This window comes from Kitasatospora sp. MBT66 (assembly GCF_000710405.2).
GTDB lineage: Bacteria > Actinomycetota > Actinomycetes > Streptomycetales > Streptomycetaceae > Kitasatospora > Kitasatospora purpeofusca.
Genome location: NZ_JAIY01000010.1, coordinates 1,162,958 through 1,205,178, shown reverse-complemented (window position 1 = coordinate 1,205,178; position 42,221 = coordinate 1,162,958). Strand labels below are relative to the sequence as shown.

Genomic DNA, 42,221 nt, shown 5'->3' with positions numbered 1-42,221 from the left:
GCCTTACCCGTTGCCGGATCCTCAGCCGAAGTCGAGCGAGCCCGTCCGGGTGCGCTTGAGCTCGAAGAACGCCTTGTGCCCGGCCAGCAGCCGGACGCCGTCGAAGACCTGGACGGCCTCCTCGCCGCGCGGGATCGCGTTCAGCACCGGCCCGAAGAACGCGGTGCCGTCGACGTGGATGGTCGGGGTGCCGACCTCCTCGCCGACCGGGTCCATGCCCGCGTGGTGGCTGCGGCGCAGCGCCTCGTCCCACTCGGTGCCGTGCGCGGCCTCGGCGAGCTCCTCCGGCAGGCCGGCCTCGGCCAGCGCCTCGCGGAGCAGCTTGTCGTCGACCTCCCGGTCCTCGACGTGCAGCCGGGTGCCGAGCGCGGTGTAGAGGTCGCGCAGCACCCCGACGCCGTGCTGCTCGGCGGCGGCGATGCAGACCCGGACGGGGCCCCAGCCGGTGGTGAGCAGCCGCTCGTAGCGCTCGGGCAGGCCCTCGCGGCCCTCGTTGAGCACGGACAGGCTCATCACCCGGAACGTCAGGTCGAGGTCCCGGTGCTTCTCCACCTCCAGGATCCAGCGGGAGGTGATCCAGGCGAACGGGCAGATCGGGTCGAAGTAGAAGTCCACGGTGTTGGTCGCGGCACCGGCACCGGCGGCGGTACCGGAGTCGGCGGCGGTACCGGAGTCGGCGTTGGCATCGGCATTGGCGTCGGCATTGGCAGCTGTAGTGGTCACCCGGCCGAGCCTAGGGGCGTGCCGGACCGCTCGGAAGGGCCGGTCCGGTGCGGTTTTCCTGGGCCACTCGCGGATCCGGCCGCCGCGACCCGCCCGGGCCGCTCCTTCGCTCCAACAGGTGAAGGGACGTCACCGTCCGTATCCGGAGGCTTGATCCGGATCGGTGAACCGCTACCGCCGGTCGGGTGAAGGAGGGCCTCCGGGTGTTTCCGATCTTGGACGGATATGCTGCCGCCCCGTCAGGCCCTCGCGAAGCCCTCGCGACGGGCGGTACGGAACGAGGGCGGGAGCCGACAAGATGATGGGACCGGCGCATTCACTGTCCGGCGCGGCGGCATGGCTGGGCGCGGGAGCGATCGCGGCGGGCATGGGCGAACCGATGCCCTGGCCGGTGCTGCTCGCGGGGACGCTGATCTGTGCGGGCGCCGCCCTGGCGCCGGACCTCGACCACAAGGCGGCGACCATATCCCGGGCGTTCGGCCCGGTCTCGCGGATCCTCTGCGAGGTGATCGACAAGCTCTCCTACGCCGTCTACAAGTCGACCCGCGGCAAGCGGGACCCGCGCCGCACCGGCGGCCACCGCACGCTGACCCACACCTGGGTCTGGGCGGCGCTCTGCGGTGCGGGCGCGTCGGCCGTCGCCGTCTACGGCGGACGGTGGGGTGTGCTCGGGGTGCTCTTCGTGCACATGGTGCTGGCGATCGAGGGACTGCTGTGGCGCCAGGCCCGGGTCTCCAGTGACGTCCTGGTCTGGCTGCTCGGCGCGGCCGGCGCCTGGATGCTGACGGACGTCCTGGACAAGCCCGGCAACGGCGCGCTCTGGCTGTTCGACCAGCCGGGGCAGGAGTACCTGTGGATCGGCCTGCCGATCACCCTCGGCGCGCTGGTGCACTGCCTGGGCGACGCGCTCACCGTCTCCGGCTGCCCGGTGCTGTGGCCGATCCCGATCGGCCGCAAGCGCTGGTACCCGATCGGCCCGCCGAAGGGGATGCGCTTCCGGGCCGGCAGCTGGGTGGAGCTCAAGGTGCTGATGCCGGTCTTCATGGGCGCCGGCGGTCTGTGCGCGGTGGGTGCGCTGGGCTACTTCGGCTGAGCGCGTGAGCGCGTGAGCGCTTGATCGGACGCGCGACCGCGCGCGACCGCTCGACCGCGCGCGACAGGGCCCCGCACCGGGGGAGCGGCTCCCGGTGCGGGGCCCTGTCGCGTCTGCGCCTGCGGGGGCAGTGCTTGCGTTGGATACCCCCTGGGGGTATAAATGGGCTCATGGCGCAGGGATACCCACTGGGGGTATCCGGAACTGCCGCCGACACCAATGGAGGAATCCCATGTCCTGCTGCTCCACCGAAGGCACCTGCTCGACCGGCGCCGAGGCCGTCGATGTCGCCGTGGACGCCGTCGCCCAGGGCGATGCCCCTGCCGCCGAGGCCGACGCCGACCGCGTTCCCGCCCAGCGGGCCTGAAATCCCGGCGGGTCCGGGGTTAGAACCCCCAGGGGGTATCGGCCCCGGACCCTGATCCGATCGACAACGAGCACGAGGAGCTCAGATGACCACCCAGGCACCCGCCTCCACCGAGGTGGAACTCCGGATCGGCGGCATGACCTGCGCCTCGTGCGCCGCCCGGATCGAGAAGAAGCTCAACCGCATGGACGGGGTCACCGCCACCGTCAACTACGCCACCGAGAAGGCCAAGGTCGCGTTCGGGCCGGACGTGAGCGTCGCCGACCTCGTTGCCACCGTCGAGGCCACCGGCTACACGGCCGCCCCGCCCCGACCGGCCACCACCGCCCCCGCCGGCCCCGTGAGCGACCACGCCGACGACCATGCCGGCGACCACGCCGACGGTTCCGCCGCGGACGAGCTCGCCCCGCTGCGGCAGCGGCTGATCACCGCGGTCGTCCTGGCCGTACCCGTGGTCGCGATGGCGATGGTCCCCGCCCTCCAGTTCGACAACTGGCAGTGGCTCTCGCTCACCCTCGCCGCGCCCGTCGTCACCTACGCCGCCTGGCCGTTCCACCGCGCCGCCTGGACCAACCTCAAGCACGGCGCCGCGACCATGGACACCCTGGTCTCGCTCGGCACCGGCGCCGCGTTCCTGTGGTCCCTGTGGGCGCTGTTCCTCGGCCACGCGGGCATGCCCGGGATGCGGCACGGCTTCGAGTTCACCGTCGCCCGGGGCGACGGCTCGTCCAGCATCTACCTGGAGGCCGCCGCCGGGGTCACCGCCTTCATCCTGGCCGGGCGCTGGTTCGAGGCCCGCTCCAAGCGCCGAGCCGGGGCCGCGCTGCACGCCCTGCTCGAACTCGGTGCCAAGGACGTCGCCGTCCTGCGCGACGGCACCGAGGTGCGCGTCCCGATCGGCGCGCTGAGTGTCGGCGACCGGTTCGTGGTCCGCCCCGGGGAGAAGATCGCCACCGACGGTGTGGTGGTGGAGGGCGCCTCCGCCGTCGACGCCTCGATGCTGACCGGCGAGTCCGTGCCGGTCGAGGTCGCCGTCGGCGACACCGTCACCGGCGCCACCGTGAACGTCGGCGGCCGGCTCGTGGTGGAGGCCACCCGGGTCGGCGCCGACACCAGGCTCGCCCGGATGGCCCAGCTGGTCGAGGACGCCCAGAACGGCAAGGCCGCCGCCCAGCGGCTCGCCGACCGGATCTCCGCCGTCTTCGTACCGATCGTGATCGCGCTGGCCCTGGCCACCCTCGGCTACTGGCTCGCCACCGGGGAGGGCTGGACGGCTGCCTTCACCGCGGCCGTGGCGGTGCTGATCATCGCCTGCCCGTGCGCCCTGGGCCTGGCCACCCCGACCGCGCTGATGGTCGGCACCGGCCGCGGCGCCCAGCTCGGCATCCTGATCAAGGGCCCCGAGGTGCTGGAGAACACCCGCCGGGTCGACACCGTCGTGCTCGACAAGACCGGCACCGTCACCACCGGCCGGATGACCCTGCTCGCCGTCCGCACCGCGGAGGGCACCGCCGAGGACGAGGCCCTGCGCCTGGCCGGCGCCCTGGAACACGCCTCCGAGCACCCCATCGCCACCGCGATCGCCACCGCAGCCGCCGAACGCCTCGGCACCCTGCCCGCCGTCGAGGGCTTCGAGAACGTCCCGGGCCTCGGCGTCCAGGGCGTCGTGGACGGCCACGCCGTCGTCGCCGGACGCGAGGCCCTGCTCGCCGAATGGGCGCAGCACCTGCCGACGGAGCTGGCGGAGGCCAAGCGGGCCGCCGAGGCCGCCGGACGGACCGCCGTCGCGGTCGGCTGGGACGGCGCCGCCCGTGCCGTCCTGGAGGTCGCCGACGCCGTCCGGCCCACCAGCGCCCGGGCCGTCGCCGAACTGCGCGCCCTCGGCCTGCGCCCGGTCCTGCTCACCGGCGACAACCGCGCCGTCGCCGAGGCCGTCGCCGCCGAGGTCGGTATCCCGGCGGAGGACGTGATCGCCGAGGTGCTGCCCGAGGACAAGGTGGCGGTGGTCGAGCGGCTGCAGGGCGAGGGCCGGGTCGTCGCCATGGTCGGGGACGGCGTCAACGACGCCGCAGCGCTGGCCCGGGCCGACCTCGGGCTCGCGATGGGCACCGGCACCGACGCCGCCATCGAGGCCAGTGACCTCACCCTGGTCCGCGGCGACCTGCGCTCCGCCGCCGACGCCATCCGCCTCTCCCGAAAGACCCTCGGCACCATCAAGGGCAACCTCTTCTGGGCCTTCGGCTACAACGTCGCCGCGATCCCCCTGGCCGCCGCCGGGCTGCTCAACCCGATGATCGCCGGTGCGGCGATGGCCTTCTCCTCGGTGTTCGTGGTCGGCAACAGCCTCCGGCTCCGCACCTTCCGCTGAGTGCCTTTCCGCTGGACAGCCTTTCCGCCGAGCGCCCTCTTCTCGGTGCCCGTCCGTGAGCTCCGGAACCACATCGGATCCGGGGCTCACGGACGTGCGTCGGGCCCCCGGACGTTCGGTCCGGCGAACGGGCGCTGATCCGATGAGGGGACACGGCCGAGGCGTTCCCGGAGGTCAGCGGCCCGGTCGCATAGCGTGTCGTCGCCGTGTCGTCGCCGTGCCGTCGGCGGGCCGGTGGTCCGCGGCTCGTCGGCGGCCCGTTCGGCGGACGGCTCTCCGGGGACGGCTTCGGGCATGTGGGACAAAGGGGTGCAGGGTGGCTTCCTCGGGAACGAGCGGCTCCTTCGGACGCGGGCAGCGCTTCCGCGCCTGGCTGCTGGAGGGCCTGTCCGACCGGGTCAAGCAGCACCCCGGCCCGCACGCCCAGGCCCCCGCCGAACAGGCCCGCCCCTGGTGGCGGGTGATGTGCCTGACCGGCCTCGACTACTTCTCCACCCTCGGCTACCAGCCCGGCATCGCCGCCCTCGCGGCCGGTCTGCTCTCCCCGGTGGCGACCGTCGTCCTCGTCGTCGTCACCCTCTGCGGCGCCCTGCCGGTCTACCGCCGGGTGGCCCGGGAGAGCCCGCACGGCGAGGGCTCGATCGCGATGCTGGAACGCCTGCTGTCGTTCTGGCAGGGCAAGCTGTTCGTCCTCGCGCTGCTCGGCTTCGCGGCCACCGACTTCATGATCACCATCACCCTGTCGGCCGCCGACGCCACCGCCCACCTGGTCGAGAACCCGCACCTGAACAGCGCCCTGACCGGCAAGCAGGTGATCATCACCCTGGTGCTGATCGCCCTGCTCGGCGGCGTCTTCCTCAAGGGCTTCAGCGAGGCGATCGGGCTGGCCGTCGTCCTGGTCGCCATCTACCTCGCGCTCAACGTGGTCGTCGTCGTCACCGGCTTCTACCACGTCTTCAGCTCCCCGGGAGTCGTGACCGACTGGGCGGACGCGCTCACCGCCGAGCACGGCAACGTCGTCGCCATGATCGGCGTCGCCCTGGTGACCTTCCCCAAACTCGCCCTCGGCCTCTCCGGCTTCGAGACCGGCGTCGCCGTCATGCCGCACATCGAGGGCGACCCGGACGACACCGAGGAGAAGCCGACCGGCCGGATCCGCGGCGCCCGCAAGTTGCTCACCACCGCCGCGCTGATCATGAGCGTGTTCCTGATCACCACCAGCTTCATCACCACCCTGCTGATCCCGAAGGAAGCCTTCGAGAAGGGCGGCGAGGCCAACGGACGCGCGCTCGCCTACCTGGCCCACGAGTACCTCGGCAACACCTTCGGCAGCATCTACGACCTGTCCACCATCGCGATCCTCTGGTTCGCCGGTGCCTCCGCCATGGCGGGCATGCTCAACCTGCTGCCCCGCTACCTCCCCCGCTACGGCATGGCGCCGCACTGGGCGAAGGCGGTCCGGCCGATGGTCATCGTGCTCACCCTGATCGCCTTCCTGGTCACCTGGCTCTTCGACGCCAGCGTGGACGCCCAGGGCGGCGCCTACGCCACCGGCGTACTCGTGCTGATCAGCTCCGCCGCGATCGCCGTCACCATCGCCGCCCGGGCCGCCCGCCAGACCGGCTGGACCATCGGCTTCGCGATCATCGCGGCCGTCTTCCTCTACACCACGGCCCTCAACATCGCCGAACGCCCCGACGGCGTGAAGATCGGCGCCTGCTTCATCGCCGCCATCGTGCTCGTCTCCCTGCTCTCCCGGCTCAAGCGCGCCTTCGAACTCCGGGTCACCGACATCGTCTTCGACGAGCCCGCCGAGCGCTTCGTGCGCGACTACACCCATCGGCCGCTGCGCCTGATCGCCAACGAGCCCAACAGCCGCGACCTCGCCGAGTACCAGGAGAAGAAGCGCCAGATCCGGGCGGACAACGACATCCCGGCCGAGGACGACCTGGTCTTCGTCGAGGTGACGGTCAAGGACCCCTCGGAGTTCGAGGCCGTGCTCACCGTGCACGGCGAGGTGCTGCACGACCGCTACCGGGTGCTGACGCTGGAGAGCTCCAGCGTCCCCAACGCGCTGGCCGCGCTGCTGCTCACCGTCCGGGACCGCACCGGGCAGCAGCCGCACATCTACTTCGAGTGGACGGAGGGCAATCCGTTCGCGCAGTTCCTGCGGTTCTTCCTGTTCGGGCAGGGCGAGGTCGCGCCGGTCACCCGCGAGGTGCTGCGGGAGGCGGAGCCGGACCGCACGCGGCGGCCGCGGGTGCACGTGGGCTGAGGGGGCGGGGAGGGCGGGGCGGGAGGGGAGTCCGGTGGGGGAGTCGGGGCTGTGCGGGGCCTGTGCCGATGGGTTGTCAGGTGCATAGCATGGCAGTCCGCTTGCCCCACTCCGTCAGTCCGCAGAGGAGCAACTTCCGTGCGTTATCGCAGGTTCGGCTCGATCGTCCTGACCGGTGCCCTCGCCCTCGCCGCCCTCGGCACCGCCCCGGCGGCCTTCGCCGGGCCGGTTGCTGCCGGGGGTCCGTCGGCGGCCGCGGTCGCCGCTGCCGCCGGCGGCTCCCGGCACCGGGTCGAGGTCTTCGCCGAGGACGGCTCGATCGGACGGGTCACCGTGCCCGCCGCCTCCCCGTACCTGACCGGCGACCGCCCCGGCCTCGCCCCCGCCGCCGGGGACGGCGAGGTCACCCCGATCCTGCGCAGCGGCGACAGCGCCGGCAAGGTCGACGTCGTGGTCATCGGCGACGGCTACACCGCCGCCGAACAGGAGAAGTTCCGCGCCGACGCAGCCGCCAAGTGGCAGGAGCTCAGCGCCGTCGAGCCCTACGCCGGCTACCGGAACCTGTTCAACGTCTGGGCCGTCGCCACCGTCTCCGCCGAGTCCGGCATCACCGGCGACCCGGACCGCGCCACCGTCCGCAACACCGCGCTCGGCTCCTACTTCTGGTGCGAGGACATCGAACGCCTGCTGTGCGTCGACACCAAGGCCGTCGAGAACTACGCCGTCAAGGCTCCGCAGGCCGACCTCGTCCTCGTCGTCGCCAACACCGCCAAGTACGGCGGGGCCGGCTACAACGTCGCCTCCCCGCTCGGCTACGACGGCATCGCCACCGTCGCGGGCGGCAACCCGAAGGCCGGGCAGATCGCCGTGCACGAGACCGGCCACTCGCTCGGCAAGCTCGCCGACGAGTACTTCTACGACGGCTCCGACACCTACCCGGCCGGGGAGGGCGAACCGGCCGAGCCCAACATCAGCATGTACACCGCCGACCGGCTCACCCACGACCGCGCCAAGTGGTACCGCTGGATCGGCCGGACCTCGCCCGACGGTGGCGTGGTCGGCAGCTACGAGGGTGGCGGCTACTACCCCAAGGGGCTGTACCGGCCCACCGAGAACTCGATCATGCGCTCGCTCGGACGGGAGTTCAACCTGCCCGGACGGGAGGCGATGATCGCCGGGTTCTACCGCCACGCCGTGCCGCTCACCAGCCCCACCCCGGCCGGCACCCCGCTCACCCGCACCGACCGCCTCACCGTCGACCTCCCGGTCCCCGGCACCACGATCAGCTGGTCCCTGGACGGCCGCGTCCTGCCGCAGCTGCGCGGACGGACGACGGTCGACCTGCGCACCGTCCCGCTCCCCGGCCCGCGCGGCCGCGCCCACACCCTGACCGCCACCGCCACCGACCCCACCCCCGCCGTCCTCGACCCGGCCCTCCGCGCGGGCCTGACGGCCACCCTCTCCTGGCCCGTCACCCGCTGACCGGGGCTGCCTGCCCCTGGTACGCTCCCGCCGGCTTGCACGGCTGCACGGGAAGTCGGTCCGTCCGACTTCCCGTGCGCGGACGGCGGCCGTGCCCGGAGCGGGCTGCGCCCGGGAGCCCGGCCCCGGGATCCACCCGGCCGGACGGAGCCGTCGGCCACCTGCGACAGTGGGCGGACGACCGGCCGACGACGCAGGCAGGAGGCCCGGTGACACTGCCGAGGAAGGGCACCCGGCTCATCACGGTCGACCAGGTGGCGTACCGGTGGGCCGTCAGGCGCAGGCCCACCTACAGCCAGGGAATCGGACAGTCTCCGCTGACGGTTGCCGTCGAGCGGGCGGAGGAGCCCGGCTCGGTGCTCGTCGTCCGGCTCCCGGGAGCGCATCCGGGCAACTGGCTCGGTCTGCCGACCGTCGGCGCCACTCCCGCGACTGTGGCGCTCGCGGTCCGCGACGCCCGGGAGCGTGGCTGGCAGCCGGGGACTCCGGGCGGCCCGTTCCACCTCGAGCTGGCCCAGGGGTCGACACCCGTTCCTGGCCCGCCTGGCCCACCTGGCCCTCTTGGCGCTCCGGCCTCCGATGCGCCGGGCGGCCCGTGAGCCGCCGGCGGGCCGATCCACCGGTGGGCCGATCCACCGGTGGGCGGATTCACCGGTGGGCCACGACCGGCGGACCGTCAGCAGGCCGTGAGCACGGCCTCCTCGTAACCGGTGACGGTGGTGAAGCCCAGACGCCGGTAGAGGGCGAGCGCGGTGGGGTGGTCGGCTCGGACGTTCAGGCCGATGTGGTCGACGCTGTCCGCCAGGACCTCGCAGAGCCGTGCGGTGCAGGCCGCCGCGAGCCCCCGCCCCCGGGCCTGCGGGTGGGTGGTGACGTTCCCGATCACCGCCACCCGTCGGGCGGCGGAGTGGACGTGCACGCCGGCCGTCGCGAGCAGTCGGCCCCCGGCGTCCCGGACCCCGACGTAGGGGCCGGTGGTCAGCATCCGCTCGTCGAACCAGTTGCCCGGGTAGCCCGCGGCGAACAGGGCGCGCAGATCCGCGAGGTCCACCGCGCCGAGCCGCTCCACCGGCCGGAAGGGGCGCGCGTCCGACGCTCCGCCCAGGTGCGGCGCGAGGGCGGCGGGGTCGGTCAGGGCCATCCGCAGCATCGCTGTCCGGTGCTCGGCGCGGTAGTCCGGCGCGAGGGCGTCCACACCGCCGCCGGTGAGGTGGGCGAGCAGTCGACGCGGCAGTACGGGCCGCATCGCGCGCAGCAGTCCGGCCAGGCGGTCCGTGTCCGCGGGCCGGGCGAGGCCGAGCAGGGTGGGCACCTCCCCGACCGCGTACAGCAGCGCCACCGGACCGTCCGCCGATGTGGTGTACCAGGAGGTGTGGGACCAGAACGGCTCGTCCAGGTCGCCGAGTTCGAAGAGGTGGAGCTCAGGGTCCCGGCCGAACCGCTCGGCAAGTGCCGCCCGGTCGTGCAGGCTGGTCAGCGGTGCGGGGGCGGCACGGGCAGAGGAGTGGGCGGAGGCCGGGGTCGAGGACACCCGCCGAGCCTACGCGTGCTCCGGGGCGGTCACCGCGCCGGACCCGGCGGGCCGCGGACCCAGCAGGGCCCGGAGCCGGCCGGGCGGCAGTCCGGCCGCGCGATGCACCACCCGGGTCAGATGCGCCTGGTCGGTGAACCCCAACTCCTGTGCCAGCAGGGCGAGTCGCGTCTCCCCCTCGGTCAGCCGCTCCAGGGCGAGGGTGACCCGCAGCCGGTTGCGGTAGCGCGCGATCCCCTCGCCGGTGCAGGCCCGGAAGATCCGGCTCAGGTGGTGCGGCGAACAGCCGACCGCCCGGGCCAGCTCGTCCAGCCCGAGCCCGAGATCGGCCGCCAGCGCGGTCCGGGCGGCGTCCACCAGGCGGCGCCGCGCCGCGTCCCGGACCGGCCGGCCGCTCTCCACCCTCGCCGGCGCAAGTGCCGTCAGCACCTCGCCAGCCAAGGTGACCGCACGCTCGGCGAGTTCGAACGGGTCCGCGCCGCCGCGCGCCCGGACGACGAGCATCCGGTGCGCCAGTGCCATCCGCGGCGTGGTGAACACCAGCCCCTGCGGCACCTCCGGGTCGCCGCCCAGGAGTTCGGCGGTCCGCGGCTCGGAGAGCACCAGCTCGGTGTAGAGATCACCGCCGCACGGATGCGCGAACTGCTGCTCGGAGCCGACCCGTTCGACATACACACAGGCCGGGTCCAGTACCTGGTCGACCCCGTCGATCCGCCCCCGGAACATCCCCCGCCGCACCATCACCAGCCCGAACACCGGCGCCGGCCGCAACTCCGTCCACCCCTCCGGCGGGTCCTGGCAGGACACGTCGGCGACACACAGGTCGTCCCCGTTCAACAGGGTCGCACGTTCGACCGCCATGCCCGCACCCTACTCGCGGGGCGACCCGCTGTCGTCGTCCGTCACCGGCCGTCCAGCACCTCGGAGTTCGGCGCCAGCCGGAGGCTGGCCAGGACGAGGAAGTCCACCAGGTCGATCGCCCCGCCGCGGCTCCCGTCGTGCCACCGGGCGAGCAGGCCGGAGCCCTCCTCGTCCCAGGTGTCCGGATCCGGGCCGCCGGGGAAGTGCTCGACGCTGCCCTCGCCGTGCCGGTAGCGGAAGTACAGGTACCGGCCGCCGGTCGTCCAGGCGTTCCACTGCGAGGGGCTGCTGCTGCAGGTCCACACCACTCGCGCGAGCGCGGTGTCCTCGTGGAGCCGGGCCTCGACGCCGCCCAGGTGCTCCTCTGGACCGACGACCAGCAGCGCGCCGTCCAGACCCAGCAACCGGACACGTCCGCCCTCGAAGCCGAGGGCCAGCCCGGCGGTGAAGGCGGTTCCGGTGGGCAAGGCGGTCCCGGAGGGCAAGGCGGTCCCGGTGGTCGTGGCGGTCCCGCCCTCCCGGTACTCGATCGTGCTCACCGACCGGATCGGCCGCCCGAGGAAGCGCGTCAGCGGCAGATCCGCCGGATCGGTGGTCGTGCCCGCCCCGGCGGGCACTCCGGTCACGTCGGCGGCCCGGAACGACAGGCCGGTGCCGGGCGAACGGACGAGCACGGGCCCGAGGTCCTCCAGATGGAGCCACAGGTGCGACAGCTGCGGCGCGGTGGCGGACTGCCGGTCCTGGAGGGCGGCGGTCACCCGGGTCAGGCGGGCGCCGACCAGGTCGGCGGCCGCCACAGGCTCCTGGTCGATCATCCGGCGATGCTCGCACGGTGCCTACCTGCGCGCCAACGGATTCCACAGGTGCGAACGGATTGCACAAGAAACGACAAGCCGCCGGGGCGGGCGCGGCGGGACAGTGGAACCGGTCGGCGCCCCGTACGGGGGTCGGGGCGCCGACCCCGAGTCATTGAGTCGCTCTTCGGCCCCCGCTCAGTCCGCGTCCCCTCCGAGGAGTCCCGTTGAACGATCCGACCGTTCCCACCGTCCCCTTCGCCGAAGACCCCGGCTCTGGCTCCGGCCCCGGAGCCGGACCCGAGGCCGTGTCCGACCGTCCCGGGCGCCGCCGGGTGCTGCGCGGCGCGCTCGCCGTCGCGGGCGCGGTGGCGCTGCGCCCGCTCGTCGCGGCGACGCCCGCCGCCGCCGAGCCCGCCGAGCCCGCCGGTTCCGCCGCGTCGGCCGGTGCCGTCGTGGTGCGGCGGTTCGGCCGGTACGAGGTGCTGGCGCTGCTCGACGCGCACGGCCCGTTCCCCGGCACCGCACAGGCCGCCTTCCCCGACGCGACGGCCACCGACTGGGAGCGCGCCCGCCGCCTCGACCCGGCCGCCTTCGGCCCGAACGACACCTGGCAACTCGACTTCCGCTGCTACGCCGTCCGCCGCCCCGGCGGCCGGGTCACCCTGGTGGACACCGGTATCGGCCCGGTCGGCAGCCCGGCCTCCGGCTGGGCGCCCGTCCCCGGCCGGCTGCCCGCCGTGTTGGCCCGGACCGGGATCGCCCCGGCGGACGTCGAAGCGGTGGTCCTGACCCACCTCCACGAGGACCACTACGGCTGGTCGGTCACCCCCGAGGGCGTACCGGTGTTCCCGAACGCCCGCTACGTGGTGCAGCACGCCGAGGTCGCGGCGCTCGGCCCGACCCGGACGGCACGCACCTACGTCGTCGAACCGCTGCTGCGCGCCGGACAGTTGAACGAGGTCGACGGCCGCACGGTGCTCGCCGGCCGGGCCCGTCCCGGAGGCGGCGCGATCACCCTGCTCCCGACCCCCGGCCACACACCGGGCCACCAGTCGGTCCTGGTCGACGGCGGCGGGGACCGCCTGCTGCTCACCGGCGACGTCCTGGTCCACGCCGTCCAACTCGCCACCCCCGCCGTGCGCTACCTCTTCGAGGCCGACCCGGACACAGCCCGCCGCACCCGTGAAGAACTCCTCGCCGAGGCCCGCCGCACCGGCGCGCTCCTCGGCACCGCCCACCTCAACCACCCCTTCGTCCGCCCATGGCCCCCGACCGGCCCCACACCCCCGCACTGACACCGCGGCACTGACACCGCCCGCGCAGCCGAAGCGGTCGATGAGGACGGCGAGTTCCTCCGGGTAGCCTGCCTGATCATCGATTTGGGGGCGGGCTCGTGATCCAACTTCCCGAGGGGTCATGGTGGGACTGGGACGTTGTCGAATGGAATGCCGGGCGGTTGAGGCTGGGCGCTGGCTCCGACCTGTCGTACCACCACGGTCTGGAGCTTGTCTTCAGCGACCCGCTCTTCGTCACCTGTCCCGCCGCATTCCAGGATCCGACCTTCCGTGAGCCGACACCGGAAGAGGTGCGGGTGGTCTCGCGGCAGACCGGCGAGATCCCTGCGCTGGTGGTCGCGTTCGAGGCCGACGCGGGGGGCCCGGAGCCCGCTGCCGGGCTGATCGCAGCCGGCGGCCTCGAAATCGTCCAGGGAACCGTCTTCCGGTACGGGCGGCCGAGTCCCGCGCCCGGCGAGCGCCTGGCCCCATGGGTGCGACCTCCCGAGGCCTAGGTACCGGTCGCCCGGCCCGGACGGCCACCGCACCGGGATCTCGCCGGCGTGCCGGGCGGGCAGGTGTTCGCGTCGAACCGGCATCACCGTCGCCGGCACCGTCCACCACGGAGGCCCGGAGACCGACCGGGCCCACCAGGCGCTCTTCGAGAGCCGACCCGAGGATGCCCGGTCGCGCTCCGGAGCTCGCCGACCTGCGGTTCCGCGGGCCCGGAGCCGCCCGGGCGGGCGCGGAGAGGTCGCCACCTGCTAGGAGCCCGGTATCGCGGATTGCTGGGAATCCTTCGCGACCCGGCGCAGCCCCCGACAACCGCCAGGACGATGCGAGCGTGATCCGAGCCCCCCGGGCCGGACCCGGCCCGAACGGGGCTGCGGCGGAGGGTGCGCTCTGGCGGGACGGTTCGTGGTGTGGTCCCATCGCGAGTGGGCGCGTGGGGGTGCCCGTGTCGAGAGGGGTCCGGTTCGTATGGACGAGCAGCCGTTACGTACCGCCGAGGTCGAGAACGCCCCGGTCGTGGTCGCCCCGGACGGCGCCACCGTCCGGCCGTTGCTGACCCTGGACGGCCTCGGCAGTCAGGCCGTCTTCGAACTCGCTCCCGGTGTCGTCACCCGCGCCGTCTCCCATGCCACCGTGCAGGAACTCTGGTACGTCACGGCCGGCCGGGGCCGGATCTGGCGGCGGCAGTCCGGCCGGGAGTCCGTGGACGTCCTGCGGGCGGGTACATCGGTTTCGGTGCCTCTGGGAACCGCCTTCCAGTTCCGTGCTGATCCGGACAGCCCCGGCCCGCTGCGCATCGTCGCCATCACCATGCCGCCCTGGCCGGACGGCTCCACCACCGAAGCCCGTCCCGAGGACGGCCCCTGGCCTCCCACCGTCGGCTGACGCGGACGGATACGGACGGATGCGGCCGGCGTCCCCGTGGGAGCGGGGGCACCGGCCGGTCGGAGGCTTCGCGGTGTCCGGTGTGCGGTGTGCGCTGGTTCGCGCTGGGTCTCGGTGTGGGGTCAGACGGGGAGGGTCAGCTCCTGGCCGGGCTGGATGAGGTCGGGGTCCTCGCCGAGGACCGCGCGGTTCTGTTCGTACAACGCCTGCCAGCCGCCGGGGACCTGCAACTGCTCGGCAATGCTGTCGAGGGTGTCGTCGTCGCGCACCGTCCAGGTGGCGGGGCCCCCGGGCGGGGGAGGGGCGGCGGGGGTGCCGGGGGTGGGCGTCTCCGCCCGTTCGGCGGCCGAATCGACCGGGGGGCGTTCGCGGTCGCGGTCGGCGCGGGCGCCGCAGAACGGCCACGGGGTGAGCCCGCGCTGTTCGGCGAGGGCGTTGGCGACGGCGATCTGCTCGTCCCGGCTGGCCAGGTCGGCGCGCGGGGCGTAGCGGAGGCCGCCGGTCTCCTCCCAGGTCGGCTCGTCGAACTGGAGGCCGCCGAAGTAGCCGTTGCCGGTGTTGATGTGCCAGTCCCCGCTGCTCTCGCAGGCGGCGACCCGCTCCCAGTCGATCACGGTCCCCCGATCGATGCCCGCTCTGCCTCCTGAGCCCGGTGGCGCGGCGTGCGCCGCGGCGGGGGCGGCGAGGACGGCGGCCAGGGTGCACACGGCGGTGGGGAGCAGGCGGCGCAGGTGCGCGATGGGGGGCATCGGCGGCTCTCAGGTCCGGGGGCAGGGGCGCGCGCCGCTCGGGAGCGGCGCGTTCCCACCGACGCACGCCGGGCCTGCCGAATCCCCGCCGACACGTCGAGCAGGTCACCCGCCCGGCTCCGCGTCGCCACCCGGGCGGCTCCCGTCCCACCGGTCGGGCCGGCCCTTCGGGACGTCCGACCGGATCGTCGGGCCCGGTGACGGTGCTCACGGGGTCGAACGCGTACGAACCCTTTCGAGTCGATGTGCGGCATTGGAGTGGATTTTCGACCGATTCCGAGGGCCCTCGCTCGTGCGTCTGTGCGAGTCACCCGTGCCCGTCCTGCTCGGCCGGAGGCCGCGCCGGACGCCTTGTCGAAGGCTTGCCCGACGCCCTCCCGGACTGTCCCCGTGTGCCTGTCCCCGGACGAACGACGGCCCCCCGGCGCGAGCGCCGGGGGGCCGGGGAGGAGCAGCGTGGAGCAGGTGGAACTCCGCAGGTCAGCCGCGCTTCTCGCGCTCGGCCGCCGCAGCGGCCTGCTGGCGCTGCTTCTCCTCCTTCTCGTGCTTCTCCTTGACGCGCACGGACTCCTTGCGGACCTCCTCCTGGATCGTCCGCTCGCGCCGGAGCCACTCCGGGTTCTCCTCGCGGAGCTCCTCGATCTGCTCGGTGGTGAGCGCCTCGGTGATGCCGCCGCGCGCCAGGCCGGACGCGGAGACGCCGAGCCGGGTGGCCACCACGGAACGCGGGTGCGGGCCGTTGCGGCGCAGGTCCTGGAGCCACTGCGGCGGCTCGGTCTGCAGGGCGGTGAGCTCCTCGCGGGAGATCACGCCCGACTGGAAGTCGGCAGGGGTGGCGCCGAGGTAGACCCCGAGCTTCTTCGCCGCCGTCGCCGGCTTCATGGTCTGCGTGGTCTTCTGCTTGAGCGATGTCATGGTCACCAGGGTAAGCGAGCGGCCGACGCCCGCTGTCACGGTCGGTAGCCTTGGGCGGGTGACAGAGATGCAGGTGACACCCTCGTTCCGGTTGGCGTACGTCCCGGGCGTGACCCCCGGCAAGTGGGCGCGCGTCTGGTCGGAGCGTCTCCCGGACGTTCTGCTCGCCCTGGTCGCGGTCGAAGCCGCCGACGGGGAGCCGACGCTGCGCGCGGGCGACGCGGACGCGGGGCTGCTGCGGCTGCCGGTCGACCGGACCGGTCTGAGCGCGATCCCGCTGTACACCGAGACGACGGTGGTGGTGTTCCCCAAGGACCACTGGCTGGCGGCGGCCGAGGAGGTCACTGTCGCGGACCTCGCCGACGATGTGGTCTTCCACCCGCTCGACGACACCCTCGAATGGGAGCAGCTGCCCGGGCGGCCCGCCATCGAGCGGCCGGCGACCACGGCCGACGCGATCGAGCTGGTCGCGGCCGGGGTCGGGGTGCTGCTCGTCCCGCAGTCGCTGGCACGCCTGCACCACCGGCGCGACCTCACCTACCGGACGATGGCGGACGCCCCGCAGTCCCGGATCGCGCTGTCCTGGCCGGAGGAGCAGACCACCGACCTGGTGGAGGAGTTCATCGGCATCGTCCGGGGCCGCACGGTCAACAGCTCGCGCGGCCGGGGCCAGACGGCCGCGACCTCGGCCGAGGCCCCGGCGGCGAAGTCCGCCCCGGGCCGTGCCGGCGGCTCGAAGGGCGGCACCGGTGGGGCGAAGGGCGGCACCGGCAAGGGCGGTGCGGCCAAGGGCGGGGCCCCCAAGGGCTCGGGCAAGCCGGCCGCCGGAGGCCGCGCCACCGCCGGTGGGCGCGCCCGGGGTGGCTCCGGATCGTCGTCCGGTGGCGCGGCGGCCGCCCGGCGCGGCCGTCCGAAGCGTCGCGGCTGACGGTTCCCGCGCCGCCGGCCGTGCCGGGTGGGTGCGCCGGCCGGCCCCGGCGGCTGTACGGCCCCTCGGCCGGTCAGGCGCTCCGGGGTGCGGTCAGGGTGTTCAGCAGGGCGGCGCCGCGCTCGGCGTCGTCCACGCTCACCGCGAACTCCGCGCCTTGTCGGGGCCGGATCACCAGGCACTCGCCGCGGCGCAGCATGACCGTGGTGCCCAGGCCGCTCAGCCGGTAGCCCCAGCCGCCCACCTGGGCCGGGGTGCGGGTCTCGGCCCGGGCCGAGACGATCTCCTCCGGATCCCAGTGCCGGGACGGCCGGCCGAGCGGGCCGAACGCCACATCCAGGCCGCGCTCGGTCACCCGTGCCTGCACCGAGGAGCAGCCGAGCCCCGCCAGCGCGACGACCGCCAGCGGTGCGGCCGTCGCCCAGGCCGCCCCGCCCAGCCCGGCGAACCCGGCCAGTGCCGCTCCCGCCGCGCCCAGCCCGGCCACTGCGGCCAGTAGTCCCAGCCAGGGATTGACCGCCCGGGAGAGCCAGACGGCGTGCTGCCCCTCCGGCAGGTCCAGGCGGGGGCCGTCGGCGACGGTCGCGGTGAGCGGCCCCGGGCCCTGCGGCCGGGCGAGCCACCAGGCCAGCGCGCCGGCCGCGACCGCCGCCACCAGGACCAGCAGCACCTCGGTGCCCAGCGGCCGGGCCTCCTGCCAGGTCGGCCGGTCCAGGTTGGCCGAGACGATCGAAGCCTGCGCGCCTGTCAGCAGCGCACCCCCGAAGCCGAGCCCGACCGCCGACCAGGCCTTCCCCTGCTCCCCGCCGCGCCACCGGGCGACGGCGGCCGCCGTGACCGAGGCCGCCCACAGTGCGGCGGGGAAGCCCACCGCGGCCGCGAACGACATCGAACCGTCCGCTCGTGTCCCGTTCCAGTGCGTGGCCAAGGGCTCCGGCAACCGGTCGCGCGCCACCCACGGCAGCCCGAGCAGCAGCGCCAGCACCCCGAGGGCGAGTGCGCCGAACGCGAGCAGTCCGATCGCCCGGGCCGCCGCGTCCTTGCGGGCGTTGCGCCCCTCCTCCTGCGAAACCTTCTTCACTCCAGCCCCCTGATCATTTCGACGAGCTCCTCCCGGCTGAAGCCTGCGTGCGCCGCGTCCACGACCAGCCGACGCGCCGCGTCCAGCAGTTCGGCGCGGCGGTCGGCACCCAGGGCGACGCTGATGCCGCGTCCCCGGCGGAACTCCAGTACTCCTTCGTCCCGCAGTGCCCGCAGCGCCCGCAGCACCGTGTTCGCGTTCACCCCGAGCGCCCGCGCCAAGTCCCGCGCGGGCGGCAGCCGCTCCCCGGGCACGCATTCGCCCTCAGCGACGGCCCGCCGGATCGCTCCGGCAACCTGCTCGTGCAATGGCCGGGAGTCCCCGGCCTCCAGCTTCAGCAACATGGTGCTAGTGAGAGTAGCACCATCGCGGAATGATGCCAGTGCCGTCGGCGGCCGGTTGCGCAACCGGTGGTGGCCCCGCTCAGGTGGGTTGTTGGCCGTTGGGTTGATTGGCTGGTGGGTCGGGGATTCCGGGCAGGGCCGCATCGGGAGCGGATCCTCGCTCCGGGCGTCCAGCAAGTGCGGCGGCCGATCGGAAGGCGCCGGGAGCGAGACGTCCGATCACGGCGACTGTCCGGGTGGCCTCACCGTCGCCGCGGTCGAGCAGCACCCGGGAGTGGGCGACGGCGCCCGACAAGAACCGGAGCTGCCGTCGCTTCGCTGGCGAACGCGGCGAAGTCCGGCATCACGGAAGGTCCTTGCCCATCAGCGTGCACGCCGCCTCGTACCGCCGGAGTGAGCCGTCCTCGGCCTCCACGTCCCAGGATTCGAGCTCGCGGCCGAAGGCCCGGTAGCCCAGGCGTCCGTAGTGGGCGAGGGCACGCGGGTTGCTCTCCTCGACGGCGAGTTCGGCGCGGGTCGGGCCCCTGGTGACGATCCGCTGCTCGGCGGAGCGGACCAGCAGTGTGCCGATCCCGCAGGACTGGAGGGCCGGGTGGACGCCGAGCTGCCAGAGCGTTCCGGTGCCGGGCCTGACCGTGTAGTCGATGCCGCCGACCGCCACCGGGAGCCCGACCCGCGTGCAGACCGCCAGGTAGTCGACCTCGCCCGCTTCGGCGCGGCGGATCTGGTGGACCAGCTCGCGCACGTGCTTGGGGGAGCCGGCCCAGCCGCAGGACGGCAGGTCCGCCTCGGTGAGGTCGCGCACCGACAGGTGCAGCCTGATCCCGCTCATCGCCGCCTCCCTGTTACTCCCGCGACTTCGGCAAGTGACCGTCGCCCATTCCAGCAAGCCGGTCCCGGCGCCGTCCATGGGGTTTCGGACCGGTCCATGGCCCCATGTCCTGCCCGGTCCAGGCCGCCCTCCGGGCCGCCGGGTCGGCCTCCTGACGAAGCGCGCGAGGCCGCTGCCCGACCGCTTCGGCGGTGCCCGGGTGGCCACCGGCGGGGAGTGGCTCGGGCAGCGGATGCCTCCCTGCGCGGTGGAAGGCCGCCGTTCTGTCCGGAACTCAGTCGCGCAGCGCACGGCGGGCCGTCGTGGTGAGCAGGGCGACGGTGAGAAGGGACAGGGTGACGGCGGTGACCAGGACGGGGGAGGGGCCGGCGGGGTGGCCGGCGCGGCGGACGGCGCCCATGAAGTCGGCGGCGGCGATCTGGTTCACCACCAGGTACCAGAGCGGCAGGTAGAGGGCTTGGAAGAGGCGGTGGGTGCGGGAGAGGGTGCCGAGGGCGAGGGCGAGCGAGGGGATGAACAGGGCGCCGGCCGACCAGGCCGCCACCCCGGCGGCGTCGCCGGCCGCGGCGAGCCGGACCAGGACACCCGCGCCGATCAGGGCGGTGAGCAGCACCCCGGCGGCCCATTCGGCGAGCAGCCGGGCGCGGGCGGCCGGGTAGGCGCGGAGCAGAACCTCCAGGTCGTTCTCGGCCGAGCGGCTCCCGAGGCGGGACCAGAGCAGTACCGGCCAGACCCAGGCGGCGGGCAGCACCGCGCCGACGCCGGTGTCCGGTGGCACGGAGAGCCCGGCCAGCACCAGGCCGGCCGCCCCGAGCCACCACCAGCGCGAGCCGTCGGCGAACAGGATCCGCGCCTCACCGAGCAGCAGCCGACCGTAGTGGGAGCCGAACCGGGAGCGGGACCGGCGGTAGGCGGGCGAGGCGAGTCCGGGTGCGGCCGGCGGCGCGACGCGCGGAGCCGCCGTGCGGACAGGACCAGGGACGGGCGCGGGAAGGGGGGCAGGCGCCGTGCGGTCGGGGTGCCGCTCGGCAACCCTGGCGCGCGCGGGGTCGAAGCGGGTGAACCAGGCAGCCGGCAGCGCGGCCAGCGCCACCGCGAGCAGGACGAGCAGCAGCCGCTGGGCGACGAACCCGGTCCCGAAGTCCGCGCCGTCCCAGTGGAACGCCTCCAGCGGGGAGTCCATTCTGGTCAGACCGAGGCTGAAGTCGTCGCCGCCCAGGTCGACGCCGCGCGCGGCCAGCGTGTCGCGCAGCGAGTCGGCCACCGGGCCGAGGCCGAGTCCGCCGAAGGGCGCGCCAGGTGCCTCCCCGGCGATCAGGAGGGCCGGTGCGAAGGCGAACCAGGTGACATTGCCCAGCCCCCCGCGCAGCAGCGGCACCGTCTCGAACACGACGGCCAGTGCCGCGGTCGCCGCGAGCAGCGGCAGTGTCAGTACCAGGAACGGCGTCAGCAGCGCGATCGGGTCGAGCGCGCGGTCCTCGCCCCGGACCAGTTGCAGGGCGGGCGCGGTGAGTGCGAGCACGCCGAGCATCGAACCGAGCACCAGCAGGTTTCCGAGGAACTTCGCCAGCATCAGATCGACGTTCCGCAGCGGGGCCGCGGCCAGGAGCTGGCCGACCCCGGTCTCCTCGTCCCGGCCCAGACCCTTGCGAACCACGTAGAACCCGCCGAGGGTGAGCCACAACGCGCCCGCCAGCGCGGTCGCCGCGCCGACGTACGCGCTGTTGTACTCCCCCCGGTAGGAGCCGAGCGCGAGGATCGCCCAGTGCCCGTCGGTGGGCGGGACGGCGAGCAGGCCCAGGCCCACCGCGGCCAGGAGCGTCACCGCGTAGGCGGGGCGGCGGATCCGGTCCCGGAAGTCGCCGAGCGCCAGCCGGCCGATCCGGCTCACCGGGCCGGGCCGCTCGGACCCACCGGCGGTGGGGCCCGGAGCACGGTCGGTCGGCGCTCGGGACCCGTCCGGGCGGGACGGGTGAAGAACGCTCCCGGTCATCGCCGCACCCCCGCACGGGCCGCGGCGGCCGACGGGGCGAAGGCGGGCCCGTCGGGCACCGACCGGACCAGCCCCAGGTAGGCGTCCTCCAGGTCCGGCGCGACCTGCACCGCCTCGGCGGTCGGCGGCACGTCGGCGAGGAGCCGCAGCCGCACCCGCCCGTCCCCCGCGCGCACCATCCGGCTCACCACGAAGTGCTGCTGCACGGCCGCCACCGAGCCCGCGTCCACCAGGACCTCCCACACCCGGCCGGCCTGGCCGCGCAGCAGTTCCTCCGGACCGCCCCGGCGCAGCAGCCGCCCGCCGGCGAGGACCGCGATGTCCCCGGCCACCGACTCGATGTCGGAGACGATGTGGGTGGACAGCACCACCACCCGGTCCTCGGCGAGGGTGCTCAGCAGGTTCCGGAAGCGCACCCGCTCCTCCGGATCGAGGCCGGCGGTGGGCTCGTCGACGACGATGACGCTCGGGTCACCGAGCAGCGCCTGGGCGATGCCGACCCGCCGCAGCATGCCGCCCGAGTAGGCACCGAGCGGCCTACGCACCGCCTCGGTCAGGTTGACCAGCACGAGCAGTTCCTCGATCCGGGCCCGGGCGGCGCGGGCGGGAAGCCCCTTGGCGGCTGCCAGGTAGGACAGGAACTCGCGCGAGGTGAGGTGCGGGTGGACACCGAAGTCCTGCGGGAGGAAGCCGAGCTCACGCCGGAGCAGATCGGGGTGGGCGAGCACGTCGGCCCCCCGGTAGGTGATCCGTCCGGAGGTGGGCCGGGTCACCGTGGCGACGATCCGCATCAGCGAGGACTTGCCCGCGCCGTTCGGTCCGAGGAGACCGAGCAGCCCGGGCCCGAGCCGCAGTGAGAGGCCGTCGACGGCGTGCTTGCCGCCCCGGTAGACCTTGCTGACGTCGGTCAGTTCGAGGTGCGGTGTGACATCGGATCGGCTCATGTGCCCCTGCTCCGTTCTCCCGGTCGTGGGTGGGGATGGTGACTGACGGCGACCAGCCTTCCCGGTCGGCAGCGCCCTGCCATCTGCCGATCGGCATAGATCCGGCGCCTTTTTTCGGAGCGAGAACCTGCCGATCGGCACAGGTTGGCGCCCGGGGGCGGGGGCAAGGTTCTGAGCGAGGGCGACGGGCGCCGACCTGCGAGGTCACCGGTGTGCCGAGCCTTGACAGGTGGTTCGGGCACTGGATTACTTGGCTCCGGCCAGGGCCGACCGAATGGTCGGTAGCGAGTTCTGAAGGAGGCACGATGAGCGGCGGAGCGACGGATCCGGGTACGCCCGTGGGTCCGGGCGGAGAGGTGCGGGCGCCGGTGCGTCTCGGCGAGGCACCGCCGGTGGAACTCCTGGACGCCGGCGAGCGGATGACCGCCGAGGAGCTGCGGGCGCACCAGCTCGAACACCTGCGGGCCACACTGCGCCACGCCTACGAGAACGTCGAGCTGTACCGCCGGAAGTTCGACGCGGCCGGTGTGACACCCGAGGACTGCCGCACCCTCGCCGACCTCGCCCGCTTCCCCTTCACGACCAAGGCGGACCTGCGCGACACCTACCCGTTCGGCATGTTCGCCGTCCCGAAGGAGAAGGTCCGCCGGATCCACGCCTCCAGCGGGACCACCGGCCTGCCGACCGTGGTCGGCTACACCGAGCACGACCTGGACGTCTGGGCGGACGTGGTGGCCCGCTCGATCCGGGCGGCCGGCGGGCGGCCCGGCCAGACGGTGCACATCGCCTACGGCTACGGCCTGTTCACCGGCGGGCTGGGCGCGCACGCGGGCGCCGAGCGCGCCGGGTGCACCGTGATCCCGGCGTCCGGCGGCATGACGGCCCGCCAGGTCCGCCTCATCCAGGACCTCCGGCCCGAGGTCATCATGGTCACCCCGTCCTACCTGCTCACCTTGCTGGACGAGTTCGAGCGGCAGGGCGTTGACCCGCGCGGCACCTCGCTGCGGATCGGAGTCTTCGGCGCCGAACCGTGGACGGAGGAGATGCGGGCCGAGATCGAGCGGCGGATGGACATCCACGCCGTGGACATCTACGGACTCTCCGAGGTGATGGGGCCGGGTGTCGCGCAGGAGTGCGTGGAGACGAAGGACGGCCTGCACATCTGGGAGGACCACTTCTACCCGGAGATCGTCGACCCGCTGACCGACGAGGTGCTGCCGGACGGCGAGGGCGGCGAACTCGTCTTCACCTCACTCACCAAGGAGGCGCTTCCGGTCATCCGCTACCGCACCCGCGACCTCACCCGGCTGCTGCCCGGCACCGCGCGCCCCGCGTTCCGCCGGATGGCCAAGGTGACGGGGCGCAGCGATGACATGATCATCCTGCGTGGGGTCAACGTCTTCCCGACCCAGATCGAGGAGATCCTGCTGCGGGTGCCCGCCGTCGCACCGCACTTCCTGCTGCGGCTGACCCGACGGGGCCGACTGGACCACATGACGGTGCGGGTCGAAGCGCGGCCGGACGCCGGACCCGGCCAGCGCGAGGAAGCCGTCGGGGCGATTGTGCGAGGGGTGAAGGACGGCGTCGGGGTGAGTGTGGACGTCGAGGTGGTGGACCCGTACACGCTGGAGCGTTCGGTCGGCAAGATCCGCCGGATCGAGGACCTCCGGGAGGGTCGAGGGGAGGGGCAGAAGTGAGCTGAGGCGCGAGGTCCGCTGGTGGCACCAGCCCGTCGGGGCCATGCCTCAGCACCCCTGGCCGGACTCCACATTGAGAGTCATCTGCTCCAGGACGGCGACCGCGGTCCGGTACTCCTCGGGGGAGATGCCGGCGACCGAGGCTTCGCGGAAGGCGGCGACACGCTCGCCGACCCGGGAGAGGCGAGCGCGGCCGTCCTCGGTCAGGGCGAGGTGCTCCGCCGCCGGTCGGACGACCCAGCCGTCGGCGAGGACAGTGGTGATGGCGTCGGCCAGTTCGGCGGGTGAGGCGTTGACGGTCAGAGACATGCGGACGGTGGTGTCGGTGGCCTGTGGGTCGGCCTCGAGGACGTTGAGCACCTGCCAGGTCAGCCGGGTGAGGCCGGATCCGGCGAGCATGGCGTTCATGGTGGTGGTGAGGGCCAGGTCGGTGCGGTTGAGCCAGTAGCCGATGGGTTTCACGTCGTTCTCCCGAGTCGGTTGTGACCTTGAGGACTGTGCCGGTTCAGGCCCGGGTGAACGCGGCGGTGTTCTCGTGGGCCCACTGGCGGAAGGTCCGCGCGGGGCGGCCGAGAAGGGTCAGGGTGGTGTCGTGAACGGGAGCGGGCCCATGGGTCGCGGCTTCCCAGAGGTTGAGCAGGGAGGTGACGACAGGAGCGGGCATGTGACGTCCCATCTTTTCCTCGGCCTCGGCGCGGGTGATCCGCTCGACCACGATCTCGCGGCCGAGGGCCTCGGCGAGGACGGTGAGCTGCTCGCGGAAGGTGAGTGACTCGGGGCCGGTCAGGGTGGGCGCGGAGCCGGTGAGGGAGCCGCCGGCCAGGGCCTCGGCGGCGATGTCGGCGAGGTCCTCCGGGTGGACGGGTGCGATGTGAGCGTCCGGGTGGGCGAGTTGGATCGGCAGGCCCTGGCCGATGAAGTACGCCCAGCCGAGGGAGTTGCTGGCGAAGGCATCGGGCCGCAGGAAGGTGCAGTTGAGGCCGGAGTCGGCGAGCGCGCGCTCGACGAGAAGGCTGTGGCTCGCGAGCGGGTCGTTCTCGGCATCGGGGCCGAGCACGGAGGAGGAGGAGAGCAGGACGACGTGTTCGACGCCGGCCGCTTCGGCGGCCTCGGCGAACGCGTGGATGCCGGCGGGCTGGGGATAGAGGAAGACCTGCTGGATGCCGTGCAGCGCGGCACCGAACGCCTCGGGGTGGTCGAGGGCGAGCTCGGCGCGCTCGACGCCGTCGGGGACGGTCAGGTCGCCAGGGCGGGCGCTGGCGGCGCGCACGGAGTGCCCGGCGGCGTGCAGGCGGGCGATGACGCCCTGCCCGACCTTGCCGCGAGCGCCGGTGACGAGGGTGGTGGTCATGGGGAGGAGTCCGTTCGTTTTCGTCGAGTGGTGAGGGCCGACGGGCCCGAGTGAGCTCACCTCAGCAGGATGAGTGCTCATCCACATATGCATGATGTCTTGCACACGTTTTCATGTCAACACATGTCTTCGTCGGTTCACGCATGCGGATAGGCTGGCCGCATGACGACGAAGCCCGGTCCGGGTGAGGGTGAGGACCTCCTGAACGCCGTGGGGCCGGCCTTCGGGCGGCTGCGGCGCTCCTCGCTGCTCGATGTCGAGGACCCGATCTCCCAGAAGGACCTCAGTCGGACGCTGGTCCTGCGGGTCATCCAGGACGTCGCGCGTCACGACGGCCGCGAGGTGACCGTCGGCGCCGTCGCCGAGCACTTGGGCGTCGATCCCTCGGTGGGCAGTCGCATGGTGTCCGACTGCATCTCCGCCGGCTACCTGGTCCGCGCCGCCTCCCAGCAGGACGGCCGCCGGACGGTCCTGCTCCTCAGTCCCGAGGGCGAGGACCTGATGGAGCGCTTCCGCCAGTACCAGCGTTCGGCCTTCGAGCAGATCACCGCCGAATGGCCCGACAGCGAGCGACTGGAGTTCGCTCGCCTGATGGTGAAGTACGTCGAATCCCAGGACGCCCTGCGCACCCGCGTCCGCCGCACCCCTCGCTGACACACCTGTGGCCCAGGTGTCGCCGTCCGCGCTGTCGGGTGTCCAGGGTCCGTTCCCCGCCGAGGGCGTCACCGCGGGAGCGCCGCAGGCCGTCCAGGTCGCCGGTGGCACCTGCGGCACAACTCCCCTAGGTGAGGCGGCCGAGCGCCTCCGCAGGGTTCGGGCCGGAGCCGAAGCCGCTGAAAGAAGCCAGGAGGGTGAGGCGTGGTCGTGCGATGTCTACGATGAGGTCATGAGCGGGAGCCTCCAAGTATCAGGTGCACATGGCTCGCAGGTGGCCGAGGGGGATGAACGGCTGGATGTCGCTGCCGGGATCCTTGCTCTGTTGGCCGACCGGACCCGGCTCGCGCTGCTGCAGCGGCTGAGTGAGGGGGAGGCGGATGTGACGACGCTGACCGAGGCGGCCGGTGCGGCGCGTCCGTCGGTCAGCCAGCACCTCGGGAAGCTGCGGCTGGCCGGGCTGGTGTCCACGCGCAAGGACGGGCGCCGGGTCGTGTACGCGTTGCGGCACGGGCATCTGCGGCGGCTGGTGCAGGAGGCGCTGAGCGTGGCCGATCACCAGATCAGTGGGCTGCCGCCGCACGACTGAGCTGCGCCGCGTCATCCCTTGCGGGTGTCCGTCGGGGAGTCTTCTTCTTCCCAATAGGTGCACACGTACGCACATGTTGTCCTATCCTGGAAGGGACCCCACCGGCCCGCGCCGCCTCGGCGCGCTCCGCACGAACGGAGTCCCCGATGCTCTCCGTCCTCCGCAACCGCACCTACCGGCACCTGTTCGTCGCCCAGGTCGTCGCCCTCGCCGGGACCGGCCTGGCCACCGTGGCGCTGGGCCTGCTCGCCTACGATCTCGCCGGGGCCGACGCCGGGTCGGTGCTCGGCACGGCGCTGGCGATCAAGATGGTCGCCTACGTCGGAATCGCTCCGGTCGTGGCCGCGCTCGCGCACCGGATCCCGCGCCGACGGCTGCTGGTCGCCGCCGACCTGGCCCGCGCGGGTGTGGCGCTCGCGCTGCCGTTCGTCGGTTCGGTGTGGCAGGTCTACCTGCTGATCTTCGTCCTCCAAGCGGCTTCGGCCACCTTCACCCCGGCCTTCCAGTCGGTGATCCCCGATGTGCTGCCCGAGGAGCGCGACTACACCCGGGCGCTGTCGCTCTCCCGGCTCGCGTACGACACGGAGACCCTGGTCAGCCCAGTACTGGCGGCCGCGTTGCTCGCGCTCGTCGGCTACCGGTGGCTGTTCTGGGGGACGGTGATCGGCTTCCTCGCCTCGGCGGTCCTCGTCGTCTCGGTGGTCCTGCCCGCCGCGGTCCTGGCCGCGCGGAGCAACCCCGTCCCGGCCCATGGAGGCACCGGCGCGCGTTCGGTCGGCGCGCGCTCCCTGGCCGGGATCCGGCTGTTCCTCTCCGTGCCGCGCCTGCGGGCGCTGCTCGCCCTGGACCTCGCGGTGGCCGCCGGCGGCGCCATGGTGATCGTCAACACGGTCGTCTACGTCCGCGAGGAGTTGGGCCGCCCGGCGAGCGACGTCCCGCTTGCCCTCGGCGCGTACGGCGGAGGCTCGATGCTGGTCGCGCTGCTGCTGCCCCGGGTGCTGGACCGGGTCGCCGACCGAACGGTGATGCTGCCGGCCGCCTTCGCGGTCGCGGGTCTGCTCGCCGCCCTGGCGGTCGTCACCACGGCGGGCGGCGGGGCGTGGCGCTGGCCCGCGCTGCTCGCCCTGTGGGCCGGGCTCGGCGCGGCGGGTTCGCTGATCCTGACGCCAGGTGGCCGCCTGCTGCGGTCCGCCGTCCTGCCGGCCGACCTCCCGGCGGCCTTCGCCGCGCAGTTCTCGCTCACCCACGTCTGCTGGCTGCTCGCCTATCCGCTGGCCGGCTGGCTCGGTGCCACCGCCGGGCTCCCCGCCGCCACGGTCGCCCTCGCCGTCCTCGCTCTGGCCTCGGCTGGCCTGGCGGCCCGGGTCTGGCGCACCGGGCCCACGGTCGCCCGGTCTGTCGCCGGCGCGGTGGCGGACACCGCGCCGGCCGTCGTGACGGTCCGCCCCCACCACCGCCAGGCCCGTCGGCCCGTCCACCGGCGCCCGCTGCACGCCCCGTCCGGTCGTGCCCTGGTCCGGCATCACCACCACCGCCACCCCGCGGCCCCCTGAGGGTGACCGCCCGCAGCGCCCCCGGGAGCCTTCGCTCCCGGGGGCGCTTCACGTCCTGCCACCTTCCTCATGCCCGCACTTTGCAAAGTGTGACTTTGCAAAGTGCGGGAAGGGCTGCCTGTAGCGCGCTGAGCTGCTGGTGCGTCATCGGTGCTTTGCAAATAGCTCCTCTTTGCAAAGTGCCGATGGGGAAGCGCGAGGACGTAAAGGCCCGCCGCGGCGCAGCCGTGGCCCGCCCCCGGTCCGGGCCGTCCGCACGTCGACGGTCCTGGTGACGCCCGCCCGTCGAGGTCGTTGCCCCAGGCAGGTGGGTGCGGTCCGCGCCGACTTCTAGGCTGGTCCGCGAGTGCCGGTAGGCGGGAGGAAACGTTGGCAGGCCAACGGGCCGGTCCGCGCCGCGTGAAGCGCCCCGCCGGGCAAGGACGACGCGCCCTGGCGCCCGATCGGAGGCTGATTCCGGAATCGGGGTGGCCCCCGGGCTCCAATGTTGATTCATGTTCGATATTGTTTGTTCATGTGGTTGAAGGGAAGCCCCAGGAGAGGGAGCACGTCATGGCCCCAACGGTGACCGACGCGACCGGCCAGCCCGGCGCGAACGGGTCGGCAGGCGCGAGCGGAACGGCCGCTGCAAGCGGAACGACCGGCACCGCCGCGTCGGCAGGCGCGAGCGCTCAGGCCGGCGCAGGTGCTCAGGCCGGTACGAGCGGGCAGGCCGGTGCGACGACCAGGACGGTCACCGAACTGGCCGACGGCCGCGAGCTGATCTACTACGACCGGGGCACGCCGCCCACCGCCAGGGCCGTCGCCGACCTGCGTCCGCTGGACGCCGTCGCGCCCTCCTCGGAGGTCCGGCAGGATCCGATGACCGGCGCCTGGGTGACCGTCGCCGCCCACCGGCAGGCACGCACCTACCACCCGCCGGCCGACGAGTGCCCGCTCTGCCCCAGCCGCGAGGGCCGGCTGAGCGAGATCCCGGCCGGCGACTACCAGGTGGCCGTCTTCGAGAACCGCTTCCCCTCCCTCGCGGGCGAGCCCGGCACCCACCCGGTGCCGCCGGCCCTCGACGACCCGCTGCACAGCCGCGGGCCGGGCATCGGCCGGTGCGAGGTGGTCTGCTTCACCGCCGACCACGACGCCTCCTTCGCCGACCTCGACGAGGACCACGCCCGCCTGGTGCTGGACGCCTGGACCGACCGCACCGCCGAACTCTCCGCGCTGCCCGGCGTCCGGCAGGTCTACTGCTTCGAGAACCGCGGCACCGAGATCGGCGTCACGCTCGCCCACCCGCACGGCCAGGTCTACGCGCTGCCGTTCGTCCCCCCGCGCACGGCCAAGATGATCGACCGGGCCGCCCGGTACCGTGCCGCCACCGGCCGCAACCTCTTCGACGACCTCGTGGCCGCCGAGCGCGCCTCCGTCGGCAGCGGCTCCGTCGCCAGCGCCTCCGCCGACAGCCCCGCCGGCAACTCCCCGAGCGACTACCCCGAGGACAGTCGGGTCGTCCTGGCGGGGGAGCACTGGACCGCCTTCGTGCCCTTCGCGGCCCGCTGGCCCTACGAGGTCCACCTCTTCCCCAACCGCCGCGTCTCCGACTTCACCGGGCTGAACGAGGACGAGCGCGCCGAGTTCCCGCGGATCTACCTCGACCTGCTGCGCCGCTTCGACCGGCTGTTCGGTGACGGCGAGCGGCAGGTCCGCGCACCCTACATCGCCGCCTGGCACCAGGCTCCGGCCGGCCACGAGGACGAACTCGCCCTCCACCTGGAGCTGTTCACCGTCCGACGGACGGCGGACAAGCTCAAGTACCTGGCCGGCACCGAGTCCGGCATGGAAGCCTTCATGAACGACGTCGCCCCGGAGTTCGCCGCCCGGCGGCTGCGCGAGGTCGGTCAGGCCCCCGCAGCTGTTTCGACCCCCGAGACGGCCCCCGACACGACCCCCGACACGACCGCCGAGGAAGCGCAGCGATGACCCCCACGTCCCCCCCGCCCCCGTCCGCCGCCTTCGAGGAGCTCTACGGCCACGCCCCCGAGGGCGTCTGGGCGGCGCCCGGCCGGGTCAACCTGATCGGTGAACACACCGACTACAACGACGGGTTCGTCCTCCCGATCGCCCTCCCGCAGGCCGTCCGCGCCTACGCCCGCCGCCGCGCCGACGGCGTGCTGCGCCTCGCCTCGACCCGGGTCCCCGGCGAGGTCGTCGAGCTGGACGTCGCCGGGCTGGCCCCGGGCGGCGTGTCCGGCTGGGCCGCGTACCCCGCCGCGGTCGTGTGGACGCTGCGCGAGGCGGGCCACGCGCTCGGCGGCGCCGACGTCCTGCTCGACAGCGACGTGCCCGGCGGCGCCGGCCTCTCCTCCTCCGCCGCGCTGGAGTGCGCGGTCGCGATCACCTACAACGACCTGTACGAACTCGGCCTGGAAGCAGCCGAACTGGCCCTGGTCGCGCAGCGCGCCGAGAACGACTTCGTCGGCGTCCCCTGCGGGATCATGGACCAGATGGCCTCGATGGCCTGCACTGCCGGGACCGCCCTCCACCTGGACACGCGCGACCTCTCCGCCCGGTACGTGCCGCTCGACCTGGCGGGTTCGGGCCTCACCCTCCTGGTGCTCGACACCCGGGTGCAGCACGACCTCGCCGACGGCGCCTACGCCGCTCTGCGGGCCGGTTGCGAACGCGCCGCCGCGCTCCTGGGGCTGCCGGCGCTGCGGGACCTCTCCGCCGCGGACCTCCCCGCCGCCCTGGACCGGCTGCCGGCCGAACTGGTCCCGCTGGTCCGGCACGTGGTGACCGAGAACGGCCGGGTCGAGCAGACCATGCGAGAGCTGGAGCAGCACGGCCCGGCCGCCCTCGGGCCGATCCTCACCGCCGGCCACGCCTCGCTGCGCGACGACTACCGGACGTCCTGCCCGGAGACGGACCTCGCCGTCTCCGTCGCCGTCGCGGCCGGGGCGCTCGGCGCGCGGATGACCGGCGGCGGCTTCGGCGGCTCGGTGATCGCCCTGACCCGTACGGCCGACGCGGACGCGGTGGCCGAGGCGGTCACCGAGGCCTTCCTGGCGGAGGGTTGGGCCGAGCCGCACGTCTACCGGGCCGTGCCCTCCGCAGGCGCCCGCCGGGAGTCCTGACCGCCCGCGCCGCGCCCCGCGACCCCGCGACCACGCCTGCGCCGCCACCCCGCGACCGCCGCCACCCCGCCCCCGCCGCGACCCCGCGACCGCGTCCGCCCCCGCCGACCCCCGGCGGGGGCGGACGCACGTCAGGGCATCGCCGGATCCTCGCCAGGGTGGTCCCGCCGGACCCAGGGTCGGAACGGGCCTGGTCCGCCAACTGTCCGGCGGCGAGGCTGGGCACATGACCAACAACCACCGGAACACCCCCACCACCCCTGCCGGCGAGATCACCCCGGCCGCAGGGAACAACCCCACCGCCCAGGATCAGGACTTCGACGGCCGGACCGTGCTGGTCACCGGCGGCACGAGCGGCATGGGCCTCGCCACCGCGCGGGTGTTGCTGGAGCGCGGCGCCAACGTGGTGATCACGGGCCGCGACGACGCCCGCCTCGCCCGCGCCGAAGCCCGACTCGCCGAGGCCGCACCGGCCGGAGCCGGACTCGCCGCAGGCGAGCGGGTGTTCGCGGTACGCGCCGACTCCGCCCGCCCGGCCGACCTGGCCCGGTTGGCCGAGCGGGTGGGGGAGCGGTACGGCCACCTGCACGGGGTGTTCGCCAACGCCGGGGTCGGTGTCTTCGAGACCCCGGCCGAGGTGACCGAGGAGAGCTTCGACCGCACCGTGGACGTCAACTTCAAGGGCGTCTTCTTCACCGTCCAGCACGCCCTGCCGCTGCTGGAGCAGGCCCCGGGCGGCGGCGCCGCGATCGTCCTCAACGCCTCCTGGACCCTGCACCGCGGCCTGCCCAACGCCCCGGTGTACGCGGCGACCAAGGCCGCCGTGCACAACCTCGCCCGTACCCTCGGCAGCGAGTTCGCCGGGCGCGGCGTCCGGATCAACTCGGTGAGCCCGGGCTACATCGTCACCGGGATGTTCCACGAGGTGATCACCGAACCGGCCCAGCAGGAAGCCGTGCGGGCACGGGTGCCGCTCGGCCGGCTCGGCGAGGCGGCGGACGTCGCCGAGACCGTCGCCTTCCTGCTCTCGCCCCGGGCCGCCTACATCACCGGCCAGGACATCGTGGTGGACGGCGGCGTGGTGGCGGTCGCGAGCCCCTGGTGACGCGCGGTTCCCCGGCTCCACCCCGGTCTGCCTGGTCCTGGCAGGGCCAGGCAGACCGGGCGCCGAACGGACAGAATGACGGCATGAGCGCGAACCGAACGAGCCGCCCCGACCCCACCCCCGGCACCGCCGTGAGCGCCGTGACCAGCGCCGTCCCCGGCATTGCCACCAGCGTTGGCGCTGCGAGCGGCCTCGCCGAGTTCCTGCGCACCCGCCGCTCCCGCCTCCGCCCCGAGGACGTCGACCTCCCCGACTTCGGCGGCCGCCGCCGGGTGGCGGGCCTGCGCCGCGAGGAGCTCGCCCAGCTCGCCGGTGTCAGCGTCGACTACTACACCCGGCTCGAACAGGGGCGGGTCGGCAACCCCTCCGACGCCGTGCTCGACGCCGTCGCCCGCGCGCTGCGCCTCGACCCCGAGGAGGCCGGCCACCTGCACCGCCTCGCCCGCACCCGCCCGACCCGGGCCGGTGGCGCCGGAGGTACCGGTGGCGCCGGTCGCAGCCAGGCCCGGGGGGCCGCCGCTCCGCAGAAGGTGCGGCCGTCGATGGTCCGGCTGCTCGACGCGATGCCCGACGTCCCCGCCGTGGTGATGGGCCGCCGGATGGACATCCTGGCCTGGAACAGCGCCGCTGTCGCCCTCCTCGGCGACTACGGGACACTCGCCCCCGCCGAGCGGAACATCGCCCGGATCACCTTCCTCGACCCGGCCTCGCGCACCCTCTACGACGACTGGGTGGCCTGTGCGCGCGAGAACGTCGCCTTCCTCCACCTGGAGGCCGGCCGCCGCCCCGACGACCCCCGGCTCGCCGAGCTGATCGGCGAACTCTCGGTGCGCAGCCAGGAGTTCCGCCAGTGGTGGGCGGAGCACCCGGTGCGCGACAAGACCTCCGGCCACAAGGTGTTCCACCACCCGCTGGTCGGCCGGATGGAACTGGTCTACGACACCCTCCGCTCCGCCGACGACCCCGACCAGGCCCTGGTCACCTACACCGCCGACCCCGGCAGCCCCTCCGAGGACGCCCTGCGGATGCTGATCTCCTGGGAGGCCGACCGCATCGCCCGGCCCCGCTAGCCTTCAGGCTCCTGGCCTCCCGACGGCTCCGGCCGTCCCTCCGGCCGTCCGTTCAGCTACCCCTCCGACCGCTCGTTCGGCCGGTAGTTCGGTCCCGCCTCCTCGATGTACGTCAGCAGGGCCGACCCCGCGGACGTGACGTCCAGGTCGACGACGACCTCCTCGTCCTCCCAGCGGCCGTGCTCCGAGATGACGAGGCCGATCAGGGCCACGTCGCCCGCCCGACCCCGCAGCTCGTACTGCTCGATCGTCTCGCCGCGCAGCCCGTCGTCCGGGTCGTCGCGCTCCCAGGCATCCACCGCGGCCTGCGCCACGGCCCGGGGCAGCCGCACCGTCACCCGGCCGACCTGGGAGTGGACGTGCTCCCCGATCGCGGCCAGCACCTTCGATTCCTGCCGGTACAGGGCGTACCGCTCCTCATCCACCATGGGGGCGACGCTACTCGGACCGCCGGACCCGGTTCGACCGAATTCCACCGGCCGACCCCGGCCCACCGGTCCACCGGCCGACCACCGCCCCCGGCGCACGCGTGACCACGCACGCGGGACCATCGGCCCGCCCGGTTCCACCCGTCCGGCCCTGGTGGCGGGCCCGGTCCGGGGGTGGGATGGAGGTGACCGGGGCCCGGGGGGGTCGGGAAGCGGCTCCGGCGGCACGAAGGGCAGGAGTACGAACATGAAGGCCGCCGTCGTCCACGACTTCACCCAGCCGCTCGTGATCGAGGAGCGCCCGGTCCCCGAGCCCGGCCCGCACCAGGTGCGGGTGCGGATCGAGGCCTCCGGTCTGTGCCACACCGACATCCATGCCGCGCACGGCGACTGGCCGGTGAGGCCGACCCCGCCGTTCGTGCCCGGACACGAGGGCGTCGGCATCGTCGAGGCGGCGGGCGCCGAGGTCCGGCACGTCACGGTGGGGGAGCGGGTGGCGATCCCGTGGCTGGCCGATGCCTGCGGCCGCTGCGACCACTGCGTCTCCGGCTGGGAGACCCTCTGCACCCGGCAGCACAACAGCGGCTACTCCGTCGACGGCGCCTACGCCGAGCAGGCCCTCGCCCACGGCGACTACGTCGTCCCCGTCCCCGACGGCCTCGACCCGCTGGACGCAGCCCCGCTGTCCTGCGCCGGTGTCACCACCTACAAGGCGCTCAAGGTCTCCGGCGCGGGCCCCGGCACCCGGGTCCTGGTCTCGGGCATCGGCGGCCTCGGCCACCTCGCCCTCCAGTACGCCCGCCTGGCCGGCGCCGAGACCGTCGCCGTCGACGTCACCGACGACAAGCTCGCCCTCGCCCGCGAACTCGGCGCGGACCATGTCCTCGACGCCCGGGTCCAGGACGTCGCCGCCGAGGTCCAGAAGCTCGGCGGTGCCCACGCCGCGATCGCCCTCGCCGTCAGCAACGCCTCCTTCCAGGCCGCCTACGCCTCGCTGCGCCGCGGCGGCACCCTCGTCCTGGTCGCCCTGCCCGCCGAGGGCAGGCTCGAACTCCCGGTCTTCGACACCGTCCTGAACGGCACCCGGGTGATCGGCTCCATCGTCGGCACCCGCCAGGACCTCGCCGAGGTCTTCCGCCTCCACGCCCTCGGCCGCACCCGCGTCATCCGCGAGACCCGCCGCCTCGCCGACGTCAACACCTGCTTCGACGAGGTCCTCTCCGGCCGCACCCCGGCCCGCCTGGTCTTCGACCTGCGCTGACTCCTCGTCGTCCCTTCGACCCGGTGCCCGCCCCCGTTGTTCGGGGGCGGGCGCTTCGGTCTCCGGCCCCTCCCGTGACCTGCGCCGATGTACAGAACGGGACACGTCCGGCGCGCGCGGAAACGGGATTGCCAGCCAGGATCGCCACGCACTAACGTTCGACCGCGCACCGATCGCCGAGGCGCGAGCACGTCACCTGACGCGCGGTCGGAACACGCACCACACTCGGACAAATCCTCTCGTTCGCGTCAATTGCGGCAGACAGCCGACGATCGACCGCGACCGAGGGGTCCCTGCTGCGAAGGCGAACTGACACCTCATGCGAGAAACCCGTTCATCCGCGCCGCCGCGCGGCCGGTCGGCGAGGCACCTGGCGCCGCTGCTCGCGATCGGCCTCGTGCTGGCAGCCCCCGGAGCCGCGTTCGCGGATCCCGGCGCGACCCCGACCGGCGTCCCGACCGGCGTCCCGACCGAGGCCCCGACTGGAGCCCCGACCAGTGTCCCGACGGCCCAGGATGCGGCACCGCCGGCCGAGCAGGCCCAGGCCCAGGCTCCGACCCCGGCCCAGGCCGCGGACGGTCCCGCACCGTCCACCCCCAGCAAGCTGTCCGTCAAGCCACAGCCCGTGGGCCAGGGCGGCGACGGCTGCGGAGCCGGCGCGCCCGGGTGGATCGGCAAGACCGTTCCCCTGTCGGACGGCACGTCCGACGTCCGCCTGAACGCCTGGAGCGGCGCTGCGCAGCCCGGCGTCGGGACCGTCACCGTCGGCTTCCGGGTGTGGGACACCACGGCCGGCGAGCCCGGTGACACCGGTGGTGTCACGCGGACCAGCCAGAGCGTCGTCGGCACCGGAGGCTGGGGACAGGCCACCGTCGGCCGCGTCCTCGCGGACGGCCACCAGTACGGCTGGAACGCCTGGACGACCGGCGGCGGCGTGAACAGCCCCGTGACGGCGGACTGCGCCTTCAAGGTCGACCTCTCCGCGCCCACCCTGGCGTCCATCGCGCCTTCCTCGGTGTTCCCGCCGCAGGGCAGTGGCGCCAAGCCCACCGGCCACGCCGGTGATCCCGGCATCACCGTCCGGGTCACCAGCAAGGACCCGGTGCCTACCGGCTGCGCCGACGGCTGCCTCGCCAGCGGCGTCCGCGAGTTCCAGTACACCCTCGATGGCAGTTGGTCCGGCGTCACCGGCACCGTCCCGGCTTCCCTGGCGGCGGACGGCACCGCGTTCGCCGATGTCCCGATCAGCGTCGGAGCCGGCAATTGGGGCTCGCACCAGTTGACGGTCAGCGCTGTCGACGGGGCCGGCAACTCCGATCCGCGGACGGCAATCTACAACTTCTACGCGCCGGCGAAGCTGGACCGCCCGGACGTGGCCGGCGACGTCGACGTCGACGGCGTACCCGACTTCCTGGCTCCGACCGCCGACGGCTCGCTGGCGCTGTTCCGCGGCGGCAGCGGTGCCGCGTCCGAGCCGGAGACGGTGTCCCCGGCCGCGAGCAGCCCCCTGCACGACGACTGGAACAACTACCTGCTGGCCCACCGAGGGGCCGTCGTCGGGCAGGGCGACTCGCTCTTCGCCTACCACAAGGGCACCAAGCAGCTCTTCCTCTACGCCAACGACGGCAACGCGACGCCGAACCCGGTGTTCGGGCGCTTCACCCGCTCCGTCGGTCCGGTGGGAGACAGAACCCTCTGCGACAACGGCATCGACGGCACCTGGAACCACATCACCCGGATGGCCGCCGTGCAGCGGGGCACCGGCGGGGCCGGGCTGGTCACGGTCGAGCAGGGCCACCTGCGGTACTACAGCAACACCCGCAGCGGCTTCAACAACTGCCTCAATGCCGGTGTCGAGCTCGGTGCCCCGGGCGACGACTGGAGCGGCTTCACCCTCATGTACCCGGGTGACATCAGCGGGATTCCGACGCTCTGGGTGCGTGACACCGTGACCGGGGCTGTCTCCAGTCTGGTGCTGCCGCTGGACCCCAATGGCTGGCCCCTGGACGGGTTCGCGCCGCTGCCGCTGCCCGCCCACAAGCCCCTGCTGTCCGCGCTCCAGGGCGACGGCGGCGCGAGCCTGTGCGCCGATATCGACCACGGCCGGACTGGCAACGGCACCGCCGCCGTGCTGGGTGCCTGCTCGGACCAGGGCGCGGCCTCCAGCCAGGCGTTCACCCTGGGCACCGACGGTTCGGTGCACGTCCTCGGCAAGTGCCTGGACGTCACCGACGCGCTGACCGAGAGCGGTTCGCCCGTCAACCTGTGGGACTGCAACAACAGCCCGGCCCAGAAGTGGGTCGCCGGTCCCCACCCGGGCACGCTGATGAACCCGAACGCGGGCAAGTGCCTCGACGCGCCCGGCACCGCCGGGCCGGGCACCCACCTGGTGATCGGCGACTGCCAGGACGCGGCGAGCGACCGGTGGACGGTGCCCGCCACCCGCGCGGTGCTTCCGCTCGGGCTCGCCGCCGGTGTCGCCCCGCTCGTGGACTCGCCCGGTGACTTCGACGCGGACGGCCACGCCGACCTCGTGGTCGCCTTCGCCGACGGCCGCAAGGTGCGCTACCCGGGCATCGCGCCGGAGGGGGACCTGCCGCGCTTCGGTGAGCCGCGGGCGCTCTCGGCCCAGCCGGCCGGTTACAACATCGGTTCCATCCACGCCCAGGGCCGCTGCCTCGACAACTACGGTGCGTCGAACAACAGCGCGCTGCGCCTGTACGACTGCTGGAACGGCGCCAGCCAGGACTTCTGGTTCGCCTCCGACGGCACCCTGCGCACCGGCGGCCGCTGCGTCGGCGTGGAGGACAACCGGACCGACTGGGGCGCGCCGGTCGTGATCACGGACTGCCAGGCCGCCACCGGCCAGGTCTGGACGTTCCGCGAGGACGGCTCGATCTACAACCCCGCCTCGGACTCCTGCCTGGAGCTGCCGGGCTGGAACGACGCCAACGGCACGGCCGTGGGCATCTGGCAGTGCTACGGCAACGCCAACCAGCGCTGGACGCTGACTCCCAACACCGCCTGACCGTAAAGCCGGACTACCCCCCCCGGGCCCGCGACGCACTCCGCGTCGCGGGCCCGGGCCGTTCGTGCGCCGCTCGCGCTCCCGCCCGCCGGGACCGGTCCGTCCGGTGTATGGCCGCCAACTCGCCCCCGGGCCTAGCATGTTGACGGGGGACACTGGGGGAGCGATGAACGAACTCTTCACGACGCTCGACCGGGCCGCCGGGCGCACTGCCGCCGGGCCGGGGCTGGACGGTCTGGTGGGCGGGCTGCTGGCGGAGGTGGCGGACGGCAGACGGGTGCTGCGGGCGGTGGACCATCCGCTGGGGTTCTACTGTCTGCCGGTGCTGCGCGAGGGCGCGCTCGGGGTGTGTGTGCACGTGTTCGACCCGGTCAGGGCTGCCGGGCGGCGCGAGATCCACTGTCACAGCTGGGAGCTCAAGAGCAGCGTGCTGTACGGGCGGGTCGGCAATCTGCGGGTCGGTGTGTACGACGAGGCCGTGCGGCCGAGCCATCGGGCCTTCGAGGTGTACAGCGACGCGGCCGCCGGGGTGGACGAGGTCCGGCCCACGGCGCGGCTGGTCCGCTGGGAGCCGTTGGGCGAGGAGGTCAGCGGGCGGGGCGAGACGTACACGCTGGCGGCGGGGGAGTTCCATGTCACGGCGCTGCCGGACGGCCGGGCCGCCGCCACCGTGGTGCTGGGCCGCACCGTGCCGGGGCCGGTGGACGTGGTGCTGGGGCCGGTGGACGGGGGTGCCCGGCGGGTGGTGCGGCGGTTGTGCGACGCGGACCGGACGGCCCGGATCGCGGGGGAGGTCGCCAGGAGGATCGGTGGACGGTACGTCGGCGGCCCCGGGTGACGGGACGGCGGCGGCCCCGGGTGACGGGACGGGCGGGTTCGCGGAGGAGTGCCGGGTGGCGGTGGAGGCCGCCGAGGCGGCGGGCGCGCTGCTGAGGTCGCGCTTCCTGGACGCCTTCCGGGTGGACAGCAAGGGCACGGACGGCGACGTGGTCACCGAACTCGACCTGCTCGCCGAGGAGCTGGTCACCCGGCGGCTGGCCGGGCGCTTCCCCGCCGACCGGATCCGGGCCGAGGAGGGCGGCGAGGTGGCCGGGCCGCCCGGCAGCCGCCGCACCTGGCTGGTCGACCCGCTGGACGGCAGCAACAACGTGGTCGTCGGCCTGCCGGCGTACGTGGTGGGCATCGCGCTGTGCGTGGACGGGGAGCCGGTGCTCGGGGTGGTGCACGACCCGGTGGCCGGCCGTACCTGGCGGGCGGTGCGCGGCGCGGGGGCGTACGGGCCCGGGGGGCGGTTGCGGCTGCCGGTGCGGCCGCCCGGCGCCGGACGTCCCGTGCTCGGGTGGACGCAGGGGCACGGGGTGGGCGGCGACCCGGTGGCGCGGGCGCTCAAGGACGGGTTGGAGGGCGGTGCCCGCCGGGTGCTTCAGCTCTGGGCGCCGCTGCTGACATGGGCCCTGCTGGCCGGCGGGCTGATCGACGGCTTCGTCGGCTACCGGGCGGAGGAGATCGACCTGCCGGCCGGCTGCCTGCTGGCCACCGAGGCGGGGGTGCAGGTCCGGGGGCTGGACGGTGGACCGTTCAGCCCCCGGACCGGGCAGCCGGAGACGGCCCGCAGTTATGTCGCGGCGCGTCCGGAGCTGCTGCCCCACCTGCTCGACCTGGTCGCCGGGGCCGGCTGACACCTCGGCGGAGCAGCTCTCAGGCCGTCAGCGCCAGCGCCGCCGTCGCCAGGGCGACGCCGCCGACCGCCAGCACCGCGCTCGCCCCGGCCACCCCGCGCAGCGGCACCCGCAGGCCGGCCGAGCGGCAGCGCTCGTACCAGAGCAGGGTGGCCAGCGAGGCCCAGGGGGCCACCAGCGGGCCGACGTTGGTGCCGATCAGCAGCGCCAGCAGCTGGGTGTGGTTGCCCGCCGGGACCGCGGCCTCCCCGGCCAGGTAGACGGGCAGGTTGTTCAGCAGGTTGGACAGGCCCGCGCCGACCGCCGAGGCCCGGAACAGGCCGAGGGTGCCGCCGTCGGTGCCGATGGCGTCGGCGAGCAGCCGGTGCAGCCCGTGCGCGTCCACGGTCTGCACCACCAGGAACATGCCGGGCACCATCACCAGCAGCCGCCAGGGAATCAACGAGGCCCGCAGCGCCTCCGGCCGTCGCAGCGCGAAGGCCGCGACCACGACGGCCGCCGCCGCGCCCGAGGCCACCCAGAGCGGGACGACCGCCGCCAGGCTGGCCACCAGGAAGCCGATGCAGGCCAGCGCGCAGATCCGGAACAGCACCCGGTCCCCGGGCCGGTGGGCGGCCGGCGGCCGGTAGTCGTCCGCGCCGCGCCGTCCGCGCCGCCAGTAGAAGGCCCACAGGCAGGCCATGGTGGCCAGCAGCGCGGCCAGCTGCGGCGCCCACATGGCGCGGGCCAGGCCGGCCGGGGAGAGCGCGACCCGGTCGGCGGCCAGCAGGTTGGTGAGGTTGGAGACCGGCAGCAGCAGGCTCGCCGTGTTGGCCAGCCAGACCGTGGTCATGGCCAGCGGCAGCGGGGCGATGCCGACCCGGGTGGCGAGGGCCAGCATGACGGGGGTCAGCAGTACGGCGGTGGTATCGAGGTTGAGCACGGTGGTGGTCAGCGCGGCGAAGCCGACGCAGAGCAGGAACAGCGCGGGATAGCTGCCCCGCCCGGCCCGTGCCACCCAGGCCGCGACCACGTCGAACACCTCGGCGGCGCTGGTCAGCTCGGCGAGCACGATCACCGAGCCGAGGAAGGCCAGCAGCGGCACGATCCGTTGGAAGGCCGACCCGGCGGCGTCCGTCGGGAGGAGCCCGGTGGCGAGGAACAGCAGGCCGCAGGCGAGCAGTCCCGCCGCCAGCAGGTCCAGGGGATGAAGCCGTTTGACGGCGGGCCGGTATGCGAACACGGACGTCAGGGTCGCACACGAGGGGTTTCGGGGCGAGGCCGCCGTGCGAACATCCGGCCACCGCTCGACCGGGTGTTCGTGCCGAGCGACCGAAAAACCACCCGAATCCATTGCGGTGAAACAGGGTTGAGCCCCTCCCGATCGGTCATAAGCTCCTCCCATGGGGGCTCTTGACGCGATCCCGGGTGGCCCCGGGCCGATCGACTTCTTCATCAGCTACTCTCCGGCCGACGAGCGCTGGGCGGCCTGGATCGCCTGGACCCTGGAGGAGGCGGGCTACCGGGCCTTCCTCCAGGCCTGGGACTTCGTGCCCGGGACCAACTTCGTCGACTTCATGGACCGGGGCATCACCGAGTCCGCCGCGGTGATCGCGCTGCTCTCGCGCAACTACGAGCGCTCCCGCTACGGCCGGATGGAGTGGCAGGCCGCGCTGCGCGCCGACCCGGACGACCCGGAGCGGCGGCTGGTGACGGTCCGGATCGAGGACATCCCGGTGGACGGCCTGCTCGCCACCCTCACCTACATCGACCTGGTCGGCGTCACCGAGCCCGACCGCGCCCGGGGGCTGCTGCTCACCCGGGTCGCGCAGGCGATGGACGGCCGGGCCCGCCCCGAACTGTCCCCCGGCTACCCGGGCAACGGGAACGGCCCGGCGGCAGGTACGGGCACAGGCACAGGCACGGGCAGTGGCACCGGCACCGGCACCGCCCAGGACCTCGTCCCCGCCCCCCGCCCGGGCGGCGACACCGGCCGGGCCGGGCGCCGCCGCCCCTCCGCCCGGCCCGAGTACCCGCAGGCCGCCGGCCGCGCCGCCGGACGCGAGGCGGTCTCCGTCCTCCACCTGGCCGGCCCCGCCTTCGGCCGGGGCGCCGACCCGGTGGACCTCCAGTCGGCCCTCTGGGGCGACCTCGTCGAACTCGCCGACGCCGGAGCCCCCGCGCCCGAACTCGTCGTCGTCACCGGCGACCTCACCGCCACCGGCAGCCCCCGCGAGTGCGAGCAGGCGCTGACCTTCCTGACCGGGATCCGCTCCCTGCTCGGGCTCGAACCGCACCGGGTGGCCGTCCTGCCCGGCGGCCTGGACGTCAGCCAGGCCGCCTCCCGCGCCTACTTCGCCACCTGCGAGGCCGACGAACTGCGGCCCGCCGCGCCGTACTGGCCCAAGTGGCGGCACTACTCCCGGCTGTTCCAGGAGTTCTACCAGGGCCTGGACGTGGTCTTCGACAGCGCCCAGCCCTGGACGCTCTTCCCGGTGCCCGAACTCGGCACCGTCGTCGCCGGGCTGAACTCCTCGATGGCCTGGACCCACCGGCCCGAGGACCGCTACGGCTGGCTCGGGCCCGAGCAGGCGGCCTGGTTCGCCCAGGCGCTGCGCCCCTACGAGAACGACGGGTGGCTGCGGATCGGCGCGGTCAGGCACCCGGTCGCCACCGGTGACACGGCGCCCGGCCCCGCCGCCGAGGGCGTCGGACCGCTGCGCGACGCCGACCGCTTCACCCGCCTC

At 74.0% G+C, this 42,221-nt stretch carries 37 protein-coding genes; 22 read left to right on the top strand and 15 right to left on the bottom strand.

The genetic code is table 11. From position 1 onward, the window contains the following. Nucleotides 1-21: 21 nt before the first annotated feature. On the bottom strand, nucleotides 22-615 hold the full coding sequence (locus BI06_RS29890; protein WP_030398389.1) for a DsbA family protein: 594 nt from the start codon (nucleotides 613-615) through the stop codon (nucleotides 22-24). A 406-nt stretch (nucleotides 616-1,021) separates the two neighbouring features. On the opposite strand from BI06_RS29890, the gene BI06_RS29885 reads away from it, so the two are divergent. The 5 genes from BI06_RS29885 (at nucleotide 1,022) to BI06_RS29870 (ending at nucleotide 8,308) form a co-directional block, all read left to right on the top strand. Then, complete coding sequence (locus tag BI06_RS29885; protein ID WP_030398388.1) at nucleotides 1,022-1,816, top strand: metal-dependent hydrolase; 795 nt, start codon at nucleotides 1,022-1,024, stop codon at nucleotides 1,814-1,816. 232 nt (nucleotides 1,817-2,048) lie between these two features. Next, nucleotides 2,049-2,183 carry a hypothetical protein gene (locus BI06_RS54805; protein WP_255360264.1) on the top strand — a complete coding sequence of 45 codons (135 nt, stop codon included), beginning with the start codon at nucleotides 2,049-2,051 and terminating at the stop codon, nucleotides 2,181-2,183. 85 nt (nucleotides 2,184-2,268) lie between these two features. Beyond that, nucleotides 2,269-4,551 (top strand): cation-translocating P-type ATPase, encoded by a 2,283-nt coding sequence (locus tag BI06_RS29880; protein WP_043472699.1) that lies wholly within the window; start codon nucleotides 2,269-2,271, stop codon nucleotides 4,549-4,551. Between the two features lie 316 nt (nucleotides 4,552-4,867). Continuing rightward, nucleotides 4,868-6,826 (top strand): APC family permease, encoded by a 1,959-nt coding sequence (locus tag BI06_RS29875; RefSeq protein WP_030396450.1) that lies wholly within the window; start codon nucleotides 4,868-4,870, stop codon nucleotides 6,824-6,826. Between the two features lie 138 nt (nucleotides 6,827-6,964). Beyond that, nucleotides 6,965-8,308, top strand: coding sequence for a M64 family metallopeptidase (locus BI06_RS29870; RefSeq protein ID WP_043472696.1), 1,344 nt, complete (start codon nucleotides 6,965-6,967; stop codon nucleotides 8,306-8,308). Between the two features lie 676 nt (nucleotides 8,309-8,984). Here the strand turns inward: BI06_RS29870 and BI06_RS29860 are convergent. The 3 genes from BI06_RS29860 to BI06_RS53935 are packed head-to-tail and all read right to left on the bottom strand — an operon-like array spanning nucleotide 8,985 to nucleotide 11,515. Next, nucleotides 8,985-9,839 (bottom strand): GNAT family N-acetyltransferase, encoded by an 855-nt coding sequence (locus tag BI06_RS29860; protein ID WP_233290323.1) that lies wholly within the window; start codon nucleotides 9,837-9,839, stop codon nucleotides 8,985-8,987. 9 nt (nucleotides 9,840-9,848) lie between these two features. After that, on the bottom strand, nucleotides 9,849-10,700 hold the full coding sequence (locus BI06_RS29855; protein ID WP_043472693.1) for an AraC family transcriptional regulator: 852 nt from the start codon (nucleotides 10,698-10,700) through the stop codon (nucleotides 9,849-9,851). 41 nt (nucleotides 10,701-10,741) lie between these two features. Then, a complete protein-coding gene (locus BI06_RS53935) occupies nucleotides 10,742-11,515 on the bottom strand; it encodes a hypothetical protein (protein ID WP_082558742.1) in 774 nt (257 codons plus the stop codon). 206 nt (nucleotides 11,516-11,721) lie between these two features. On the opposite strand from BI06_RS53935, the gene BI06_RS29845 reads away from it, so the two are divergent. The 3 genes from BI06_RS29845 (at nucleotide 11,722) to BI06_RS29835 (ending at nucleotide 14,169) form a co-directional block, all read left to right on the top strand. Further along, nucleotides 11,722-12,792: an MBL fold metallo-hydrolase gene (locus BI06_RS29845; protein ID WP_082558741.1), complete on the top strand. Its 1,071-nt coding sequence runs from the start codon at nucleotides 11,722-11,724 to the stop codon at nucleotides 12,790-12,792. A gap of 98 nt (nucleotides 12,793-12,890) precedes the next feature. Then, entirely contained in the window at nucleotides 12,891-13,286 is a 396-nt protein-coding gene (locus tag BI06_RS29840; protein WP_149030509.1) for a hypothetical protein, read from the top strand. Nucleotides 13,287-13,752: 466 nt separating this feature from the next. Beyond that, entirely contained in the window at nucleotides 13,753-14,169 is a 417-nt protein-coding gene (locus BI06_RS29835; protein WP_051742112.1) for a hypothetical protein, read from the top strand. A gap of 122 nt (nucleotides 14,170-14,291) precedes the next feature. Here the strand turns inward: BI06_RS29835 and BI06_RS55195 are convergent, their stop codons facing one another. Both BI06_RS55195 and BI06_RS29825 read right to left on the bottom strand, forming a co-directional pair. After that, nucleotides 14,292-14,918 (bottom strand): transglycosylase family protein, encoded by a 627-nt coding sequence (locus BI06_RS55195; protein WP_043472690.1) that lies wholly within the window; start codon nucleotides 14,916-14,918, stop codon nucleotides 14,292-14,294. A gap of 480 nt (nucleotides 14,919-15,398) precedes the next feature. Continuing rightward, the gene (locus tag BI06_RS29825; protein WP_030396441.1) at nucleotides 15,399-15,833 is read right to left on the bottom strand and encodes a DUF5997 family protein; all 435 of its coding nucleotides are present in this window, start codon (nucleotides 15,831-15,833) and stop codon (nucleotides 15,399-15,401) included. A gap of 58 nt (nucleotides 15,834-15,891) precedes the next feature. Between BI06_RS29825 and BI06_RS29820 the strand changes: the two genes are divergently transcribed. Then, complete coding sequence (locus BI06_RS29820) at nucleotides 15,892-16,761, top strand: LysR family substrate-binding domain-containing protein (RefSeq protein ID WP_063795033.1); 870 nt, start codon at nucleotides 15,892-15,894, stop codon at nucleotides 16,759-16,761. Between the two features lie 73 nt (nucleotides 16,762-16,834). On the opposite strand, the gene BI06_RS29815 is transcribed toward BI06_RS29820, so the two are convergent. From BI06_RS29815 to BI06_RS29795, 5 genes are all read right to left on the bottom strand, one after another. Further along, nucleotides 16,835-17,842 carry a DUF1648 domain-containing protein gene (locus tag BI06_RS29815; RefSeq protein ID WP_233290322.1) on the bottom strand — a complete coding sequence of 336 codons (1,008 nt, stop codon included), beginning with the start codon at nucleotides 17,840-17,842 and terminating at the stop codon, nucleotides 16,835-16,837. Then, nucleotides 17,839-18,186 (bottom strand): GntR family transcriptional regulator, encoded by a 348-nt coding sequence (locus BI06_RS29810; RefSeq protein WP_043472685.1) that lies wholly within the window; start codon nucleotides 18,184-18,186, stop codon nucleotides 17,839-17,841. The genes BI06_RS29815 and BI06_RS29810 overlap by 4 nt, the downstream gene beginning before the upstream one ends. 343 nt (nucleotides 18,187-18,529) lie before the next feature. Continuing rightward, complete coding sequence (locus BI06_RS29805; RefSeq protein WP_043472682.1) at nucleotides 18,530-19,018, bottom strand: N-acetyltransferase; 489 nt, start codon at nucleotides 19,016-19,018, stop codon at nucleotides 18,530-18,532. Nucleotides 19,019-19,292: 274 nt separating this feature from the next. Further along, nucleotides 19,293-20,909, bottom strand: coding sequence for a hypothetical protein (locus BI06_RS29800; protein WP_043472680.1), 1,617 nt, complete (start codon nucleotides 20,907-20,909; stop codon nucleotides 19,293-19,295). A gap of 98 nt (nucleotides 20,910-21,007) precedes the next feature. Beyond that, entirely contained in the window at nucleotides 21,008-21,955 is a 948-nt protein-coding gene (locus tag BI06_RS29795) for an ATP-binding cassette domain-containing protein (RefSeq protein ID WP_051742110.1), read from the bottom strand. Nucleotides 21,956-22,260: 305 nt separating this feature from the next. On the opposite strand from BI06_RS29795, the gene paaK reads away from it, so the two are divergent. After that, nucleotides 22,261-23,652, top strand: a complete 1,392-nt coding sequence (paaK, locus tag BI06_RS29790) for a phenylacetate--CoA ligase PaaK (RefSeq protein ID WP_043472679.1) — start codon at nucleotides 22,261-22,263, stop codon at nucleotides 23,650-23,652. Nucleotides 23,653-23,700: 48 nt separating this feature from the next. On the opposite strand, the gene BI06_RS29785 is transcribed toward paaK, so the two are convergent. After that, complete coding sequence (locus tag BI06_RS29785; protein WP_043472676.1) at nucleotides 23,701-24,114, bottom strand: MarR family winged helix-turn-helix transcriptional regulator; 414 nt, start codon at nucleotides 24,112-24,114, stop codon at nucleotides 23,701-23,703. A 43-nt stretch (nucleotides 24,115-24,157) separates the two neighbouring features. Then, a complete protein-coding gene (locus BI06_RS29780) occupies nucleotides 24,158-25,003 on the bottom strand; it encodes an NAD(P)H-binding protein (RefSeq protein ID WP_043472673.1) in 846 nt (281 codons plus the stop codon). Nucleotides 25,004-25,165: 162 nt separating this feature from the next. Here BI06_RS29780 and BI06_RS29775 point away from each other — a divergent pair, with 162 nt between their 5' ends. The 7 genes from BI06_RS29775 (at nucleotide 25,166) to BI06_RS29745 (ending at nucleotide 33,099) form a co-directional block, all read left to right on the top strand. Next, complete coding sequence (locus BI06_RS29775) at nucleotides 25,166-25,657, top strand: MarR family winged helix-turn-helix transcriptional regulator (protein ID WP_043472670.1); 492 nt, start codon at nucleotides 25,166-25,168, stop codon at nucleotides 25,655-25,657. Nucleotides 25,658-25,889: 232 nt separating this feature from the next. Continuing rightward, complete coding sequence (locus BI06_RS29770; RefSeq protein WP_030396430.1) at nucleotides 25,890-26,246, top strand: helix-turn-helix transcriptional regulator; 357 nt, start codon at nucleotides 25,890-25,892, stop codon at nucleotides 26,244-26,246. A gap of 146 nt (nucleotides 26,247-26,392) precedes the next feature. Continuing rightward, entirely contained in the window at nucleotides 26,393-27,799 is a 1,407-nt protein-coding gene (locus BI06_RS29765; RefSeq protein ID WP_082558740.1) for an MFS transporter, read from the top strand. 552 nt (nucleotides 27,800-28,351) lie between these two features. After that, the gene (locus BI06_RS29760; protein WP_082558739.1) at nucleotides 28,352-29,770 is read left to right on the top strand and encodes a galactose-1-phosphate uridylyltransferase; all 1,419 of its coding nucleotides are present in this window, start codon (nucleotides 28,352-28,354) and stop codon (nucleotides 29,768-29,770) included. Next, nucleotides 29,767-30,924 (top strand): galactokinase, encoded by a 1,158-nt coding sequence (gene galK / locus BI06_RS29755; RefSeq protein ID WP_043472667.1) that lies wholly within the window; start codon nucleotides 29,767-29,769, stop codon nucleotides 30,922-30,924. Before BI06_RS29760 ends, galK begins: the two co-directional genes overlap by 4 nt. 226 nt (nucleotides 30,925-31,150) lie before the next feature. After that, nucleotides 31,151-32,029: an SDR family NAD(P)-dependent oxidoreductase gene (locus tag BI06_RS29750; protein WP_082558738.1), complete on the top strand. Its 879-nt coding sequence runs from the start codon at nucleotides 31,151-31,153 to the stop codon at nucleotides 32,027-32,029. Nucleotides 32,030-32,112: 83 nt separating this feature from the next. After that, entirely contained in the window at nucleotides 32,113-33,099 is a 987-nt protein-coding gene (locus BI06_RS29745; RefSeq protein WP_082558737.1) for a helix-turn-helix transcriptional regulator, read from the top strand. Nucleotides 33,100-33,155: 56 nt separating this feature from the next. On the opposite strand, the gene BI06_RS29740 is transcribed toward BI06_RS29745, so the two are convergent. Then, nucleotides 33,156-33,527, bottom strand: a complete 372-nt coding sequence (locus BI06_RS29740) for a hypothetical protein (protein ID WP_051742108.1) — start codon at nucleotides 33,525-33,527, stop codon at nucleotides 33,156-33,158. A 247-nt stretch (nucleotides 33,528-33,774) separates the two neighbouring features. On the opposite strand from BI06_RS29740, the gene adhP reads away from it, so the two are divergent. From adhP to BI06_RS29720, 4 genes are all read left to right on the top strand, one after another. Further along, nucleotides 33,775-34,788 carry an alcohol dehydrogenase AdhP gene (gene adhP, locus BI06_RS29735; protein ID WP_030396421.1) on the top strand — a complete coding sequence of 338 codons (1,014 nt, stop codon included), beginning with the start codon at nucleotides 33,775-33,777 and terminating at the stop codon, nucleotides 34,786-34,788. A 319-nt stretch (nucleotides 34,789-35,107) separates the two neighbouring features. Beyond that, a complete protein-coding gene (locus tag BI06_RS29730) occupies nucleotides 35,108-37,816 on the top strand; it encodes a ricin-type beta-trefoil lectin domain protein (RefSeq protein ID WP_043472665.1) in 2,709 nt (902 codons plus the stop codon). Between the two features lie 166 nt (nucleotides 37,817-37,982). Continuing rightward, entirely contained in the window at nucleotides 37,983-38,654 is a 672-nt protein-coding gene (locus BI06_RS48530; protein ID WP_030396419.1) for a hypothetical protein, read from the top strand. Further along, nucleotides 38,626-39,495 carry an inositol monophosphatase gene (locus BI06_RS29720; protein ID WP_107113420.1) on the top strand — a complete coding sequence of 290 codons (870 nt, stop codon included), beginning with the start codon at nucleotides 38,626-38,628 and terminating at the stop codon, nucleotides 39,493-39,495. The genes BI06_RS48530 and BI06_RS29720 overlap by 29 nt, the downstream gene beginning before the upstream one ends. A gap of 19 nt (nucleotides 39,496-39,514) precedes the next feature. Here BI06_RS29720 and BI06_RS29715 read toward each other — a convergent pair whose 3' ends face one another. After that, nucleotides 39,515-40,717: an SLC13 family permease gene (locus tag BI06_RS29715; RefSeq protein WP_233290321.1), complete on the bottom strand. Its 1,203-nt coding sequence runs from the start codon at nucleotides 40,715-40,717 to the stop codon at nucleotides 39,515-39,517. Nucleotides 40,718-40,877: 160 nt separating this feature from the next. Between BI06_RS29715 and BI06_RS53920 the strand changes: the two genes are divergently transcribed. Further along, nucleotides 40,878-42,221 (top strand): TIR domain-containing protein (locus BI06_RS53920; RefSeq protein WP_233290320.1); only part of this gene is annotated, 1,344 nt, incomplete at its 3' end.

Bases quoted from the DNA above. Each gene is read 5' to 3' on its own strand.
- BI06_RS29885 (WP_030398388.1), top strand. From the start codon at position 1,022: ATGATGGGACCGGCGCATTCACTGTCCGGCGCGGCGGCATGGCTGGGC.
- BI06_RS54805 (WP_255360264.1), top strand. From the start codon at position 2,049: ATGTCCTGCTGCTCCACCGAAGGCACCTGCTCGACCGGCGCCGAGGCC.
- BI06_RS29880 (WP_043472699.1), top strand. From the start codon at position 2,269: ATGACCACCCAGGCACCCGCCTCCACCGAGGTGGAACTCCGGATCGGC.
- BI06_RS29855 (WP_043472693.1), bottom strand. From the start codon at position 10,700: ATGGCGGTCGAACGTGCGACCCTGTTGAACGGGGACGACCTGTGTGTC.
- BI06_RS53935 (WP_082558742.1), bottom strand. From the start codon at position 11,515: ATGATCGACCAGGAGCCTGTGGCGGCCGCCGACCTGGTCGGCGCCCGC.
- BI06_RS29835 (WP_051742112.1), top strand. From the start codon at position 13,753: ATGGACGAGCAGCCGTTACGTACCGCCGAGGTCGAGAACGCCCCGGTC.
- BI06_RS55195 (WP_043472690.1), bottom strand. From the start codon at position 14,918: ATGCCCCCCATCGCGCACCTGCGCCGCCTGCTCCCCACCGCCGTGTGC.
- BI06_RS29825 (WP_030396441.1), bottom strand. From the start codon at position 15,833: ATGACATCGCTCAAGCAGAAGACCACGCAGACCATGAAGCCGGCGACG.
- BI06_RS29810 (WP_043472685.1), bottom strand. From the start codon at position 18,186: ATGTTGCTGAAGCTGGAGGCCGGGGACTCCCGGCCATTGCACGAGCAG.
- BI06_RS29805 (WP_043472682.1), bottom strand. From the start codon at position 19,018: ATGAGCGGGATCAGGCTGCACCTGTCGGTGCGCGACCTCACCGAGGCG.
- BI06_RS29795 (WP_051742110.1), bottom strand. From the start codon at position 21,955: ATGAGCCGATCCGATGTCACACCGCACCTCGAACTGACCGACGTCAGC.
- paaK (WP_043472679.1), top strand. From the start codon at position 22,261: ATGAGCGGCGGAGCGACGGATCCGGGTACGCCCGTGGGTCCGGGCGGA.
- BI06_RS29780 (WP_043472673.1), bottom strand. From the start codon at position 25,003: ATGACCACCACCCTCGTCACCGGCGCTCGCGGCAAGGTCGGGCAGGGC.
- BI06_RS29775 (WP_043472670.1), top strand. From the start codon at position 25,166: ATGACGACGAAGCCCGGTCCGGGTGAGGGTGAGGACCTCCTGAACGCC.
- BI06_RS29770 (WP_030396430.1), top strand. From the start codon at position 25,890: ATGAGCGGGAGCCTCCAAGTATCAGGTGCACATGGCTCGCAGGTGGCC.
- BI06_RS29765 (WP_082558740.1), top strand. From the start codon at position 26,393: ATGCTCTCCGTCCTCCGCAACCGCACCTACCGGCACCTGTTCGTCGCC.
- BI06_RS29760 (WP_082558739.1), top strand. From the start codon at position 28,352: ATGGCCCCAACGGTGACCGACGCGACCGGCCAGCCCGGCGCGAACGGG.
- galK (WP_043472667.1), top strand. From the start codon at position 29,767: ATGACCCCCACGTCCCCCCCGCCCCCGTCCGCCGCCTTCGAGGAGCTC.
- BI06_RS29750 (WP_082558738.1), top strand. From the start codon at position 31,151: ATGACCAACAACCACCGGAACACCCCCACCACCCCTGCCGGCGAGATC.
- BI06_RS29745 (WP_082558737.1), top strand. From the start codon at position 32,113: ATGAGCGCGAACCGAACGAGCCGCCCCGACCCCACCCCCGGCACCGCC.
- BI06_RS29740 (WP_051742108.1), bottom strand. From the start codon at position 33,527: ATGGTGGATGAGGAGCGGTACGCCCTGTACCGGCAGGAATCGAAGGTG.
- adhP (WP_030396421.1), top strand. From the start codon at position 33,775: ATGAAGGCCGCCGTCGTCCACGACTTCACCCAGCCGCTCGTGATCGAG.
- BI06_RS29730 (WP_043472665.1), top strand. From the start codon at position 35,108: ATGCGAGAAACCCGTTCATCCGCGCCGCCGCGCGGCCGGTCGGCGAGG.
- BI06_RS48530 (WP_030396419.1), top strand. From the start codon at position 37,983: ATGAACGAACTCTTCACGACGCTCGACCGGGCCGCCGGGCGCACTGCC.